A 57671-nucleotide genomic window follows, 5' to 3' on the forward strand; every position below is an offset into this window, starting at 1 on the left:
CGTGGCCGACGACCGGCGGCTGGTCAGGGCGGTCGAGGTGCACCGCCTCACCGGCCGGCCGTTCGCCTCCTTCATGCCCCGCCGCGAGTACGCGCGCCCGGCCGTGCAGATCGGCCTCGACGGCCCGCGCCCCGAGCTGCACGGGCGCCTCGAGCGCCGCGTCCACCGGATGGTGGAGCGTGGCCTGCTCGAGGAGGTCGCCGCGCTCGACGCCGTCGGGCTCCGGCGCGGCCGCACCGCCTCGCGCGCGCTGGGCTACCGCCAGTTCCTCGAGGTCTTGGACGGGACCAGCACGGTCCAGGCCGCCGCCGAGGGCACGGTGGTGGCCACGCGCCAGTTCGCCAAGCGCCAGGTCACCTGGTTCGCCGCCGACCCGAGGGTGGCCTGGATCGACTTCCGCGAGGACCCGGGGGAGCAGCTGCGCCGGGCCCTGGGCCTGATCCGGGAGTCCGAGCGCCGTACGTGACGGTCACCCGGGCCGCGGCTAGAATCACGAGGGTGACTTCAACGCAGCCCCAGACCCCGCCCGCGTCCACCGACGACGCCGCCGCCCCCCGCGCGTCGGCCGCCCCCGCCGCCTCGCCCTGGGGCGAGCTGGCCGGCGTCGAGCTGACCAAGGGCCACGGCACGGGCAACGACTTCGTCCTGCTGACCGACCCCGAGGCGGGGCTCCCGCTCGAGGCAGACCTCGTGGCGGCGGTCTGCGACCGGCACCGCGGCATCGGCGCCGACGGCCTGATCCGCGCGGTGCGCTCCGCGAGCCTGCCGGAGGGGCGCGAGCTGCTGGCGGGCGCCCCGGGAGCGGAGTGGTTCATGGACTACCGCAATGCCGACGGCTCGATCTCGGAGATGTGCGGCAACGGCGTGCGCGTCTTCGTCCACTACCTGCTCTCCCGCGGCCTCACCGAGCTCGACGCGGACGGACGCCTGACGATCGGGACCCGCGGCGGGGCCAAGACTGTGGCGCGGACCGAGACGGGGTACGCCGTGGACATGGGGCCCTGGGGGTTCATCCACGGCGACGAGGCCCGGGACAACGGCAGCGACTCGACCGTGACCGCCCGCGGCCTGCGGACCCCGCGCCCGGCGCTGTCGATCTCGATGGGCAATCCCCACACCGTGGTGGCGCTCGCGGGGGAGGCGAAGCTGGAGAAGCTCGGTCTCACCGAGGCGCCCGGGGTCCGGCCGACGCCGCCCCACGGCACCAACGTGGAGTTCGTGGTCCCGGTCGAGTCGGATGGGGACGAGTCGGTGGGCGGCATCGCGATGCGGGTGCACGAGCGCGGCGTGGGGGAGACCCAGTCCTGCGGCACCGGCGCCTGCGCGGCGGCTGCCGCGACCCGCTTCTGGGCGGGGGATGACGCACCGGACGAGTGGGTCATCGAGGTGCCGGGCGGCACGCTCGGCGCCACCTTCGTCCTCGGCCCGGACGAGCTCGAGCACGTAGTGCTCTCGGGGCCCGCGACCCTCGTCGGGCGCGTGGTCCTCGACTGAACCGGCCCGTCGGTCTCGCGCGACGTGCTCCGCCACGTGACAGCCAGCCCTCCTGGGCGGCGGAGCCAGGTCGCACGAGGGCCACGCTCGCCTTCAGCTCAGTGCCTCGGCCAGCAGCTCCAGGACATGGCGGTAGGGTCTCCCAGTGGCCCGCGTCATGCCGATCTCGCACGTCCGGTTCGCGGCGACGTGTGCCTCGGACCCCAGCCTCTTCACGTCGGCGGCCTCCGCCTCGGTGGCCGAGGCTGTGAGCTCCGGGTGGAGCATCCCACGATCCCCGGCGAAGGCGCAGCAGCCCCATGAATCGGGCACGTGCACCTCTTCCGCGACCGCCCCGGCCACCTGTTCCACGGCACCATTCAGCTTCATCCGGGTGGAGGAGCAGGTCGGATGAATCGTTACCGAGCGCAGGAGCCTCCTCCCCGTGGCAGGGAGCTCGCCCGCCTCGACGAGGAGCGGCAGGACCCGCTCGGCGGTGAAGGCCACGACGTCGATCACACGGATCGGCCGCTCCAGGCCGGCCTCGCCCTTCGTTCCCTCCGCGGAACGAAGCATCTCGGCCAGTCCCTCGGTGCAGGAGCTAGCGTCGGAGACGACGGGCAGGCGCCCGCCCTCGGTGGAAGCCGCCAGGGCGTCGAGCACCCTGCGGCGCATCTGCGCGTACCCTTCCCGGTAGCCCTTGGACTTCCAGGGAGTCGCGCAGCACAGCGATCCGATGCCCTCCGGCGTTCTGATCGGGACGCCGGCTCGCTCGCAGAGGGCTCCGAAGGCTCGGCCCACCCCGGAGCCGCCCTCGACGGGGGCGAACAGGGTGGTCGTGCAGCTCGGAAACCACACCGCCTCGGCCGCCGGGTCCTCGACCCGGTCGCGCGGCCGCCCGCCCGCAGGGAGGTCGGCCGTATAGCGCGGGACGGTCTCCGCACCCAGGACGCCGCGGGCCAGGTCGGTGGCGAGACGGGGCAGGACGGGCGGCACAGCGTCGGCGGCGCTGAGTGCCAGCCCGCCGCCGCGGCTGACGCCCCGCCAGGACTTGGCCGCCGCGAGCCATACCTTCTCCTCCACCCGGCTCGCCTCCTCCGCTCGCAGGCGGCGCACCAGATCTCCGGTGTTGATGAGGACGGGGCAGGATGTCTGGCACATGCCGTCCACCGCACAGGTCTGCACCCCGTCGTAGGCGTACTCGCGTCTGAGGGTCCGAGCCAGCTCATGGTCCCCCTGGGCCTCGGCACGGGCCGTCTCGCGGCGCAGGACGATCCGGTCTCGCGGCGTCAGGGTGAGGTCCTTGCTGGGACAGACCGGTTCGCAGTATCCGCACTCGACGCAACGGTCGACCTCCTCCTCCACCGGCGGGGCGACTTTGAGGTCCCTGAGATGGGCATCCGGATCCTCGGAGAGCAGGACGCCGGGGTTGAGGAGGCGGTTCGGGTCCACAAGGCGCTTGACCCGCCGCATGACCTCGTACAGATCGGCTCCCACCTGGCGCTCCACGAAGGGGGCCATGATGCGTCCGGTGCCGTGCTCGGCCTTCAGCGTGCCGCCCTGGGCGAGGACCAGCTCCACCATCTCCTCGGTGAACTGCGCATAGCGGCGCAGGTGGGAAAAGTCCTGCGGATTCGGATCATCGCCGAATTCCTCGGTGATCATGAAGTGGATGTTGCCGTCCTTGGCGTGCCCGAAGATGACGGCATCGGCGTATCCGTGCCGATTGAACAGCTCGATGAGCTGCGAGCAGGTGGCCCCTAGCCGCTTCACCGGGACGGCGATGTCCTCCAGCAGCGCCGTGGTCCCCGGGGGCCTGTTGCCGGCCACGGCCGCGAAGAGCACCTTGCGCGTGTGCCACAGAGCGGCTCGCCGGGCGGGATCGGTGGTGAACGCGGCGGCCGCATGGAGGTCCAGACGGGACCAGAGCGGTTCCGCGGCGCGCAGGCGCTCCTCGAGGAGGCCCTCGTCTCCCTCTTGGAACTCGACCAGCAGGGAGCATTGCTCTGCCACCTCCAGGGAGGAGATCTCCTCGGGGCAGTCCGGGTCCCTCTGTGCCACGCGCAGGCTCGTAGCATCCATCAGTTCCACCGTGGCGGGGCCGCAGGCGATCAGGTCCGGGAGGCAGGCGGTCGCCGCCGCCAAGTCGGGGAAGACCAGCAGGGCGGTGGCGGCGTAGGGTCTGATCGGGATGGTGCGGAAGACCGCCTCCGCCACGAAGGCCAGGGTGCCCTCGCTACCGACCACGAGGTGCTCCAGGATCCTCACCGGATCGGTGTGGTCCAGGAAGGAGTTCAGACCGTATCCCATCGTGTTCTTGATGGAGTGCAGCCTGCGCAGGGTCTCCGCGCTGCGGGAGTCGGCGCGCAGCTCGTCGCGGATCCGGGCGAGCCCCGCGTGCAGCCCGGGCTCCGCCGCGCGCAGGTGATCGTCGGCGTCGGCGGCCCCCGTATCCACCACGGTGCCGGAGGGTAGGACCAGCACGGCCGACTCCAGGGTGCGGTAGGTGTTCGCCTCGATGCCGCAGGCCATACCGGAGGAGTTGTTGGCCACCACGCCGCCGATAGTGCACGCTATCTCGCTGGCGGGGTCGGGGCCCAGCTTGGTGCCGTGTCGCCGCAGGCGGGCGTTGACCGCGCGCACCACGGCTCCGGGGCCGCAGCGGACCCGGGCACCGTCGTCGAGGACTTCGATGCTGCGGAAGGCCTTGCGCGTGTCGAGCAGGACGGCGTCGGTGACGCTCTGGCCGGAAAGGCTGGTGCCCCCGGAGCGGAAGGTGACGGTGAAGCCTTGTCGCCGTGCTGCGGTGAGCAGGGCGCCGACCTCCTCGGCGCTGGTGGGCGTCGCGACGGCCTGCGGGGTGAGCAGGTAGTGCGAGGCGTCGTGGGCGAAGGCCAGCCGGTCCGCCGCACGGACACCGACGTTCTCGACGACGGCGCGCAGCGCCTCAATCAGACTTTCGTCGACCTCTGGCAACAGTGCGCTCATCTTCTCCTCCTCGAGCTGATGCGGGCGGCTTCCGTTCCGATGCTAGAGGGGCCGGTGCCCGCCGGAGGAAGATCGCCTCCACACCTCGCCCCTCGTCCGGCGGGCTCAGATCCCTCCGGATCGGAGCTGACCGGCGATGTACTCAGCCTGCCGGATCGCCAGCGCGACGATCGTCAGGGTCGGGTTGGCGGCCGCCCCCGTAGTGAAGACCGAGCCATCGGAGATGAACAGGTTCGGCACGTCGTGCGCACGTCCCCAACCGTCTACCACGCCGTCCTCCGGTTGCTTGCTCATCCGGGCGGTGCCCAGGTTATGGGTCGAAGGATAGGGCGGCGTCCGGTGGGTCGAGGTTGCCCCCACCGCCCCGAAGACCTTCTCCCCGGAGGCGTAGCCGTGCTCGCGCATGGCGACGTCGTTGGGATGGTCGTCAAAATGAACATTCGGCACGGGGAGACCGTTCTCGTCCTTAACCGTGGTGTTGAGGGAGACCCTGTTGTCCTCCTGCGGCATGTCCTCGCCGACCACCCACATGCCGGCTGTGTTGAGGTACCTGTCCAGCAGGGCGGTGAAATCCGGACCCCAGGAGCCGGGGTCGGCGAAGGCCGCCATGAAAGCCGGACCAAGGGAGATGGTCTCCATGTAGTAACCGCCGACGAAGCCGCGGTCCGGATCGTGGAGGGACTCGTCGGCGATCAGCCCGGCCATCGTCTCCCCGCGGTACATGCGCACGGGCTTCTCGAAGTGCCCCCAGACAGTGCCGGTGGTGTGTCGCATGTAGTTCCGCCCCACCTGGCCCGAGGAGTTCGCCAGGCCCTGGGGGAAGCTGGGGGTGCCGGAGAGCAGCAGCAGCCTCGGTGTCTCCACGGAGTTCGCCGCAAGGCACACCGTCGCGGCGGCCTGCCGGTGCAGGTTCCCCTCCGCGTCCAGGTAGAGGACGGCGTCGGCGCGGCCCTCGGCGTCGTGCGTGATCTGGACGGCCTGGGACTCCGGGCGCAGGTCAAGCAGCCCCGTCGCAGCGGCACGCGGGATCTCCCGCACCAGGGTGGACCATTTGGAGCCGTTCTTGTCCCCCTGGAAGTTGAAGCCGTCCTGGATGGAGGCCGGGCGGCCATCGTACTCCTCGGCGTTGGTGGCGTACGGGCCAGTAGCGTAGAACCTGTAGCCGACCTTCTCGGCGCCGGCCGCGAAGACTTTGTAGTTGTTGTTGGCCGGCAGCGGCTTGCGCCCATGGACGTGGGTGGAGCCCATCGCCTTTTCCGCACGGTCGTAGTACGGGGCGAGATCCTCCAAGCCGATCGGCCAGTCTAGGAGATTGGCGCCCTCGATCCGGCCGTAGGTGCCCCGGGCCTTGAATTCGTGCGCCTTGAACCGGGGAGTGGCCCCGGACCAGTGGGTGGTGGTGCCGCCGACCGCCTTGACGATCCAGGCGGGAAGGTTGGGGAAGTCCCGCGCGATCCGCCAGGAGCCGGAGGTGGTCCGCGGATCCAGCCAAGCCATCTGGTTGAAGGCCTCCCACTCGTCGTTGACGTAGTCTTCGTGGGTCAGGTGCGGGCCCGCCTCCAGGACGACGACGGGGATGCCCCGGGCCGTGAGCTCATACGCGAGGGTCCCGCCGCCGGCGCCGGAGCCTATGATGACAACGGCCTCCTCCTCGACGGGCACGCTGTAGCCGGTGGTGCTCCGGCCGGGCTGGGTCTGATCGGTCATCACTTCTTCACCTCTTCCATGTCGGATGCGGTCGCTCCGGGCTGATTTACCGAGTCCGCCGGCGGAGTCGGGCCGCCCGGGGGCAGCGGGGCCGCGCCAGCAGCGATCTCCGGTGGCACGGCGTCGGACGGGAACTCGATCCGAGGCTCCGGCAGCCAGTCGAGGTCGTCGAACCCGCGGTGGAGGTAGCCGCCCTGGTCGAATGAGGCGCCTTCGTAGCCCAGCGAACTCCAGACCTCGGCGTCGTCGTAGAGGTTCAGGACAGCGGTGCGGCGGACGAAGCCGAAGAACTCGGTGCCCTCCACCCGCCGCAGGGTCCGCAGCGCCGCGTCGTCGTCCAGCTCGCGGTAGTCCCCTCCCGCGAGCTGGTTGAGCGAGAGCAGTCCCTGGGAGAGGGCGACGCGGAACCAGGTCTCAGCCTCAGCCTCAGCGAGGATCCGATCTGCGGTGCGCTCGTAGGGGCCGTCGGGCACGCAAGTGTGCGGAAAGGCGACGCGCAGGACGCGGATGAGGGTCTCGCGGGCCTCGTCGGTCATCTGGACGGCGTTGAGCGAGGGGTACTTGGCGGGGAACGCCATGGTGGCTCTCCTTCGGCTGATCTCCATCGATCTGGCGGGTGACGATAGGCAGGATGCCGCGGGCACTCCTGCGGAGGTGCCCGTGGCCGGCGTCCGCCGTGGATCCGTCGTCCCGTATAGACACGAGGCTATGTGACCTGAGATACGTCGATCCATCGGTATTCTCATGAGATGAGAACTGCGGGCCGGCGAGGGCTGGGAGGGCCGAGAGGTTCAAGGGCGAAGGCGAGGAGGTCCGAGATGGCACAGATCGCAGTGGTGCAGCGGACGTTCGCCGTCCTGGAGGCGGTGGCCGCCTCGGGTAGCACGAGCGCGAAGGAGGTGGCGGGTCGCCTGGAGATCCCGCTGCCCAGCGTCTACCGGCACCTGCAAGAGCTCGTGGTCGCCGGCTATCTGGTGCACCTCAAGGAGCAGGGGAGCTTTGAGCTCGGGCCGAAGTGCTTCGACCTCGGCCTCTCCTTCCGTCAGCGGGTCATCGCGCCTCAGCCCATCCGCCACGCCGCCGACCAGGTGCACCGCTGTCTCGGGGCCGCCGCGTACTTCGCCGTCTACCGGGGCGAGGACATCGTGCTCACCTACCTCTCTGACTGCGAGAAGCATCCACGGCTGCGCCCGTTGCGTTTCGGCTTTCACGAGGCGGCGCACGCAACGGCCTTCGGCAAGATCCTGCTGGCCGGCATGGAGCAGGAGCAGCGCGAGGTCTACCTCCGCGCTCGCGGGACCCCTCGGCTCACCCCGCAGACCCTCGTGGATCCCTCCGGCATCGAAGCCCATCTGGACGAGGTAGCCGCGCGGGGCATCGCCTGGGAGCACGAAGAGTTCCTACCCGGCCAGACCTGCGCGGCCGTGCCCGTCCGCAACGGCATGGGCATGGCGGTCGCTGCCATCGCGATGAGCATCCACGCTCCCGACGCCGCCCACCGGCACCGGCAGATCGAGACCGTGCTGAGGGAGCACGCCGGACGCTGCTCGCGCTATCTGCGCATGGGCTGAAACCGCCGGATGGGGTCCAGGCCCGCGGCTCGCGCCACACTGCGCACAGGCTGAGCCGTCCGAAGGCGGCGGTGCCGTTCTCGCCCCATGAGAAGGAACGTTCCGCAGCCGGCGGGCACCTGCCCACACTGGTGTCCCACTGCTTCAAGGACGAAGAGGAGCCTCACCATGAGCAGCACACGGACAGTCGCCGTTGTCACCGGAGCGGCGCGAGGGATCGGCAGGGGGATCGCCGAGCGTCTGGGCGCCGATGGCCATTACGTCGTCGCAGCCGACCTTCCCCACATGGCCGATGGCACGGCGGAGACAGTGGAGGGCATCCGGAGGGCAGGAGGGACGGCCACCACCGCGGAGGTGGACGTGACCGACGAGGACTCCACCCGGGATCTCGTCCAAGCGGCGGTCTCGGCGGGCGGGCGGCTGGACGTCTTCGTCGCCAACGCGGGGATCGCGCAGGTGGAGGCCCTCGTGGACTACTCGAAGGCGGACTTCGAGCGGATTCTCAACGTCAACGTCACCGGCCTCTTCCTCTCCTACCAGGCGGCGGCGCGGCAGATGATCGCCCAGGGCGGCGGCGGCAAGATCATCGGCGCCGCTTCCATCGTGGCCTTCCGCCCCTTCGCCCTGCTCTCGCCGTACTCCGCCACCAAGTGGGCGGTCCGGGGCCTGACGCAGGGCGCCGCGATGGAGTGGGCCGAGCACGGGATCACGGTCAACGCCTACGGCCCCGGCATCGTCGGCACCGCGATGTGGGACCTGATCGACGAGAAGCTCGCCGCCGAGCAGGGCCTGGAGAAGGGACAGGCGCTGAAGAAGTACTCGCAGGACATCTTACTGGGCCGTGTCTCCGTGCCCGAGGACGTCGCGAGCCTGGTTTCGTATCTGGCCAGCCCGGACTCAGACTACGTCACGGGGCAGACAATGCTCGTCGACGGCGGCATGCAGTTCTCGTGACCCGCCGCCCCGGTCGCGCGATTCCCTAGTCCATCCATCCAGTACCCGATCCTCCAGGAGGAGAACCATGATTCTGATCGTCGTGAAGTTTCCCGTCAGAGCCGAGAAAGCCGAGCAGTGGCCCGCGATCGTGAAGGAATTCACCGAAGCGACGCGGGCGGAGCCTGGCAACAAGTGGTTCGAATGGTCTAGGAGCCTGGAGGATCCCCACGAGTTCGTCCTGGTGGAAGCCTTCGACGACGACGCCGCAGGGCCGCACGTCGAATCCGAGCACTTCCGCCGGGCGATCTCCGCCGAGGGCGAGATGCGCCGAGCCCTCACCGCGACCCCGAAGATCATCTCGCGGCAGGTGGAAGGCGAGGGCTGGGACGAGATGGGGGAGATGAAGATCGGCTGACGGCCTCGCCCGCCCCGCGCCGCATCTCGAAGAGGCGCGGGGCGCCGAGGATGCTCGGGTTCGGAGAGGCCTGAAGAAGCGTGGGGCCCGTTGGTCCTCCAGGTTTCCGCGTGCTAGCCAGCGCGGAGGACCTGCAGGATCCGGAACCCCTTCGACGTCGCCAGGCGTGCCACGGAGAATCCCTCGCCGAGTGCTGTCTCCAGCCACGCCGCTAGCGAGTCCGCGCCCAGGTTCTTCTGCACCACCAGGTAGGCGCTGCCGCCCGGGGCGAGCCGGGGGAGCCAGGTCAGCAGGATCCCGTGCAGGGCCTCCTTGCCCACGCGGATCGGGGGATTGGACCAGATGGTGTCGAAGCGTAGCGAGGGGTCGACGTCGTCCGGGAGCCGCGCGCTGACGTTCCCCAGCCCCAGCCGCTCGGCGTTCATCGAGGTCAGGGCCAGGCTGCGCTCGTTGACGTCGACGCCGGTGACCTCGGCGTCGGGGCTCAGCAGCGCCAGGGTGAGGCTCAGCGGCCCCCAGCCGCAGCCGATGTCCAGCATCCGCGGGCCGCGCGGGGCCGGCGCCTCCCGCAGGAGCACCGCGGTGCCCTTGTCCACGCCCTTGGGGCTGAAGATCCCGGGTGCGGTCACGACCGTCCGGGGCGCCCCGGCCAGGTCCACGGTCAGGGGCTGCGGGGTGAAGTCGCGTCCGGACTGGGAGGAGAAGTAGTGCTCGGCCATGACGCACGATCTTACGCCAGGGGCGCGGCCCCCGGCCCCGGATCCCGCCTTCGCCCACAGGGGACGCCGATCACTGACGCCCGGCGAGCGACGGCGATAGAATATGAGTACGAGGAATCACTGGACCCCGGTGAGACCGCCAGCACATCAGAAAGGCACTATGCCCCACGAGAACTCAACCGAACCCGCTGACCGCCGCGCCTCGCAGCCGAGTGACGCGCAGCTGCGGGCCACGGTGGATCGCGTGCTCGGACGCTTCTCCCCGGAGGAGGAGCACCGGGCCTCGATCCTGGACCGCAAGGCGCAGGAGCTCGCCTCGCGGAACGAGCACACCTCCGCCGACGGCGAGCAGCTGGACCTGGAGGACCGCCGGGCGCTCGGACGCGTCGGCGGGCTGTCCACCGAGCTGGAGGACGTCACCGAGGTCGAGTACCGCCAGCTGCGCCTCGAGCGCGTGGTGCTGGCGGGCGTCTGGTCCGGGGGCACCCTCGCGGAGGCGGAGAACTCCCTGCGCGAGCTCGCCGCGCTCGCCGAGACCGCCGGCTCGCAGGTCCTGGACGGCCTGGTGCAGCGCCGGCTCAAGCCGGACCCGGGGACCTTCCTCGGCTCGGGCAAGGCGCTCGAGCTGAAGGAGATCGTCAACTCCACCGGGGCGGACACCGTCATCGTCGACTCCGAGCTCGGCTCCTCCCAGCGCCGCGCCCTGGAGGACATCGTCAAGGTCAAGGTCATCGACCGCACCGCGCTGATCCTCGACATCTTCGCCCAGCACGCCAAGTCCCGCGAGGGCAAGGCGCAGATCGAGCTCGCGCAGCTCGAGTACCTGCTGCCGCGCCTGCGCGGCTGGGGCGAGTCGATGTCCCGGCAGGCCGGCGGACGCGCCGCGGGCGGCGAGGGCATCGGCTCCCGCGGCCCCGGCGAGACCAAGATCGAGCTGGACCGCCGCCGCATCCGCACCCGCATGGCCAAGCTGCGCCGCGAGATCGCCGCGATGAAGCCGGCCCGGGAGACCAAGCGGCTCAACCGGCGTCGGAACCAGGTGCCCTCCGTGGCCATCGCCGGCTACACCAACGCGGGCAAGTCCTCGCTGCTGAACCGGCTGACCGACGCCGGCGTGCTGGTCGAGAACGCCCTGTTCGCGACCCTGGACCCGACCGTGCGCCGGGCCCAGACCCCGGACGGCATCGGCTACACGCTCTCGGACACCGTGGGCTTCGTCCGCTCGCTGCCCACGCAGCTGGTCGAGGCGTTCCGCTCCACGCTGGAGGAGGTGGCCGACGCCGACCTCATCCTGCACGTGGTCGACGCCTCGCACCCGGACCCGGAGGGCCAGATCCGCGCCGTCCGCGAGGTCATGGCCGAGGTCGACGCCGGCAACGTCCCGGAGATCATCGTGCTCAACAAGGTCGACGCGGCGGACCCGTACGTCGTCGAGCGCCTGCGCCAGCGCGAGCCCCGGCACGCGATCGTCTCGGCCAAGACGGGCGAGGGGATCGAGGAGCTCCAGCAGCTGATCGCGGACAGCATCCCGCGCCCGGACGTCCACATGGAGATCCTGGTGCCCTACACCCACGGCGCGGTGGTCTCCCGCCTGCACTCGTGGGACGCGGAGATCCTGAACACCGAGTTCGAGGAGGGCGGCACCCGCATGTCCGTCCTCGTCCGTCCGGAGATGGCGGCGGAGCTCGGGGACTTCGCGGTGGCCGGCTCGTGACGCAGACGGTGGCGCCCACGGGTGAGGAGCCGGAGACCCTCCCCGGGGCGAAGCCGGCGCTCGAGCTGCTGGACACCGCGATCGAGCGGACCGGCGGCCAGCGCCGCGAGGGGCAGCGCCGCATGGCCGCCCACGTCGCGCAGGCGCTCGAGCTGAAGCGGCACCTGCTGGTGCAGGCGGGCACGGGCACGGGCAAGTCGCTGGCCTACCTGGTGCCCGCGATCCAGCGGTCCATCGAGGCCGAGAAGCCGATCGTCGTCGCCACCGCGACCCTGGCGCTGCAGTCGCAGATCGTCACGCGCGACGTCCCCCGCCTCCTGGAGACCCTCGAGGACCAGCTGGACCGCCCGGCCGAGGTGGCGCTGCTCAAGGGCCGGAACAACTACGTCTGCCTGCACAAGCTCGAGGGCGGCTACCCGGACGAGGAGGACCCCAACGCGCTGTTCTCCCTGAACTCCGAGGGCGCCACTGCCTCGGGGCACCCGGCCGCCGCGCCCTCGGGCCTGGCGGACGAGGTCGTGCGGCTGCGCTCCTGGGCGGAGACCACCGACACCGGGGACCGCGACGAGCTGCTGCCCGGCGTGAGCGACCGCGCGTGGCGGCAGGTCTCCGTGACCGCCGCCGAGTGCCTGGGCCGGAAGTGCCCGCTCGTGGAGGAGTGCTTCTCGGAGCTCGCCCGGCAGCGGGCGGGGGAGGCCGACGTCGTCATCACCAACCACGCTCTGCTGGCCATCAACGCCTTCGAGGGGATCGGGGTGCTGCCCGAGCACGAGACCGTGATCGTCGACGAGGCGCACGAGCTGGTGGACCGGGTGACCGGCGCGGTCACCGGCGCGCTGTCGGTGCAGATGGTCCGCGCGGCCGCCCGCGGCGTGCGCAAGCACACCTCCGCCTCCTCGGACCCGCTGGGCTCCGCCGCGGACGCGCTGGAGTCGGCCTGCGAGGGGCAGCCCGCCGAGCTCATGCCCTCGGGCCTGGTCCCCGACGTCGGCCGCGCGATGGTCCTGGTGCGCGACGCCGCCCGCGCGGCCCTGTCCGACACCAAGCCGGACGGCAAGGACTCCGACGCCGGCCGGCAGATGGCGCGCTCGCGGCTCAGCGAGGTGCTCGAGCTGGCCGAGCGGATGCTGGGGGCGGACGGCCGCTTCGAGGTCGTGTGGATCAGCCGCGTGGGAGGGTGGCAGCCGGGGGCGGGCTACGTCCCGGCCGCGGACACCGACCCGGCGACGCTCCACGTCGCCCCGCTCTCCGTGGCCGGCCGGCTGCGCGAGGGCCTCTTCGAGGACCGCACCGTGGTGCTGACCTCGGCCACGCTGGCGATCGGCCAGTCCTTCGACGCCGTGGCCGGCTCGCTCGGCCTGCGCGGCGAGAAGGCTCCGCGCTGGGAGGGGCTCGACGTCGGCTCCCCGTTCGACTACCCGCGGCAGGGGATGCTGTACCTCGCCGCGGACCTGCCGAAGCCCGCGCGCGGGGTCTCGGAGGAGCAGCTCGAGCGCATCCTGCAGCTCGTGGAGGCCTCGGGCGGCGGCGCGCTCGGGCTGTTCTCGTCCAAGCGCGGCGCCGAGCAGGCGGCCGCGTATGTGCGCGAGCACTCGGAGCTGAACGTGCTGGTCCAAGGGGAGACCTCGCTGCGGGGTCTGGTCAAGGAGTTCACCGAGGACCAGGACGCGTGCCTGTTCGGCACCATGAGCCTGTGGCAGGGGGTGGACGTCCCCGGAGCCTCGTGCCGGCTGGTGATGATCGACCGCATCCCGTTCCCGCGGCCCGACGACCCGCTCTCCTCGGCGCGCACGCGCGCGGTGAGCAAGGCCGGGGGCAACGGGTTCATGGCGGTCTCGGCGTACCACGCGGCCATCCGGCTCGCGCAGGGGGCGGGGCGCCTGATCCGCGCCGCGGACGACCGGGGCGTCGTCGCGATCCTGGACTCCCGCATCGCCACGGCCCGCTACGGCGGATTCCTCCGGGCGGCCCTGCCGCCGCTGTGGACCACGGACCAGCTGGGGACGGTGACCGGGGCGCTGCGGCGCCTCGCCTCCGGCGCGTAGCGGCCGGGGCCTAGACCGCGCGCAGGACCGAGACGACCTTGCCCATGATGCTCGCGTGGTCGCCCAGGATCGGCTCGTACTGCCGGTTCTGGGGGAGCAGCCAGGTGTGGCCGTCCCGCTGCCGGAAGGTCTTGACCGTGGCCTCGTCGTTGAGCAGCGCCGCGACGATGTCGCCGTTCTCGGCCGTGCTCTGCTGGCGCACCACGACCCAGTCGCCGTCGCAGATCGCGGCCTCGACCATGGAGTCTCCGCGCACCGCGAGCATGAACAGCTCGCCCTGCCCCACCAGCTGCCGGGGCAGGGACACGACGTCCTCGACGTGCTGCTCGGCCGTGATGGGCACGCCCGCCGCGATGCTGCCCACCAGGGGAACGCGGGTCACGGCGTCCTCGGCCTCCGGGGCGGGGCGCAGCTCGACGACGTCGGCCTCGGCGGGCGGGGCGGCCTCAGCTCCGGGGCCCGCCCCAGGCGCGGCGGCCGGGGACTCGGGCTCGCACAGCACCTCGATGGCGCGCGGGCGCTTGGGGTCCCGCCGGATGTAGCCGAGCGCCTCCAGGCGGGAGAGCTGGTGGGTGACGCTCGAGAGGCTCGAGAGCCCGACGACGTCGCCGATCTCCCGCATGGAGGGCGGGTAGCCGTGGGCGCGGATCGAGGAGGATATGGCGCCCAGGATCTTCGCCTGCCGTTCCGTCAACGGCTTGCGCGCGGCCTCTTCCGAGAGCTTGTGTGCCACCGGGTTCCCTTCCTCGAATACTTCTGCGACGCGGGCCCCCGTCCGTGCGGGGGCGCGAGGCCTTCCGGCCCGCGACTGCGCCCCGCGGACATGCGCGAGAACCGGCCAGTCGCCTTACCTCAAGGCTAGGCGATCGGGTGTGGCAGATCAAACACATGTTCTATTTTTCTCGACAGTGTTCGAGAAAGCTGATAGAACATCTGTACTACTTCGAACACGCGTTCGAACTCAGTCGCTCAACCCAGAAGGAAGCATCTGATGAGTCAAACCCTCGCTCGCACCGGCGCGATGGTCCCGGGATCGCCCGACGGGGCGCCGCGCCTGACCCTGACCCGGCGCGGCCGATTCGTGTTCATCGGCCTGCCCGTCCTCCTGACTGCCACGGCGGTCCTCGCCGCGCTGCTGGTGTTCCTGGCCTCCGGGACGGCCAACGCCACCTCGGAGCCCACGGCGCAGGTGACGGAGCAGATCGTCGTCTCGGACGGGGACACGCTCTGGGCCATCGCCGGCGAGGTGGACCCCGGGGCCGACCCGCGCGAGACCGTCGCCCTGATCGGCGAGCTCAACGAGCTCCCCGGCGGCTCGCTGGAGCCCGGGCAGCGACTCGTCGTCCCCGTGATTTCCGAGGGCTGAGCTTCTGTCCTTAAGATGGGTGCGTGACTGATTCCCTGGATGCACTCGACAGGCTGCCCCTCCGCGACGATCTGCGCGGGCGCTCGCCCTATGGCGCGCCCATGATCGACGTGCCCTACACCCTGAACGTCAACGAGAACACGCATCCCATGCCGCCCGAGGTGGTCGAGGCGATCACCGAGGCCGTGCGGGAGGCCGCGACCGGCCTGAACCGGTACCCTGACCGCGACTTCCGCGAGCTGCGCGCCGCCCTCGCCGAGTACCTCGGCCAGGGGCTGACGGAGGAGAACCTCTGGGCCGCCAACGGCTCCAACGAGATCCTCCAGCAGATCCTCCAGGTCTTCGGCGGTCCCGGTCGCAGGGTCCTGAGCTTCATGCCCACCTACTCGATGTACCCGCTGCTGGCGCTCGGCACCAACACCGAGTTCGTCCCGGGGGAGCGCTCCGCGGACTACTCGCTCGACGCGGCCCTGGCCGCCGAGCAGGTGCGCCGCCACCGCCCGGCGGTGACCATCCTCTGCTCGCCGAACAACCCCACGGGGACGGCGCTGGGGCTGGACGTCATCGAGGCGGTCTACGAGGCCGCGAGCGAGTTCGACGGCGTCGTGGTCGTGGACGAGGCCTACGCCGAGTTCGCCCGGGACCCGGAGGACACCGCGCTGACCCTGCTTACCGGCCGCGAGCGGCTGATCGTCTCGCGCACCATGAGCAAGGCCTTCGCGCTCGCCGGCGCCCGGGTCGGCTACTTCGCGGCGGCGCCCGCCGTGGTCGACGCCGTGACCCTCGTCCGCCTGCCCTACCACCTCTCGGCGATCACCCAGGCCGCGGCGCTGGCGGCGCTGCGGCACCGCGAGGGCCTGCTCGCCAACGTCGAGGACATCCGCCGCCAGCGCGACCGCATCGTCGCGCGCCTGACCGAGCTGGGGCTCGAGCCCGCGTCGTCGGACTCCAACTTCGTGTTCTTCGGAGGGGTCCGGGACAGCCGCGGGCTCTGGGAGGACCTGCTCGCCGACGGCGTGCTGATCCGCGACGTCGGCATCGCCGGACGCCTGCGGGTCACGGCCGGCACCGAGGCGGAGGTCTCCGCGTTCCTCGCCAGCCTCGAGGCCCACCTCGAGAACCGCCGCTAGACACCCCCCCAGCACACCCCCGATGAGGAGCCCCATGCCCACCACCGCCGACCGCCGGGCGTCCCTGACCCGGCAGACCAGCGAGTCCTCCGTCAGCGTCTCGATCGACCTCGACGGGACCGGCCGGTCCTCGATCGACACGAGCGTGCCGTTCTACGACCACATGCTCACCGCGCTGTCCAAGCACTCCCTGATCGACATGGACATCCAGTGCAGCGGCGACACCCACATCGACGTCCACCACACCGTGGAGGACACGGCGATCGTCATCGGCGAGGCGCTGCGCGAGGCGCTGGGGGACAAGCGCGGCATCCGTCGCTTCGGGCAGGCCGCGGTGCCGCTGGACGAGGCGCTGGCCCGCGCCGTCGTCGACATCTCCGGGCGGCCCTATCTGGTGCACTCCGGGGAGCCGGCCGGGTACGAGCTCCACCTGATCGGCGGGCACTTCACCGGCTCCATGGTGCGCCACGTGCTCGAGGCGATCGCGTACCACGCCGGGATCTGCCTGCACATCGAGCTGGTGACGGGGCGGGATCCGCACCACATCGCCGAGGCGCAGTTCAAGGCGCTCGCGAGGGCGCTGCGCGAGGCGGTCGAGCCCGACCCGCGCGTGGAGGGCATCCCCTCGACCAAGGGCGCGCTCTGATGGCCGGGGCCTCCGAGCAGGGCCGGCCCGGCGAGCAGCGGCCCACCGTCACCGTCCTCGACTACGGCGCGGGCAACGTCCGCTCGGCCGTCCGCGCGCTGGAGGCCGCCGGCGCCGACGTCGTGCTCTCGCGCCGGGAGTCCGACGTCCTGGGCGCGGACGGGCTCGTGGTGCCCGGCGTCGGGGCCTTCGACGCCGTGATGCGGGCCCTGCGCGCCGTGGACGCCCCGCGGATGATCGGCCGCCGCATCGCCGGCGGGCGCCCCGTGCTGGGCATCTGCGTGGGACTGCAGGTCTTCTTCGAGCGCGGCGTCGAGCACGGGATCGCGTCCGAGGGGCTGGGTGAGTGGCCCGGGACCGTCGAGCGGCTGCCCGCGGCGGTGACGCCGCACATGGGCTGGAACACCGTCGAGCCCCCCGAGGGCACGGTGCTGTTCCGCGGCATCGAGGACGAGCGGTTCTACTTCGTCCACTCCTACGGCGTGCAGCAGTGGGAGTTCGACCAGACCATCGAGGCGATGGACCCGCCCAGGGTCACGTGGTCCGAGCACGGCGCGCGGTTCGTGGCGGCCGTGGAGAACGGCCCGCTGAGCGCGACGCAGTTCCACCCCGAGAAGTCCTCGGAGGCCGGGCTGCGGCTGCTGCGCAACTGGATCGAGGGGCTGCCGCGCACCGGGCGCCTGACCGCCTCCTCGGGGCCGGCCCGGACGGCCCCGGAGGACGCCGCCGGGCTCGCCGCGACGCCGCCCGCCGCCCCGGGCGGTGCCGCACCCGCCCCGGGTGACGCCGCGCACCGGGGTACGGGCCCCGCGTCCCGCGACGCCGCCCCGGCCGGCAAGGAGGGCCGCGCATGAGCCCCCTCGTCTCCGGGCTGCTGCTCATGGCCGTCGGCGCGTTCTTCGCCGGCGGGGCCATCTCCTTCCGGCGGCAGAGGCTGCCGGTCGTGGTCCAGGTGATCCTCTGGGTCATCGCCGTCGCGCTGTTCGTCTACGGCGGCTACGTCGTCACCCTGGGCTGACCCGCCCGCCGCCGCCCACCCCGGCTCCGGCCGCGCCGCCACCCACTCCGGCGTCGCCCGCGCCGCCCACACCACCCCCGGCGTCGCCCGCGCCGCCATCATCACCGAGAGATCGAGGAACCCATGTCCCCTTCCGCAGAACGCCTGGAACTGCTGCCCGCCGTCGACGTCGTGGACGGCCAGGCCGTGCGCCTGGTCCAGGGCGAGGCCGGCTCCGAGACCGGCTACGGCGACCCCGTCGACGCCGCCCTGGCCTGGCAGGAGGCCGGCGCGGAGTGGCTGCACCTGGTCGACCTGGACGCCGCCTTCGGCCGCGGCGACAACGTCGAGGTGCTGCGTCGCGTCTCCGAGACGCTGGACCTGAAGATCGAGATGTCCGGCGGCATCCGCGACGACGAGTCGCTCGCCCGCGCGCTCAGCCTCAAGCCGCACCGGATCAACCTCGGCACCGCCGCCCTGGAGAACCCCGAGTGGACGCGCCGGGTCATCGCCGAGCACGGCGAGCTGATCGCCGTCGGGCTCGACGTCCGGGGCACCACGCTCGCCGCGCGCGGCTGGACCCGCGACGGCGGCGACCTCTGGGAGGTCCTGGAGCGGCTCAACGCGGACGGCTGCGCCCGCTACGTCGTCACCGACGTGACCAAGGACGGGACGCTGCAGGGGCCCAACACCGAGCTGCTGGCCGAGGTCGCGCGCCGGACGGACAAGCCCGTGGTGGCCTCCGGCGGCATCTCGAGCCTGGAGGACATCCGGGCCCTGCGGGAGATGGTCCCGCACGGCGTCGAGGGCGCGATCGTGGGCAAGGCGCTGTACGCCGAGAAGTTCACCCTCTCCGAGGCGCTGGACCTCGCGGGACGGCCGGAGTAGCCGTGGCCGAGCCGCGCGACCTGCCCGCCCACATCCAGGCCCAGCTCGCCAGCGCCGGGCGGGAGGCCGACACCGGCGGCCAGGCCTGGGAGGGGCGGAACCTGGGGGAGGGGACCTCCCACACCCACGCCTACCCCGGCGACGACGGCCGCACCCCCGCGCGCGTCGCCGAGGCCCTCGAGCGGTTCGGCCGGGCGGAGCTGCCGGAGGAGGGCGTCGTGGCCGCGCTCGCCGGCAGCCGGCTGTTCGCGCCGATCCTGGCGGAGGTCTCCCGCACCGAGCTCACCGCGGACGGGCTGGTCTCCGACAAGGAGGCCGACATGTCGCTGGTGAGCATCAGCGCCCCGGACGGCCGGAAGGCGCTGCCGGTGTTCACGCGGGTCGACGCCCTGACCGCCTGGCACCCCGAGGCCCGCCCGGTGGCCGCCGAGGCCCGGAAGACGGCGCTCGCGGCGGTCGAGGACGGGAACCAGCTCATGGTGGTGAACCCGGGCTCCGAGCTGACCTTCGTGCTGCGCCGGCCCGCGCTGTGGGCCCTGGCCAAGGGCGAGGACTGGCGGCCCTCCTACGCCGACCCCCGGGTCGAGGCCGCGCTGCAGGCCTGCGCCGCGGCGGACCCGCTGATCGCCTCGGTGGGCATGACTCCGGGCCGGGGCGTGGCCAGCCGGGACGCCGAGGGCCGCATGCTGCCCGGCGGCGGCCCCGGGCCGGAGCTGGGGATCGAGCTCGGCGTGCGCGCGGGCCTGGACCGCGCCGCGCTGGACGCGACCGTCGCGGCCTTCCAGCAGCGGCTCCGCGCCGATGCGGTGATCGCCGAGCGCGTCGACTCGATGGAGCTCCGCCTCCGCGGGGCCTGAGACCCGGTGAGACGACGACGCCGGCCCGACCCGGGATGCGGGGCGGGCCGGCGTCGTCGCGGTCGGCCGGGGGTCAGAAGACGGGACCGGTGAACTTCTCGCCGGGGCCCTTGCCGCGCTCGTCGGGGATGACCGAGGCCTCGCGGAAGGCCAGCTGGAGGGAGCGCAGGCCGTCGCGCAGCGGCGCGGCGTGCTGGGAGCCGATCTCGGGGGCGGCGGCCGTGATCAGCCCGGCCAGCGCGGTGATCAGCTTGCGGGCCTCGTCGAGGTCCATGACCTCCCGGGCATCCTGCTCGGCGGCCAGGCCGCACTTGACGGCCGCCGCGCTCATCAGGTGGACGGCGGTGGTGGTGATGACCTCCACGGCGGGGACGTCCGCGATGTCGCGCAGCTGCTCGTCGACCGCGGCCTGGGCGGCGCGGGCGGTGTCCGCCAGGGAGTCGGCCTCGGGCGCCGGCGCGGGCTCCCCGGCGTCGAAGCGGTAGGTGTTCTGGTCCTCGGAGGGGGAATTGCTCATACCGGCATCTTCCCACATCCGCGTGTGTCCGCCGCTCCCTCGAGGCTCCCTCGGGAAGCTCGACCCACGGGACGGACTCGAGGATCTCGCGGGAGGCTCGCCCTGCGGGACGGTTGGGGACCGGACGAAACGATGCGGCGAGGCCCACCTTCACCACACGGGACCATCGTGCTAGACTGTCTGGAGTTTCAAGCGGAGTACCCACTCCCACCCGCGTCGGCCTCAGGCTGCCGGGTCCTCGCCGCGGCACGCGGCGCCTCTCTCGCAGGGGCGTCTTCGTCGAGCCGGGGGAGTGCCTTCGCCTGAGACCGGGTGGAGGCTTTTTTCATGGCCTCAGTCGCCCACAGACGTTTTGTACGGGGGAAACCCACCGATGACAGGAGCATCACATTAGCGATCCACGCATCAATGACCGTATCCGCGTCCCGGAGGTCCGTCTGGTTGGCCCCAGCGGCGAACAGGTCGGGATCGTCCGCGTAGAGGACGCCCTGCGTCTGGCGCGCGAGTCGGATCTTGATCTGGTGGAGGTCGCCCCCTCCGCCAAGCCGCCGGTGTGCAAGCTCATGGACTTCGGGAAGTACAAGTACGAGGCGGCCGTCAAGGCGCGCGAGGCCCGCAAGAACCAGACCAACACGGTCCTCAAGGAGGTCCGGTTCCGTCTCAAGATCGACGATCACGACTACGGGACCAAGGTCGGCCACGCGAAGCGCTTCCTCGCCGCGGGAGACAAGGTCAAGGCGATGATCCAGTTCCGCGGCCGCGAGCAGCAGCGCCCCGAGATGGGCGTGCGCCTGCTCGAGCGCCTTGCCGCCGACGTGGCCGAGGTGGGGACCGTCGAGTCCAGCCCGCGCCAGGACGGCCGCAACATGGTCATGGTCATCGGCCCGGTGCGGAACAAGGCCGAGGCCCGTGCGGAGGCCCGCCGCGAGCAGCAGCGCAACGGCGAGTCCGGTGGTCGCAAGGGCCGCGAGCGGGTGGACACCCGGTCGGCGGAGCCCGTGACCAACAGCATGGCCGACGCCATGCCGGAGGCGCTGAAGCAGCAGGCCAGCGAGCAGCCGGCCGGCGAGCAGCAGGCCGCGCCGGCGCCCCGGCCGCCGAAGCCCGGTCCGGCCCACTAGGGCCGACCCACGAGGCACGCGCGCTCGTCGCCGATCCGGTGTTCATCGGATCGGAGGCGGGTGCGCCACCCAGCAGCAGCGGCTCGAACGGTCGTTGCACGAACACCCGGCCACGCCCAGCGGCGGGCGGGGGAAGAACACGTTAGGAGAACGGCAGCCATGCCGAAGCACAAGTCTCACTCTGGTGCCAAGAAGCGCTTCAAGCTCACCGGGACCGGCAAGGTCAAGCGTCAGCAGGCCAACCGCCGCCACTACCTGGAGCACAAGTCCTCGCGCGTGACCCGCCGCCTGGCCAGCGACCAGATCGTCGACGGCGGCCAGGCCAAGGTCATCAAGAAGATGCTGGCCAAGTAGGCCCTCAGCCTCCCGGCGGCCCCGCCGCCACACCAGAAGGATTGACGGTCGCGCAGGCGCGCGACCTCGAGAAGTTAGGAGCACACACGTGGCACGTGTGAAGCGGGCGGTCAACGCCCACAAGAAGCGTCGTACGATCATGGACCGCGCGTCCGGCTACCGCGGGCAGCGCTCGCGCCTGTACCGGAAGGCGAAGGAGCAGGTCACCCACTCGCTCGTCTACAGCTACGACCACCGCCGCAAGAAGAAGGGCGACTTCCGTCGCCTGTGGATCCAGCGCATCAACGCGGCCGCCCGCGCCGAGGGCCTGACCTACAACCGCTTCATCCAGGGCCTGAAGGCCGCTGAGGTCGAGGTCGACCGCCGCATGCTGGCCGAGCTCGCCGTCAACGACGCCAACGCCTTCCGCGCGCTGGTCGAGATCGCGAAGCAGAACCTGCCCGAGGACACCTCGGCTCCGAAGGCCGCCTGAGCACAGGCCGCCTGAGAGCATCGGCACGACGGCGCCGCCCGCACCTTCCCGTCGGAAGGAGCGGACGGCGCCGTCGTAGTATCCGCTCCCTCTCCCGATCATCCAGGTCCGGCGCCCCCGGCTCCGGCCCGCCGGACCGCCCGGCTCCGGAGCGCCCGCCGGCGCCCCGTCCGGTAGTCTTGCGCCGTGTCTACCTACGAATTGCTCTCCCGCGAGCGGACCCTGATCAACCCGACCGCCGACCGCGTCAAGGACGTCGCCGCGCTGGCCCGCCCGCGCCAGCGCGCCAAGCGCGGCCTCTTCCTGGTCGAGGGCCCGCAGGCGCTGCGCGAGGCCCTCGCCGCGCACGCCCAGAGCCCGATCCTCGACGCGCTGTACGTGACCGAGGCGGCGCTCGAGCGGGACCCCGCCCTCGCCGGGGCGGTCGGCGCCGCGGCGGGCAGCCCCGCGCCCGTGGAGGGCCGCCGGGTCTTCGCGCGCCTGGTCAGCGAGGAGGTCCTCGCCGCGATGTCCGACGCGCTGACGCCCCAGGGCGTGCTCGCGGTCGCCCACGCCGCCAGCGTCCTGCGCGCGGACCCGTGGGGCCGGGAGCAGGCCCCGCGGCTCGTCGCGGCCATGGTCCGCGTCCAGGACCCCGGCAACGCGGGCACGCTGATCCGGGCGGCCGACGCCGCGGGCGCCGACGCCGTGTTCGCCTCCTCCGGCAGCGTGGACGTGCTCGGGCCCAAGGCCGTCCGCTCGACCGCCGGCTCCTGTTCCACCTGCCCGTCAGCGTCGACCTGCACCTCAAGGAGGCCGTGCGGAGGCCGCAGGTCGGGCCTGCAGGTCCTCGCCGCGGACGGCCACGGCGACGTGGACCTCGACGACCTCTCCGACGCCGCGGCGCGCGCCGACGGCCCGCCGCCCGCCGAGGGCGTGGACCTGCGCCGGCCCACCCTCTGGCTGTTCGGCAACGAGGCCCGCGGCCTGACCGGGGCCGAGAAGTCCCTGGCCGACGCCCGGGTCGCCGTTCCCGTCTACGGCCGCGCGGAGTCGCTCAACGTCGGCACCGCCGCGACCGTGTGCCTCTACGCCAGCGCCCGCGCCCAGCGCACCGCCCGGTGAGCGCGGCGGACCCGGCCGGCGCCGCCCCGGCGATCCGGGACGACGTCGTGCCGCGGCCCTCCCGCCCGGCCCGCGCCGCCCGCGGACCCGGCGGCGGGCTTCTCCCGTGCGGGGGGTCGGCGCGCCCCTGAGCGCCGCCGCCCCCTCCCCGCGCCTGCTGGTCGCCCGCCGCTCCTACCCGGCCGCGCTCGCCGGGCTGTGGGAGTTCCCCGGCGGCAAGGTCGAGGCGGGGGAGGGCTGCGAGGAGGCCCTGCACCGCGAGCTGGACGAGGAGCTCGGCGTCGGCGTCGGGCTCGACGGCGAGGTGACCGGCCCGCACCCCCAGGGCTGGCCGCTGAACGAGCGCGCCGCGATGCGGGTCTTCACGGGCCGGGTGTCCGCCGGGGTGCCGACGGCGGGCGCGGACCACTCCGAACTGCGCTGGGTCGAGCTCGCGGACGAGGCGGCTGTGCTCGGCCTGGAGTGGATCCCCGCGGACCTGCCGATCGTCCGGGCCCTGCTGCGCCGGGTCGGCGGGGTGGGCGGACAGGACCCGAGCATCCCCTAGAATGGACATGCTCTGCGGGGCCGTGCGGCTTCCCGCCCGGACGGGGCGCACTCGCCGGGGGCCCGCCGCCAGAGCCCCGAGAACCCGAACCGAGAGATGAGTAGTTCATGACTGAGACGTCGCCGGAGCGCGCCGTGGCCTCGCCGGACCCCGAGGGGGTCCTGGCCGGGATGACCGGCGTGCTGGAGAACGACCCGGAGCACGGCCTCGAGCGCGTGCGCGAGGCCCTGGCCGAGGAGGTCGAGCGGGCGCTGCGCAGCATCGACTCCGAGACCCCGGACTTCGAGGCGCTCAAGGCGGTCAGGCTCCGGTTCACCGGCGAGAAGTCCGCGATCTCACTCGTCAACCGCCAGATGCGCGCGCTGTCGAAGGAGCACAAGAAGGAGATCGGCAAGGTCCTCGGCCAGTCCCGCGGGCGCCTCACCCAGGCGCTCGAGGCCCGCGAGGCTGTGCTCGAGGAGGAGCACGCCGCGCGGATCCTCGTGGAGGAGACCGTGGACGTCACCGCCTCGGCCGGGCGCCGCGGCGTCGGCGGCCGGCACCCCGTCAACACCCTCCAGGAGCGCGCGGCCGACGTCTTCGTCGCGATGGGCTGGGAGGTCGAGGACGGCCCCGAGGCCGAGTCCGAATGGTACAACTTCGACGCCCTGAACTTCAAGCCCGACCACCCCGCCCGCGAGCTGCAGGACACGTTCTTCCTCGAGCCGGTCGGGGCGCACACGGTGCTGCGCACGCACACCTCGCCCGTGCAGATGCGCTCGCTGCACCGCCGTTCCCTGCCGCTCTACGTCGTCTGCCCCGGGCGGGTCTACCGCACCGACGAGCTCGACGCGACGCACACCCCCGTCTTCCACCAGATCGAGGGGCTGGCCGTGGACCGCGGCCTGACCATGGCCGACCTCAAGGGGACGCTGGAGCACTTCGCGCGCCAGATGTTCGGCCCCGAGGCCATGATCCGGCTGCGCCCCAACTACTTCCCCTTCACCGAGCCGTCCGCCGAGATGGACGTCTGGCACCCGGGCGCCAAGGGCGGCCCGCAGTGGATCGAGTGGGGCGGCTGCGGCATGGTCCACCCCAACGTGCTGCGCGCCGCCGGCGTCGACCCCGAGATGTACTCGGGCTTCGCCTTCGGCATGGGCATCGACCGCACGCTGATGTTCCGCAACGGCGTGCCGGACATGCGCGACATGGTCGAGGGCGACATCCGCTTCAGCGAACACTTCGGGATGGAGATCTGAACATGCGTATCCCCCTTTCCTGGCTGCGCGAGTACGCGCCGCTCCCCGCGAACGCCAGCGCCGAGTACCTCATGGAGACCCTGGTCCGGGTCGGGCTCGAGGAGGAGGCCGTGCACCGGCCCTCCGACGGGATCACCGGCCCGGTCGTCGTCGGGCAGGTGCTGACCGTGGAGCCCGAGACCCACTCCAACGGCAAGACCGTCAACTGGTGCACCGTCCGCGTGGTGCCCGAGGGACGCGAGCAGACCCTGACCGGGAAGGGCATCGAGCCCTCCGGCGTCCAGGGGATCATCTGCGGGGCCCACAACTTCGGCCCCGGCGACAAGGTCGTGGTGAGCCTGCCCGGCGCCGTGCTGCCCGGCGGCTTCGCGATCTCCGCGCGCAAGACCTACGGCCACGTCTCGGCCGGCATGATCGCCTCGGTGCGCGAGCTCGGCATCGGCGAGGACCACGACGGCATCCTGGTGCTCTCCAGCCTGGGGCTGGACCCCGAGGTCGGCACCGACGCGCTGCCGCTGCTGGGCCTGGACGACGAGGCCGCCGAGATCAACGTCACGCCGGACCGCGGCTACGCGTTCTCGATGCGGGGCGTCGCCCGCGAGTACTGCCACGCCGTCGACGCCGAGTTCACCGACCCGGCCGCCGCGCTCGCCGAGCGCGCCCCCGTCCACAACGGCGAGGGCTACGTCGTGTCGATCCGCGACGAGCGCCCGATCCACGACAGGCGCGGGGCGAGCCGCTTCGTCGCCCGCTCGGTCCTGCACATCGACCCGTCCCGGCCGACGCCGGTCTGGATGGCCTCGCGCCTGCGCCTGGCCGGGATCCGGCCGATCTCGCTGCCCGTGGACATCTCCAACTACGTGATGCTGGAGCTGGGGCAGCCCCTGCACTTCTACGACGCCGAGAAGATCCGCGGGCCCCTCGACGTCCGCCGCGCCGAGGCCGGCGAGACGCTGGTGACCCTCGACGGGAAGACCCGCGAGCTGGACCCCGAGGACCTCGTCATCGCCGACACCGACGGGCCGATCGGCCTGGCCGGCGTCATGGGCGGCGCCTCGACCGAGGTCGGCCGGGAGACCCGGCACCTCGTGATCGAGGCCGCGCGCTTCGAGGAGGTTTCGATCGCCCGGACCCGCCGCCGGCACCGGCTGCCGTCCGAGGCGTCCAAGCGCTTCGAGCGCGGCGTGGACCCGCAGGTCGCTCCGGCGGCCGCCCAGCGCGCCGTCGAGCTGCTCGTGGAGCTCGCGGGAGGGACCCCGGACGAGGGCGTCACGGACGTCCACGACCACCTGTTCCCGCACGAGATCGCGATGTCGGTCCGCTACCCCTCCGCCCGGATCGGGCTGGAGTTCTCCGAGGCCCAGGTCGAGCGCGCGCTGACCGAGATCGGCTGCACGCTCGCCCGCAGCGGCGGGATCCTCCAGGTCACCGTGCCCTCGTGGCGCCCGGACCTCCAGGAGAAGGAGGACCTGAGCGAGGAGGTGGCGCGCCTGGTCGGGTACGAGAACATCCCCTCGCGCCTGCCCGTCCCGCCGGCCGGCCGCGGGCTGACCGTGGAGCAGGCCGCCCGACGTCGCGTGCTGGACGCCCTGGCCGCGGCCGGGCTGACCGAGGTCCTGTCCTACCCGTTCGTGACGCAGGAGGAGAACCGCCTGTTCGGCACGGCCGACGCCGAGCAGCCCGTCCGCTCGCTGAAGCTGGCCAACCCGATCAGCGAGGCCAACGGGTACCTGCAGCGCTCGCTGCTGCCCGGGCTCGTCCAGGTGCTCAAGCGCAACCACTCCCGCGGCTTCCGCGACCTCGCGCTGTTCGAGACCGGCAACGTCTTCCTGCCCGGCGAGCAGAGCGGCACCTCCTCGATCCCGCCGGTGGGCGCCAAGCCCGCCCAGGGCATCCTGGACGAGCTGAACGCCGGCCTGCCCGAGCAGCCGCGCTACGTCGCGGCGATCCTCACCGGCCACGACGCGCAGCCCGCCCCCGGCGTGACCCCGCGCGCCTACGACTGGCAGGACGCGCTCGACGCGGCCCGGATCGTGGCCGAGGCCACCGGCGTCGGGCTCACCGTGCGCCAGGGCCGGCACCAGGCCTTCCACCCCGGTCGGACCGCCGAGCTGTTCGACGACGCCGGCCACACCGTGGGCTTCGCGGGCGAGCTGCACCCCCGGGTCCTCAAGGACCTGGACCTGCCCGAGCGGACGGTCGCCATGGAGGTCAGCTTCAGCGGCCTCGTGGCCGGCGCCGGCCGCCCGGTCGTCGCGCGGCCGATCTCCGGCTACCCGGCGACGACGCAGGACGTCGCGCTGGTCGTCGCCGAGGACCTCCCGGCGGCCGAGCTGCTCGGGACCCTGCGCGAGGGCGCCGGGGAGCTGCTCGAGGACGTCCGCGTCTTCGACGACTACCGCGGGACGGGAATCGAGGAGGGCCGCAAGTCGGTCGCCTGCGCGCTGCGCTTCCGCGCCCCGGACCGGACCCTGACCAACGACGAGGCCAGCGGCTACCGCGAGGCGGCCATCGACCTGGCGCGCGCGCGCCACGACGCGGTGCTGCGCGGCTAGCGCACCCACCAGGAGGAGGAAGTACGGTGAGCGAGCAGTTCTTCGGTTTCGACGAGGACGACGAGCAGACCGGCCGGGTGCCCTACCGAAGGTCGCCCTGGCGGTGGATCTGCGTCCTGGTCGTGGCCGTCGCGCTGCTGCTGACCGGCTTCCTCCTCGTGACGGGCATGCGCACGGTCCAGGCGGCGGGGGAGAACCAGCCCTTCGTGGGCCACTCCTGGGTCATCACCGGCACCTACTCCGACCTCACCCACGACCTGCAGATGCAGACCTACAACGGCGTCTACTCCGGCTCGCTGCCGGACGACTCCAACGTGGGCTACCAGCCCTTCGACAACGGCCTGAGCGATCCGGCGCCGGCCCAGCCCGGCCAGCAGGTGCAGTTCCGGGGGACCCAGACCGGCGGGCAGTCGGACGACTTCCCGCGGGAGGTCGACGCGCTGCTGGCCGTGGACGACGGGACGCTGCGCGTGGTCCGCACGACCGAGGCCGGCTCGATGTCGCCGATCACGAGCGCGGGCATCGCGGACCAGCGGCGCAACGGCTGGCTGCTGGTGGGCGGCGGCGTCCTCGCCTTCGCGGCGGGCACGGCCGGGACCGTGTACTGCGTGCGCCGCGTGCGCCGCGAGGAGGGCGTGCGCTGAGCCGAGCCGACCCGGGGCCGGTCCCGGTCACGAGCCGGCCGGTCCCGGGCCCGGTCACGGCCTGACCCGGGGCCGCTCCCGGTCAAGGCCGGACCCGGTTACGCCCGGTCCCGGTCACGGGATGAGCAGGACCTTGCCCCGCGTCCGCCGGTCCTCGAGGTAGCGGTGTGCCCGCGCGGCCTCGGCCAGCGGGAACTCCGTGTCGAGGCTGACCTTCAGCCGGCCCTCGGCGACGGCGTCGAACAGCTCGCGCATGCGCCACTCGAGCTCGTCCCGCGTGCGCAGGTACGCGCCGATCGAGGGGCGGGTGACGTAGAGGGAGCCCAGCGCGTTGAGCCGCTGGAGGTCGAAGGGCGGCACCTGCCCGCTGGCGCCGCCGAACAGCACGGCCATGCCGCGCGGCCGCAGGGTCCCCAGCGACTCCTCGAAGGTGTCCTTGCCGACCGAGTCGTACACGACGTCGACGCCGCGCCCCTCCGTGATCTCCCGGACCCGGGCGCCGAAGCCCTCGTAGCGCAGGACGTGGTCCGCGCCGTGCCCGCGCGCGATCCGCTCCTTCTCGTCGGTCGAGACGGTGGCGATGACCGTGGCGCCGAGCCCCTTGAGCAGCTGGATCGCCAGGCCGCCGACGCCGCCCGCGCCCGCGTGGAAGAGCACCGTCTCGCCCCGGGAGACCTCATAGGTGGACCGCACCAGGTAGTGGGCCGTGACGCCCTGCAGCGGGAGGCAGGCGAGGGTCCGGGGGTCGAGCCCCTCGGGGGCGCGGACGGCGCGCGCGGCGTCGACCAGGAAGTGCTCGGCGTAGGCGGCGCTCGCCTGGGCCGTGACCACGCGGTCGCCGACCGAGAGCTCCGCGACGCCCTCGCCGAGCTCCTCGACCACGCCCACGGCCTCGGCGCCGGGGGTGAAGGGGTACTCGACGTCGTACACCCCGGAGCGCTGGTAGGTCTCGATGAAGTTGACCCCGACGGCCTCGGTGCGGACGAGGACCTGCCCGCGGCCGGGGCGGGGCACGGGCACCTCGCGGGCCTCGAGGACGTCCGGCCCGCCCGCGGCGGGCGCCTGGACGGCGGTCATGGACTGCGGGGTGCTGCGCTGCTCGGTCATGGGGTCCTCTCCCGGTCGGTGCCGTGTTCCACGTCCCATCGTAGGGCGGCGGGGAGGCGCGCGCCGGGATGCATAAATATTTAGCGGATTGTATAAAACTGCGGTAGAGTGACTCCATGAGCTTTTCGGTAGCAGTCTCCGGAGCCACCGGCTACGCCGGCGGCGAGGTCCTCCGCCTCCTGGCCCAGCACCCCGAGGCCGAGGTGCGCACGGTCACGGCCCACTCCTCGGCCGGGCGCCCGCTCGGCGAGGCGGCGCCGCACCTGCGATCCCTCGCGCACCTCGAGGTCCGCGAGACCACCGCGGAGAGCCTGGCCGGGCACGACGTCGTCTTCCTCGCCCTCCCGCACGGCGCCAGCGGCGAGATCGCGGCGCAGCTGCCCGAGGGCACCCTGGTGATCGACGCCGGGGCGGACCACCGCCTGACCGACCAGGCCGCGTGGGAGCGGTTCTACGGCGAGGGGTACGCCGGTAGCTGGCCCTACGGGCTGCCCGAGCTCCTCATCTCGCCCGACGGGGCCAAGCAGCGGGAGGCCCTGCGGGGCGTCCGGCGCGTCGCGGTGCCCGGCTGCTACCCGACCAGCGCCCAGCTCGCGCTCGCCCCCGGGTTCGCCGCGGGCCTGCTGGAGCCCGACGACGTCGTGATCGTCGCCGCCTCGGGACTCTCCGGGGCGGGGAAGTCGCTCAAGCCGCACCTGCTGGGCGCCGAGGCGATGTCCAGCATGAGCCCCTACGGCGTCGGCGGCGTGCACCGGCACATCCCCGAGATGGAGCAGGGCCTCTCCGGCGCGGCCGGGCGGCCGGTCTCGGTCAGCTTCACCCCGACGCTGGCGCCGATGCCCCGCGGCATCCTCACCACGGCCACGGCCCGGGTCGCCCCCGGGGTCGGGGCGGCCGAGCTGCGCGCGGCCTGGGAGCGGGCCTACGACGCCGAGCCCTTCGTCCACCTGCTGCCCGAGGGCCGCTGGCCCGCGACCAAGTCGGTCCAGGGCTCCAACCACGCCGAGCTGCAGCTCGCGCTCGACGAGCACGTGGGGCGCGCGATCGTGACCTGCGCGATCGACAACCTCGCCAAGGGCACCGCCGGCGGGGCCATCCAGTCCATGAACCTGGCCCTCGGCCTGCCGGAGACCACCGGCCTCACCACGGAAGGACTCGCGCCATGACCGCAGACCCCCAGGAGATCACCCTGCCCGTCGAGACCGGCGCCGGCCTGGCCGCCGCGGCCGGGTTCGAGTACGCCGGCGTCGAGGCGGGTCTGAAGGCCAGCGGGGGGCGCGACGTCGCGCTGATCCACAACCTCGGCCCGGAGTTCACCGCCGCGGCCGTGTTCACGAGCAACCGCTTCGCCGCGGCGCCGGTCGAGTGGTCCCGGCAGGTCGTGTCCGACGGGCGGGTGGACGCCGTCGTGCTCAACTCCGGAGGGGCCAACGCCTGCACCGGCCCGGAGGGGTTCCAGAACGCGCACCGCACGGCCGAGGAGGTCGGCGAGCTGCTGCACGCGGCCGCGGGCGACGTGCTGGTCTGCTCGACCGGGCTGATCGGCGTGCAGCTGCCCATGGACCGGGTCTCCGCCGGCGTGCGCGAGGCGGCGTCCTCGCTGGCCTCCGGCGCGGAGGCGGACCGGGCCGCGGCCGAGGCGATCATGACCACCGACACCGTGCCCAAGCGGGCCTCGGTCGTGCTGGAGACCGAGGAGGGTCCGGTCGCGGTCGGCGGCATCGCCAAGGGCGCGGGCATGCTCGCCCCGGGCCTGGCCACGATGCTGGTGGTGCTGACCACCGACGCCTCGCTGCCGGCCGAGGACCTCGACGCCGCCCTGCGCACGGCCACCGCCTACAGCTTCGACCGCGCCGACTCCGACGGCTGCATGTCCACCAACGACACCGTGGCGCTGCTGGCCTCGGGCGCGAGCGGCGTCACCCCGGAGCGCGGGCGCTTCGAGGAGGCCCTGCGGCAGGTCTGCGTCTCGCTGGCCCTGCAGCTGATCGGCGACGCCGAGGGCGCGAGCCACGACGTCCACGTCACCACCGTCAACGCCGCGACCGAGGGCCAGGCCCTCGAGGTCTCGCGGGCGGTCTCCCGCTCCAACCTGGTCAAGACCGCGATCTTCGGCAACGACCCCAACTGGGGCCGGATCCTCGCCGAGGTCGGCACGACGCGCGCGGACTACGAGCCCGAGCGGGTGGACGTGAGCATCAACGGCGTCACGATCTGCCGCGGCGGGGCGATCGGCGAGGACCGCTCGCTGGTGGACCTCGCCGGGGACCGCCGCGTCGAGATCGCGATCGACCTCAGGGCGGGTGCCGCGCGCGCGACCGTCTGGACCAACGACCTGACCCACGACTACGTCGAAGAGAACTCGGCGTACTCGAGCTAGGAGATGACGATGCCCGAATCGAGTTCCCTGGCGCGCTACGTCGTGGCCCAGGACAAGGCGGGGACCCTCATGGAGGCCCTGCCCTGGATCCAGCAGTACGCGGGCCGGATCATGGTCTTCAAGTACGGCGGCAACGCGATGATCAACGACGAGCTGCGCGCGGCCTTCGCCGAGGACATGGTGTTCCTCCGCTCGGTGGGGATCCGGCCGGTCGTGGTCCACGGCGGCGGGCCGCAGATCTCCGCGATGCTGGACAAGCTCGGGATCTTCTCCGAGTTCCGCGGCGGCCTGCGCTACACCACGCGCGAGGCCATGGACGTGGTGCGCATGGTGCTGACCGGCCAGGTGGCCCGCGAGCTGGTGGGCCTGATCAACCAGCACGGGCCGCACGCCGTCGGCATGTCCGGCGAGGACGGCGGCCTGCTGAGGGCCCGGCGGATCACCACGGTGGTCGACGGCGAGGAGACCGACCTCGGCCTGGTCGGCGAGGTCGTGGGGGTCAACACCACCGCGATCACCTCGATGATCGAGGCCGGCAAGATCCCCGTGATCTCCTCGATCGCGCCGGAGATCATGGACCGCGACGCCGCGCGGGCCGCCGGCAAGCCCGCCGACACGCTGACCGGCGAGGTCCTCAACGTCAACGCGGACACCGCGGCGGCGGCGGTGGCGGCGGCCATCGGGGCCGAGAAGCTGGTGATGCTGACCGACGTCGAGGGCCTCTACGCCGACTGGCCGGACCCGTCCTCGCTGATCAGCTCCCTGTCCACGGAGGAGCTGCGGGGCCTGCTGCCCGGCCTGTCCTCGGGCATGATCCCCAAGATGGGGGCGTGCCTCGCCGCCGTGGAGAACGGCGTGCCGACCGCGGCGATCGTGGACGGCCGCCTCGCGCACTCGCCGCTGCTGGAGATCTTCACCGACTCCGGCATCGGCACCCAGGTCACGGGGGAGGCCCGGGCCGCCCGGCCGCTAGCCGACTTCGTCCTGATGGACCCGCTCAGGAAACACCGAGGAGGCCTCGTGAACCAGCACGCAGCGACGCAGGACGGCGCCCAGGCCGCGTCCGGGCCGGCGGGGACGAGCGCGGAGCACCCGGACGCGGGGGCGGCACCGTCCGCCGTCGCGCCCGCCGGCCAGGCCGGGCTCCTGGCGGACTACCGCCGGGACCTGCTCGGCGTCTTCGGGGACCCCTCGCTGGTCCTGGTCGAGGGGTCGGGCTGCCGCGTCACCGACGCCGACGGCACCGAGTACCTGGACCTGCTGGCCGGCATCGCCGTCAACTCCCTGGGCTACTCGCACCCCGCGTGGGTCGCGGCGATCGCCGAGCAGGCCGCCCGGCTGAGCCACGTCTCCAACTTCTTCACCAGCCCCCAGCAGGTGCGGCTCGCGGCCGAGCTGCTCGAGATTGCCGAGTCCCCGGCCGGCGGCAAGGTCTTCTTCACCAACTCCGGCACGGAGGCCAACGAGGCGGCCCTGAAGCTGATCCGGGCCCACGGCAACGCGGGCGAGCCCCGGCGCCACCGGATCCTCGCCCTGCGCAACGCCTTCCACGGCCGCAGCGCGGGCGCGCTCGCGGCCACCTGGAAGGAGGCCTACCGGGCGCCCTTCGAGCCGCTGCCGGCCGGCGTCGAGTTCATCGAGCCGACCCTCGAGGCGCTCGAGGCGGCCCTGGGCGACGACGTCGCCGGCGTCATCCTCGAGCCGATCCAGGGCGAGGCCGGCGTCATCCCCCTGAGCGAGGAGTTCCTCCGCGCGGCCCGCCGCGGCACCCGGGAGCGCGGCGCGCTGCTCGTGGTCGACGAGGTGCAGACGGGGATGGGGCGCACCGGGCTCTGGCTCGAGTCCCTGCGCAGCCTGCGCGGGGACGAGGCGCCCGACGTCGTGACCCTCGCCAAGGGCCTGGGCGGTGGCTTCCCGATCGGGGCCATGCTGACCCTGACCCCTGAGGCCACCGGCGTGCTGACGGCCGGCAACCACGGCACGACCTTCGGAGGGAACCCGCTGGCCATGGCCGCCGGGCTGGCCACCGTCCGCACCATCCGCGAGGAGGGCCTGATGGCCCACGCGGTGGAGGTCGGGGAGCACCTGCGCGCGGCCCTGGCCGGCGTCGAGGGCGTGGGGGAGGTCCGCGGGCGCGGGCTGCTCATCGCCTTCGACCTGCTCGACGGGGAGGCCTCCGGGCTGGCCCCCGCCCTGGTCGCGGCGGCCCGCGAGGGCGGGTTCATCGTCAACGCGACCGGTCCCGGCACCGTCCGGCTCGCCCCGCCCCTGATCCTGACCCGGGCGGAGGCCGACGAGTTCGTGGCCGCCCTGCCCGGGCTGCTGACCGCCGCGCGGGAGCGCGCCGCGGGCTGACCCTGCCCGCGCCCCGCCACGCACCGCCCGGGCTCCGTCCCGCCCCGCACCGACACACACGATCCGAGGAGATCCCCATGGTCCGCCACTTCCTGGTCGACACCGACCTGAGCCCCGCCGAGCAGGCGGAGGTCCTGGAGCTCGCCCGCGCGATGAAGCGGGAGCCGTACGCGCGCCGGCCCTTCGAGGGGCCGCAGACGGTCGCCGTCGTCTTCGACAAGACCTCCACCCGCACCCGGTTCTCCTTCGCCGCCGGGGTCTCGGCGCTGGGCGGCTCGCCGCTGATCGTCAACCCCGGGGAGGCGCAGCTGGGCCACAAGGAGTCGATCGCCGACACCTCCCGCGTCATCTCGCGCATGGTCTCCACCATCGTGTGGCGCACCTACGCCCAGAGCGGGCTCGAGGAGATGGCCGAGCACAGCCGCGTCCCGGTGGTCAACGCCCTGTCCGACGACTACCACCCCTGCCAGATCCTCGCGGATCTGCTTACCGTCCTCGAGCGGCGGGGGAGCCTGGCCGGGCTGACCATGGCCTACCTCGGCGACGCCGCCAACAACATGGCGCACTCCTACCTCCTGGGCGGGGCGACGGCCGGCATGCACGTGCGGGTCGCCGGCCCGGAGGGGCACCTGCCCCGGCCCGACGTCGTGGAGGCGGCCCGCGAGCGCGCGGCCGAGACCGGCGGCTCGGTCGAGGTCCTGACCGACCCCGCGGCCGCGGTGGAGGGGGCCGACGTCGTCGTCACCGACACCTGGGTCTCCATGGGCCAGGAGGACGAGAAGCAGGAGCGCCTGGAGACCTTCGCCGGCTACCGCGTGGACGCGGCCGCGATGGCCCGGGCGGCCGACGACGCGATCTTCCTCCACTGCCTCCCCGCCTACCGCGGGTACGAGGTGACCGCCGAGGTGATCGACGGCCCCGCCTCGGCGGTGTGGGACGAGGCGGAGAACCGCCTGCACGCGCAGAAGGCGCTCATGGCGTGGCTGGTCGGGGCCTCGGCGACGGAGGCGGCGTGATGGCCTTCCCCTCGACCAAGGCGGCCCGGCAGGGGAGGATCGTGGACCTGCTGGAGGAGCACCGCATCCGCTCGCAGTCGGAGCTCGCCGAGCACCTCGCGGCCGACGGCATCCAGGTCACCCAGGCGACCCTGTCCCGGGACCTGGTGGAGATCGGCGCGGAGCGCATGCGCGGGGCCGACGGCGTCCTGGTCTACGCCGTGCGCGGCGCGGAGGTCTCCCGCGCGCACGAGCCCGCCGACAAGCTGACGAGCCTGTTCCGGGACCTGCTGATCACGGCCGAGGCCAGCGGGAACATCGTGATGCTGCGGACCCCGGCGGGGGCGGCGCAGTTCCTGGCCTCCGCGCTGGACCACACCAGCATCCCCGAGGCGATCGGCACGATCGCCGGCGACGACACGGTGATGGTCGTCTCGCGCACGCCGGACGGCGGCGAGGCGCTCGCGCGCACGTTCCTGGAGTGGTCGGCCTAGCGCGCCGCCGGCGAGAGGCTCGCCTTATCGGATGCCGTGCTCGGCCAGCAGCGCGGCCATCTCCTCCAGCCCGAAGAACGCGGCGATCGCGGCCGGGGTCTGGGCCCCGAGCGAGGGGTCGGCCCCGGCCTCGATGAGCAGGCGCGCGATCGGTGCGTTGTCCCGGAAGACCGCGCTGGCCAGGGCCGTCTGGCCGCGGTCGTTGAGGCGGTCGGTATCGGCGCCGCGGCGCAGGAGCGCGCGCACGACGTCGGGCTGCTGACGGTAGGCCGCCAGGATCAGCAGGGTGTCCCCCTTGGAGTTGGTGAGGTTGACCGGCAGCCCCTGGTCCAGCAGGGCCTCGAGGTCCGCCGTGTGCCCCTCGCGGGCGAGGTCGAAGACGGCGTTCAGCGCCTCGATCTCGCGGTCGTCCAGCTCGGGCGCCTCGTCGTGGGCGGGGGTGCCGCCGGGGTCCTGTGTCATCGCGCGTCCTTTCGTAATTGTTAGTCACTCATAATAACCCATGAGTCCGGCTTTACCCCCCCCCTGAATGTGGGTGGCCGGCCGGCCGCGCGTCGTCCGATGGGGGCCGCGCCATGCCGGGGTCCGCGGGGACGGGCCGGGCGCGCGACGTCGTGCGCTCAGGAGGCCCCTCGGCGCAGTACAGTGGAGGCGACCCGGGATGTGACGTCACTAACTCCGCGAGAGGCCGCCCCGGCGTGAATAAATAATATTCAGCATGTATAGTCATGCATGAACGTGTTGTGCGTCGGCTCCGGCCGGCGCGGAGGAGAAAGGCTTCGTCCATGACGGAACGCATCGTGCTCGCATACTCGGGAGGGCTCGACACCTCCGTGGCCATCGGCTGGATCGGCGAGGCCACCGGCGCCGAGGTCATCGCCGTCGCCGTCGACGTCGGACAGGGCGGCGAGGACCTCGAGACCATCCGCCAGCGCGCCCTCGACTGCGGCGCCGTCGAGGCCTACGTGGCCGACGCCCGCGACGAGTTCGCGGAGGAGTACTGCATGCCCGCGCTGCAGGCCAACGCCCTCTACATGGACTCCTACCCGCTGGTCTCCGCGGTCTCCCGGCCCGTGATCGTCAAGCACCTGGTCAAGGCCGCGCAGGAGTTCGGCGCGACCACCGTGGCCCACGGCTGCACCGGCAAGGGCAACGACCAGGTCCGCTTCGAGGTCGGCATCCAGACCCTCGGCCCGGACCTGAAGTGCATCGCACCGGTCCGCGACCTCGCCCTGACCCGCGAGAAGGCCATCGGCTACGCGGAGGCCAACAACCTGCCGATCGTCACCACCAAGAAGAACCCGTTCTCCATCGACCAGAACGTGTGGGGCCGCGCCGTCGAGACCGGCTACCTCGAGGACATCTGGAACGGGCCCACCAAGGACGTCTACGACTACACCGACGACCCGACCTTCCCGCCGCCCGCCGACGAGGTCGTGATCTCGTTCGAGCGCGGGATCCCCGTGGCGATCGACGGCGAGGCCGTGACGCCGCTCGAGGCCATCCAGATCATGAACCGCCGGGCCGGGGCGCACGGCGTCGGGCGCATCGACATCGTCGAGGACCGGCTCGTGGGCATCAAGTCCCGCGAGATCTACGAGGCCCCGGGCGCGATGGCGCTGATCGCCGCGCACCGGGAGCTGGAGAACGTCACGGTCGAGCGGGAGCAGGCCCGGTTCAAGAAGACCGTGGGCCAGCGCTGGACCGAGCTGGTCTACGACGGCCAGTGGTTCTCGCCGCTCAAGCGCTCGCTGGACTCCTTCATCGCCGACACCCAGCAGATGGTCAACGGCGAGATCCGCCTGGAGCTGCAGGGCGGGCGGGCGACCGTGACCGGCCGCCGCTCGAACACCTCGCTCTACGACTTCAACCTCGCGACCTACGACGAGGGGGACAGCTTCGACCAGTCCCAGGCGCGCGGCTTCATCGAGCTGTTCGGCATGTCCTCCAAGGTCGCCTCGGCCCGCGACCAGCGCCTCCAGGGCTGACCCACGGTCCAGCCCGCCCGATGCCCGGCCGGCGGGGGACCGCAGCGTCCCCCGCCGGCCGGGCATCGGCGGACCGGCACCGCGCGGGCCGCAGTCCCGCGAGCCGGACCCGGCCGGCCGGCCCGCCCCCGACACATCACGCGACGAAAGGCACCACACGTGGCGACCTCACACGACAAGCACGGCACCAACGAGGGCGCCCTCTGGGGCGGCCGCTTCTCCGGCGGCCCGTCCGACGCGCTCGCGGCCCTCAGCAAGTCCACCCAGTTCGACTGGCGGCTCGCGCCCTACGACATCGCCGGCTCCCGCGCCCACGCGCGCGTGCTGCACGCCAAGGCCCTGCTGGACGACGCCGAGCTCGAGGGCATGATCGCCGCCCTGGACCGCCTCGAGGCCGACGTCCGCTCGGGCGCCTACGCTCCGGCCGACTCCGACGAGGACGTGCACGGCGCCCTCGAGCGCGGGCTGATCGAGCGCGCGGGCGTGGACCTGGGCGGCAAGCTGCGCGCGGGCCGCTCGCGCAACGACCAGATCGCGACGCTGGGCCGCATGTACCTGCGCGACCACGCCTCCTACATCGCCGAGGACGTGCTGGCGGTCATCGACGCCCTGATCGCCCAGTCGCAGCGGCACCCCTACGCGCCCATGCCGGGCCGCACGCACCTGCAGCACGCCCAGCCGGTCCTGCTCTCCCACCACCTGCTGGCACACGCCTGGGCGCTGTACCGGGACCTCGACCGCCTGGCCGACTGGGACCGCCGCGCCGCGGTCTCGCCCTACGGCTCCGGCGCGCTCGCCGGCTCCTCGCTGGGGCTGGACCCGGTGGCCGTGGCCCGCGAGCTCGGCTTCGACTCCGCGGTGCACAACTCGATCGACGGCACCGCCGGGCGCGACGTCTACGCCGAGTTCTCGTGGATCACCGCCATGATCGCCGTGGACCTCTCCCGCGTCTCGGAGGAGGTCATCCTGTGGGCGACCAAGGAGTTCTCCTTCGTCACCCTCCACGACTCCTTCTCCACCGGCTCCTCGATCATGCCGCAGAAGAAGAACCCGGACATCGCGGAGCTCGCCCGCGGCAAGGCGGGGCGGCTGATCGGCGACCACGCCGGGCTGCTCGCGACGCTCAAGGCCCTCCCGCTGGCGTACAACCGGGACCTGCAGGAGGACAAGGAGCCGATCTTCGACGCGATCGACCAGCTCGAGGTGCTGCTGCCCGCCGTGGCCGGCATGATCGACACGCTGGACTTCCACACCGAGCGCCTGGCCGAGCTCGCGCCCCAGGGCTTCGCGCTCGCGACCGACGTCGCCGAGTGGCTCGTCCGCCAGGGCGTCCCGTTCCGCGTGGCCCACGAGCTCGCGGGCGACGCCGTGCGGGTCTGCGAGGAGCGCGGCTGCGAGCTGTGGGACCTGAGCGACGAGGACTACGCCGCGATCTCCGAGCACCTCACCCCGGGCGTGCGCGAGGTCCTCACGGTCGAGGGCTCGCTGAGCTCGCGGTCCTCGCAGGGCGGCACGGCTCCGGAGGCAGTGGCGGCCCAGCTGGAGGCCCTGACGGCGGCGCTGCAGGAGCCCCGCCGCTTCGCCGAGCGCGCCCGCGTGATCGACTGAGGCCGCGCGGCGCCCGACGCCGGGGCCCGGCCCTCCCACGCGGGGGCCGGGCCCCGGCGCGTTCCCACCCCGTTCCTCCGTGCGCGAAGCGTGACCCCCGCACTGTTCGCCCGGCCCGCGGTGGCGTACCCTATTGTGTGCACTTTGCGTCCGGGGACCCCCTGCGCAGCCGAGAGCGGAAGCGAGCCATGCACGAATCCTCCACCCCCACCGCGGACCGCGCGGTCGCCCGTACCATCGAGCGGGTCTGCGCGGTGATCCCCGACTACCCCGAGCCCGGCGTCGTCTTCCGCGACCTCACGCCGCTGTTCGCCAACGGGGCCGCGTTCCGCGAGACGATCGACGCGCTGCTGCAGCAGTTCGAGGGCAGCTACGACGTGATCGCGGGCGTCGAGGCGCGCGGCTTCCTCCTGGCCTCGGCCGCGGCCTACGCCGCCGGCGTCGGGGTCATGCCGGTGCGGAAGCAGGGCAAGCTGCCCCGGGACACCTACGCGGAGTCCTACCAGCTCGAGTACGGGACCGCGACCCTGGAGATCCACCGCGACGACGTCCCCGCGGGCAGCCGCGTCCTGATCCTGGACGACGTGCTCGCGACCGGCGGGACCCTCGCGGCGACCACCCGCCTGATGGAGCGCGCGGAGCTCTCGGTGGCCGGGATCGGCGTCGTCATGGAGCTCGACGGGCTCGGCGGGCGCGAGACCCTGCGGGGGCAGCGGGTCAGCGCGCTGTACACCGCCTAGGCCCCGCCACCGTCCCCCTCACCTCACCTTCGTCACAGAGGAACGCACACCCCATGTCTGACATCGCCGACACCACCTCCAGCGCCGTCTTCGAGGACAGCGAGCAGCGACTCGAGCAGGAGACCCGCGAGCGGCAGCTCGAGGAGGCCCTGGCCCACGAGCGCGCCTACGTCGACCGGCTCTACGACCGGCTGGAGGTGGTCCGCGAGGAGACCCGCGAGAAGCTGGCCCAGGTGCGCCGCGACGCCCCGGGCGGCAGCCACCAGAACCGCTCCGAGCGGGACGCCTACGCGACCCACTACGAGGACCGCCTCGCCCAGCTCGACGCCGTGGACCACCGCCTGGTCTTCGGTCGCCTCGACCTCGACGACGCCTCGACCCGCTACATCGGCCGCATCGGGCTGGCCGACGCCGACTACGAGCGGCTCATGGTCGACTGGCGCGCCCCCGAGGCCGGCACCTTCTACCAGGCCACGGCGTTCGACCGCCAGGGCGTGCAGCGCCGCCGCCACCTCATCCTGGAGCGCCGGACCCTGCGCAACATCGAGGACGACGTGCTGGACCCCGACTTCCTGGACGGCGAGGAGGTCCTGCACGGGGAGGGCGCGCTGCTGGCCGCCCTGAACCGCAAGCGCACGGGCCGCATGGGGGACATCGTGGCGACGATCCAGGCCGAGCAGGACCGGATCATCCGCTCCGAGCTGCCCGGCGTCCACGTCGTCCAGGGCGGGCCCGGCACGGGCAAGACCGCCGTGGCCCTGCACCGCGCGGCGTACCTGCTCTACACCAACCGGGAGCGGCTGCAGAAGTCCGGCGTGCTGGTGGTGGGGCCCTCGACGTCGTTCATGTGGTACATCGAGCGGGTGCTGCCCTCGCTGGGCGAGACCGGCGTCGTCATGTCCTCGCTGGCCACGCTGTACCCGGGCATCCACGCGGTGGCGGAGCGCGACGTCGACGTCGCCCGGCTCAAGGGCTCGCTCGCCATGGTGGAGGTCGTCAAGCGCGCGGTCGCCGACCGGCAGAAGGTCCCGGAGCGGACCCAGCGCCTGCGGGTCGACTCCTCGACCGTCGAGCTGACCCCCCAGCAGGTCCGGCACGCCCGGGACCGCGCCCGCGCCACGGGCAAGCCTCACAACCAGGCGCGCGAGACGTTCGTCAAGATCCTGGTCGGCCAGCTCGCCGACCAGCTGGAGCGGCAGCTCAACGAGTCCAGCGGCAACGACACCGACCGGCCCTACCTGGTCGAGGACGTGCGGCAGTCGCGGGACGTGCGCGTGGCGCTGAACCTGGCGTGGATGCCGCTGCGCGCCGAGACGCTGGTCGGGGACCTGTTCGGCAAGCGGCACTACCTGACCTCGGCCGCGCCCTGGCTCGAGGACGCGCAGGTCGAGGCGATGCTGCGCGAGCCGGGCGCGCCGTTCACCGAGGCCGACGTGCCGCTGCTGGACGAGGCCGCCGAGCTGCTGGGCGACTTCGAGGCGGCGGTCGGTCACGCCGCGGCCCGGGCGGCGGCCGAGCACTCCGCGAACCTGGAGAACGCCACCAAGGCGCTGGAGAACGTGGACGCGCAGCTCGAGGAGTTCGGCGTCAACGGCGTCGTGACCGCCGAGATGCTGGCCGGGATGAACCGGACGGGCGCCGCGCGGATGACCGCGGCCGAGGCGGCGACCTCCGACCGGACGTGGGCCTACGGGCACGTGGTGGTCGACGAGGCGCAGGAGCTCTCGCCCATGCAGTGGCGGCTGCTGATGCGGCGCTGCCCCATGAAGTCGTTCACGATCGTGGGCGACATCGCCCAGGCCTCCGCGGCGGCCGCCTCGGCGAGCTGGGACGAGGCCCTGGAGCCCTTCCTGGGCGGACGGTTCCAGCTGGACGAGCTGACGGTCAACTACCGCACGCCCGCGCAGATCTCCGAGGCCGCGGTCTCGATGGCGCGGGCCGCGGGGCTGGAGGTCTCCGCGCCGCGCGCGGTCCGCGAGGGGGAGTGGGCTCCCCGGGTGGTCCGTACGGACGACGTCGCGGCCGCGGTGGCCCGCAGCGTCGCCGAGGATCTCTCGATCGTGGCCGGCGGGCTGATCGGCGTGATCGCGGCCGAGCCGGAGTACGCCGCGGTCGCCCGGGCGGTGACCGAGGCGCACCGCGAGGTGGTCGGCAGCAGCGAGACGGCCCTGGAGCGCCAGGTCCTGGTCCTCACCCCGTGGGAGGCCAAGGGCCTGGAGTTCGACGCCGTGGTCATCGCCGAGCCGGCGTCGGTGATCCGGGCGGCGCGCGGCGTCGTGGGCGACCTGTACGTGAGCATGACCCGGCCGACCCAGCGGCTCACCATGGTGTGCGCCGAGGAGGTGCCCGCCGGCCTGGAGGAGTGGGCCGAGGACGGGCGCGCGTGATGCGCCGGGCCGGGGGAGCGGCGGGTGATAGCCTGAACCCCGTGACGGAGAATCAGGTGATCGAAGCGGTCCACGGGCTCGACGAGCAGTCCAACGACCCGAGCTTTGCGAATGTGTGGCAGGAACTGCAGTGGCGTGGTCTGGTCCACGTCTCGACCGACGTCGAGGCGCTGGAGAGGACCCTGAGCGAGCAGAGGATCACTTACTACTGCGGATTCGACCCCACCGCCGCCTCCCTGCACCTGGGGCACCTGGTCCAGCTGCTGCTGATGCGCCGGCTCCAGCTCGCGGGGCACAGCCCGCTGGGGCTGGTCGGCGGGTCCACCGGCCTGATCGGGGACCCGCGCCAGACGTCGGAGCGCTCGCTGAACTCCCGCGAGGTCGTGGCCGAGTGGGTCGATTCCCTGCGGGGCCAGGTGCAGCGCTTCCTCTCCTTCGAGGGGGAGAACGCCGCGCGCATGGTCAACAACCTCGACTGGACCGGCGGGCTCTCGGCCATCGACTTCCTGCGCGAGATCGGCAAGAACTTCCGCGTGGGCACCATGGTCAAGAAGGAGATCGTGGCCAAGCGGCTCCACTCGGACGAGGGCATCTCCTACACGGAGTTCAGCTACCAGATCCTGCAGGGCCTCGACTACCTGGAGCTCTACCGCCAGTACGACTGCGTCCTGCAGACCGGCGGCTCGGACCAGTGGGGCAACCTCACCTCCGGGACCGAGCTGGTCCGCAAGGTCGAGGGCCGCCATGTCCACGCGATCGGCACGCCGCTGATCACCAACGCCGACGGCACCAAGTTCGGCAAGTCCGAGGGCAACGCCGTCTGGCTGGACCCCGAGCTCACCTCGCCCTACGCCTTCTACCAGTTCTGGCTCAACACCGCCGACGCCGACGTCGTCGACCGCCTCAAGGTCTTCACCTTCAAGAGCCGCGCCGAGATCGACGAGTTGCAGCGGCGCACGGAGGAGGAGCCGTTCCGGCGGGAGGCCCAGCGCCAGCTGGCCTACGACGTCTGCTCGCTGGTGCACGGCGTCGAGGCCACGGAGAACGTCATCGAGGCGTCCAACGCGCTCTTCGGCCGCGGCGACTTCGGTGCGCTCGACGAGCCGACGCTGGTCGCGGCGACGGCGGAGCTGCCGCACGCCCGGGTCCAGGGGGAGGACCTCTCGCTGGTCGACCTGCTGGTGGCCACCGGCCTGTGCGAGTCGAAGTCGGCGGCCCGGCGCACCCTCAAGGAGGGTGGCGCCTCCGTCAACAACCGCAAGGTGCAGGGGGAGGACGCCGTGATCGGTTCCGAGGACCTGCTGCACGGCGCGTACGTGATCCTGCGGCGCGGGAAGAAGAACCTGGCCGTGGTGACGGTCGGCGACTAGAGCCCCGCGGCGGCGGAAGGCCCGGAATCCCCCTGGGGGTTCCGGGCCTTTCGCGTCCCGGCGAAGCGTCGCTCAGAGCTGTGATCTGTTTCATGGTTATCCGAGTTGCGGGCCCGGTGGGTGGTGTGTAGAGTTCTACGAGTCGCCGCGGGGCAAACGCTTCGAAGGGCCGACATCGGATCTGGTGTTCACCGGTTTCCCGCAGCTTTTTCCCTCGTGGAATAGGTGGTGTGGGGGATGGGTGGGCACGGGTTCTCATCTGAAAAGTGCTGGGCCTTGTGTCAAGGTGTCTGTCTGGTCAGGTGTGGTGCTGTTTCGCTGGGAAGCCGTGGTGCTTCTTGGGTGGGGTGGTGTCGTGCCGGATCGGGCGGGTGCGGATGGCGGGTTTGCACGGTGGGGATCGGGTCTGGTAGACTTGAGAAGTTGCCGCGATGATGGTGACGATGTAGGATTGACAACCGGTTCTCCGGTATCGAGACGATGATCTTTTGGGATGCTTCCTTCTTCTTTGTGAAGGGTTTCTCGGGGTGGTTTCGGTGTGCGGGGTTCGAGTGGTTTGTTGTTTGAGAACTCAATAGTGTGCTTTGTTCATTTGATGCTTGTACCAAATTTATTTATTGGTGAATAACCTCTTGGTTATCAGCATTCAAATGATCGTCGGTCTGCGGTTACCCCGTAACCGTGATCGACGTGTTTATTTATGTTGAGTCCAGGGTATTCATGCTTTTTGTTTTTCAACGGAGAGTTTGATCCTGGCTCAGGACGAACGCTGGCGGCGTGCTTAACACATGCAAGTCGAACGCTGAAGCTCCCAGCTTGCTGGGGGTGGATGAGTGGCGAACGGGTGAGTAATACGTGAGTGACCTTCCCTTGACTCTGGGATAAGCCCGGGAAACTGGGTCTAATACCGGATATTCACTTCCTCCTGCCTGGGAGGGGGTGGAAAGGGTTCTGTACTGGTCTTGGATGGGCTCACGGCCTATCAGCTGGTTGGTGAGGTAATGGCTCACCAAGGCGACGACGGGTAGCCGGCCTGAGAGGGTGACCGGCCACACTGGGACTGAGACACGGCCCAGACTCCTACGGGAGGCAGCAGTGGGGAATATTGCACAATGGGCGCAAGCCTGATGCAGCGACGCCGCGTGAGGGATGACGGCCTTCGGGTTGTAAACCTCTTTCAGCAGGGAAGAAGCGAAAGTGACGGTACCTGCAGAAGAAGCGCCGGCTAACTACGTGCCAGCAGCCGCGGTAATACGTAGGGCGCAAGCGTTGTCCGGAATTATTGGGCGTAAAGAGCTCGTAGGCGGCTTGTCGCGTCTGCTGTGAAAGCCCGGGGCTTAACCCCGGGTGTGCAGTGGGTACGGGCAGGCTAGAGTGCAGTAGGGGAGACTGGAATTCCTGGTGTAGCGGTGAAATGCGCAGATATCAGGAGGAACACCGATGGCGAAGGCAGGTCTCTGGGCTGTTACTGACGCTGAGGAGCGAAAGCATGGGGAGCGAACAGGATTAGATACCCTGGTAGTCCATGCCGTAAACGTTGGGCACTAGGTGTGGGGGACATTCCACGTTTTCCGCGCCGTAGCTAACGCATTAAGTGCCCCGCCTGGGGAGTACGGCCGCAAGGCTAAAACTCAAAGGAATTGACGGGGGCCCGCACAAGCGGCGGAGCATGCGGATTAATTCGATGCAACGCGAAGAACCTTACCAAGGCTTGACATACACCGGATCGCAGCAGAGATGTTGTTTCCCCTTTGGGGCTGGTGTACAGGTGGTGCATGGTTGTCGTCAGCTCGTGTCGTGAGATGTTGGGTTAAGTCCCGCAACGAGCGCAACCCTCGTTCTATGTTGCCAGCACGTGATGGTGGGGACTCATAGGAGACTGCCGGGGTCAACTCGGAGGAAGGTGGGGATGACGTCAAATCATCATGCCCCTTATGTCTTGGGCTTCACGCATGCTACAATGGCCGGTACAATGGGTTGCGATACTGTGAGGTGGAGCTAATCCCAAAAAGCCGGTCTCAGTTCGGATTGGGGTCTGCAACTCGACCCCATGAAGTCGGAGTCGCTAGTAATCGCAGATCAGCAACGCTGCGGTGAATACGTTCCCGGGCCTTGTACACACCGCCCGTCAAGTCACGAAAGTTGGTAACACCCGAAGCCGATGGCCTAACCCTTGTGGAGGGAGTCGTCGAAGGTGGGACTGGCGATTGGGACTAAGTCGTAACAAGGTAGCCGTACCGGAAGGTGCGGCTGGATCACCTCCTTTCTAAGGAGCACAACACTAGTTGGCCATTTTCGTGTACGAGTGTTGCACGGATGGTTTGCTCATGGGTGGAATACAAGCACTCAGGCCCTTCTCTGTGCCGCGAGGTAATCGTGGTGCGGGGGGTGCTGGGATGAACGAAGCATGCTGTTGGGTTTTGAGACAACAAACCCGCCGGTGCTTGCTCCCGTGTCAACGAGGGTGGGTGGTGGTGGGGGTTGTTTCATGAAGATACCCGTCCATCGGGGGTCCTGGCGCGGATTGTGCTGGGGTTCTCTGGTGGGGTGGGTTGTTGTTTGAGAACTATATAGTGGACGCGAGCATCTTTTGGTTCGCATCATGGGGGTGTCCTGATCGGCGGTTTTCGGATCGTGGGTGGGGGTGCCCGGTGTGGTGCGATTCTAATTTTTATTGTGATGTATCTTTGTATGCCAATTTGATTATTTGTGTGTGGCTAAGTTATTTAGGGCGCACGGTGGATGCCTTGGCACAAGAAGCCGATGAAGGACGTGTGAATCTGCGATAAGCCTCGGGGAGCCGATAACAGGGCCGTGATCCGAGGGTCTCCGAATGGGGAAACCCCGCTGCCTGGATGATAAGGGCAGTGACCCGCACCTGAATGTATAGGGTGTGTGGAGGGAACGAGGGGAAGTGAAACATCTCAGTACCCTCAGGAAGAGAAAATAACGAATGATTCTGTGAGTAGTGGCGAGCGAAAGCGGATGAGACTAAACCTTTGGTGTGTGATACCGGTAAGGGGTTGCATCAGGGGGGTTGTGGGATGTGTCTGACCGGTTCTTACTTGGCCGGTGGCGTTGATCGCGGGGGTAGGCGAAGCATCTGGGAAGGTGCACTGGAAAGGGTGAGAGTCCCGTAGCCGAAACTTCTGTTGGTCGCGTTTGGACGCTGTTCCCGAGTAGCACGGGGCCCGTGAAATCTCGTGTGAATCTGCCAGGACCACCTGGTAAGTCTAAATACTTTCTTGTGACCGATAGTGAATCAGTACCGTGAGGGAATGGTGAAAAGTACCCCGGGAGGGGAGTGAAATAGTACCTGAAACCGTGTGCCTACAAGCCGTCAGAGCATTGCCTTGTGTGGTGTGATGGCGTGCCTTTTGAAGAATGAGCCTGCGAGTTAGTGCTGTGTCGCGAGGTTAACCCGTGTGGGGTAGCCGTAGCGAAAGCGAGTCTGAATAGGGCGTTTACAGTGGCACGGTCTAGACCCGAAGCGGAGTGATCTACCCATGGCCAGGTTGAAGCGCGTGTAAGAGCGTGTGGAGGACCGAACCCACTTCAGTTGAAAATGGAGGGGATGAGCTGTGGGTAGGGGTGAAAGGCCAATCAAACTCTGTGATAGCTGGTTCTCCCCGAAATGCATTTAGGTGCAGCGTTGCGTGTTGCTTGCCTGAGGTAGAGCTACTGGTTGGCTGATGGGCCTTATCGGGTTACTGACGTCAGCCAAACTCCGAATGCGGGTAAGTGTAAGCGCAGCAGTGAGACAGTGGGGGATAAGCTTCATTGTCGAGAGGGAAACAGCCCAGACCATCAACTAAGGCCCCTAAGCGTGTGCTAAGTGGGAAAGGATGTGGAGTTGCTGAGACAACCAGGAGGTTGGCTTAGAAGCAGCCACCCTTGAAAGAGTGCGTAATAGCTCACTGGTCAAGTGATTCTGCGCCGATAATGTAGCGGGGCTCAAGTACACCGCCGAAGTTGTGGCAATAGCATGTATGTGTTATTGGGTAGGGGAGCGTCGTGTAGCCAGTGAAGTCGCCGGGTGACCGAGTGGTGGAGGCTACGCGAGTGAGAATGCAGGCATGAGTAGCGAATGATGCGTGAGAAACGTATCCGCCGAATGATCAAGGGTTCCAGGGTCAAGCTAATCTGCCCTGGGTTAGTCGGGGCCTAAGGCGAGGCCGACAGGCGTAGTCGATGGATAACGGGTTGATATTCCCGTACCGATTTCAAACCGCCCATACCAAGCTGGGGATACTAACCACTTCGGGCCGCCATTTTACCGGGTTCTCATCCTTCGGGGTGAGGGTCTTGGTGTGGTGGTTCCGCGTGGGACCTGATCCGGTGCGGTAAACGCATTAACAGGTGTGACACAGGAAGGTAGCCAAGCCACGCGGTGGTTGTCGTGGTCTAAGCGTGTAGGACGGGGAGTTGTTAAATGCGCTTCCCGCAACAGGTCTGAGACGTGATGGGACCCCCTTTTGTGGGGGGATTTGGTGATCCTATGCTGTCGAGAAAAGCATCGGCGTGAGGTTTGTGAATTGCCCGTACCCTAAACCGACACAGGTGATCAGGTAGAGAATACTAAGGCGATCGAGATAATCATGGTTAAGGAACTCGGCAAAATGCCCCCGTAACTTCGGGAGAAGGGGGGCCCTGAGCGTGAACTGCCCGTGCGGTGGGGAGCGTGTAGGGGTCGCAGAGACCAGGGGGAAGCGACTGTTTATCAAAAACACAGGTCCGTGCGAAGTCGCAAGACGATGTATACGGACTGACTCCTGCCCGGTGCTGGAAGGTTAAGAGGACCCGTTAGCTTTTTTGGCGAAGCGGAGAATTTAAGCCCCAGTAAACGGCGGTGGTAACTATAACCATCCTAAGGTAGCGAAATTCCTTGTCGGGTAAGTTCCGACCTGCACGAATGGAGTAACGACTTCCCTACTGTCTCAACCATGAACTCGGCGAAATTGCAGTACGAGTAAAGATGCTCGTTACGCGCAGCAGGACGGAAAGACCCCGTGACCTTTACTATAGTTTGGTATTGGTGTTCGGTGTGGCTTGTGTAGGATAGGTGGGAGACTGTGAAGCTATCACGCTAGTGGTGGTGGAGTCGTTGTTGAAATACCACTCTGGTCATATTGGATATCTAACTTCGGCCCATGATCTGGGTCAGGGACAGTGCCTGATGGGTAGTTTAACTGGGGCGGTTGCCTCCTAAAGAGTAACGGAGGCGCCCAAAGGTTCCCTCAGCCTGGTTGGCAATCAGGTGGCGAGTGTAAGTGCACAAGGGAGCTTGACTGTGAGACTGGCAGGTCGAGCAGGGACGAAAGTCGGGACTAGTGATCCGGCGGTACATTGTGGAATGGCCGTCGCTCAACGGATAAAAGGTACCTCGGGGATAACAGGCTGATCTTGCCCAAGAGTCCATATCGACGGCATGGTTTGGCACCTCGATGTCGGCTCGTCGCATCCTGGGGCTGGAGTTGGTCCCAAGGGTTGGGCTGTTCGCCCATTAAAGCGGTACGCGAGCTGGGTTCAGAACGTCGTGAGACAGTTCGGTCCCTATCCGCTGCGTGCGTTGGAAATTTGTGGAGACCTGTCCTTAGTACGAGAGGACCGGGACGGACGAACCTCTGGTATGTCAGTTGTACCGCCAGGTGCATGGCTGATTGGCTACGTTCGGCAGAGATAACCGCTGAAAGCATCTAAGCGGGAAGCTTGCTTCGAGATGAGATTTCCTGACCCTCTTTGTGGGGGTGTGAGGCTCCCTGTAGATGACGGGGTTGATAGGCCAGGTATGGAAGCGTCGACTAACGAGGCGTGAAGTTGACTGGTACTAATAGGCCGAAGACTTATCACACCATTTTTTTCAGGTTGGTGGGTATGTCATGGTTGGTGTTCGCGTTCACTGTATGGTTTTGGGATAACAACCCTGAGTGGGGGTGTTGATCTTCATAGGTTTTTCGGTGGTTTTGGCCAGAGGGGTACACCCGGTCCCTTTCCGAACCCGGTCGTTAAGGCTCTGTGCGCCGATGGTACTGCACCCGGAAGGTGTGTGGGAGAGTAGGACACCGCCGAAAATATTTTTCCTGGGAGGGGGGAGTGGGAGTCGTTTCATCCGCGGTGGCGGGTGGGGTGGCTTCGACTCCCCCCTCCTTTTTTCATGCCCAGAGATCGGGGTGGGGCCCGACCTGAGCGGCACCCCTACCGGGGCTTCGATGCCCTGGTGTGGCGGAAGCGCAGGCGCGAATATGCGCCGGGGGTGGCGCGCCGTCGTCACCGTGGTCGTGTCTGCGAGGACAGCCTCCACAGCTCGTCCTCGCCCCTGGGCATCAGCGATCAATCTTCTGTGGTTCGTCTGCCAGCGGACGGTTCCGTGTTGGGCTGCCACGACGAGTTTCGTAGAATGACTCAGAAGCCATCATGGCGGGCCGGGCCGGTCGTCCCTCGTGGGACCACCGGCCCTTCGTCACACATCTACATCAAGGAGAATCAGCTTGGCTGAGCACGATCGTCGCGACGGTGGACGGCGCGATCCGAGGGACCGCGACCGGAGGTCGGGGGACCGGCCGAACGACCGACGTCGTGAGGGGGGACCGGGGGACCGCCGCGACGATCGAGGAGGACCGGGCCGCGGACGCCGGGAAGACTCGCGCGGGGATCAGGCGCGTGGATACAGGCGTCGCGACGACGACTCACGTGGATACCGCGGCCGTGATGACCGTCGGGACGACCGGTCGGCTGATCGACGCGATGGATACCGCGACGATCGACGTGGTGGATATCGCGGCGATCGTTACGGCCGAGACGATCGCGCCGCGGGCGGAGGACAGCGCCGCGATGATCGCGGCGGCCGCGGTGGAGAGCGTCAGGAACGGCCCTACCGCGACGACCGGGGTTCGCGCGGTGGGTACCGCGAGGATCGCCCGAAGCGTTTCGCCCGGGACGATAGTCGCGGGCGCGATGATCGGGGTGGCGACCGGGGCGGCTACCGTGGAGATCGAGGTAGCGAGCGCGGCGGTTACCGCGATGACCGGGGTGGTTACCGTGGTGACCGGCGTGACGATCGTCCTCAGCGTCGTGACCGCGATGACCGCGGGTTCCGCGCGCGCGACGATCGCGACGGGTTCCGCGGCGGCCGTGACCAGGGACAGCGACGAGACGACCGCTCGTCCGGTGGGTTCCGTGAGGATCGACGTGGCGGCGGTGACCGTGGTGGGTTCCGTGACGATCGGCGTGGCGGGAACGACCGTGGCGGGTATCGTGACGATCGCGGCCGCGGCGGGGATCGGCGGGAGGCACGCGGGGACCGTCCGCGTGATGACCGGCGGCGCGACGACGACCGCGGCGGGTTCCGCGGGGACCGCCGGGACCGGCCGGGACAGGACCGGGACCAGCGGGGGCATGCCCCTCGGGCCGGCCGTCCGGATCGCCCCGGCGCCCGTGAGGATCACCGCTCCCACCAGGACCGGGAGGGCTACCGTCCCTCGCGTCCCAAGGCCCCCGAGATCGACGAGGAGGTCACCGGTCAGGAGCTGGACAAGAGCGTCAGCCGCGAGCTGAGCGTCCTCGAGCGCGACAACGCCGTGCAGGTCTCCAAGCACCTCGTCATGGCCAGCCAGTACCTCGAGGTGGATCCCGAGTTCGCCCTCGAGCACGCCTTGGCCGCGGTGCGTCGCGGAGGTCGCGTCGCCGCCGTGCGCGAGGCCGCGGCCATCGCCGCCTACGTGGCCGAGCACTACGACGTCGCCCTGCGCGAGCTGCGCACCCATCGGCGCATGTCCGGCTCGAGCGAGCACCTGGCCCTGATCGTCGACTCCGAGCGCGCCCTCGGCCGCATCGAGAAGGCCCTCGAGACGGCCGCCGAGCCCACCGCCAGCAACCTGGAGCCCGCGGAGAAGGTCGAGGTGGCCCTGGTGGTCTCCGGCATCCACCGGGACCGGGGCGACCTGACGAGCGCCCGGCGCGCACTGGAGATCCCCGAGCTGGACCGCAAGCGCGCGTTCGCCTACAGCCCCCGGCTCTTCCAGGCCTACTCCGATATCCTGGAGGAGCAGGGCCAGAGCCAGGACGCCCGCTCGTGGGCGCGCATGGCCGTGATCGCCGAGGCGGCCCTGGGCCAGGGCCAGTTCGAAGAGCCCGAGATCTACGAGATCGACGTCTTTCCCGACGACGAGCCGGAGGGACTGCCGCTAACCGACCCCGAGGAGGAGCCCATGAGCACCGAAGAATTCCAGCCCGACGAGGAGCAGACGATCGTTGACGGATTCGAGCCCGAGGAGCTGGCGACCGAGGAGATCCGCGCCGAGCTGGGCGACGTCGCCGACAAGTCGCTGCTCGAGGAGGAGAACCCCGGATCCCCCGACGCCACCGACGAGGCGGAGATCGAGGGCGACGTCGTGACCGAGGACGTCGCGGACGAGGGCTTCGGCTCCGACCTCGACGGCGACCCCGAGGAGCTGGAGGGCGACATCGTCCCCGAGGACGGGGAGGGCGAGCTCTACCCCGCCGACATGACCGGCGAGGACCCCGAGACCGAGCCCGTCCAGGAGATCGACGAGGAGACCGAGCAGTACCTCGAGGCGCTCGACGTCGAGGAGGAGGACGAAGACACCACCGCATGAGCGCGCTGCTGGCGTCCTTCGACGCGATCCTCTCCGACCTGGACGGCGTGGTCTACGCCGGCCCCGACCCCATCGACGGCGCCGTCGAGTCGCTCAACCGCGCCCAGGAGGGCGGGACGGCGGTCGCCTACGTGACCAACAACGCCTCCCGGTCGGTGGACGACGTCGCCGAGCACCTCAACGAGCTCGGCCTGTCCACCGACGGGGAGCACGTGGTCAGCTCGGCGCAGTCGGCCGCCCGGCTCGCCGTCGAGCGGCTGGGCGCGGGGGCGGCCGTGCACGCGTGCGCGCGCCCGCGCTCGCCCGCTGCGCCGAGCAGGCGGGCCTGCGCGTGGTGCGCGAGGGCGAGCGGCCCCGGGCCGTGCTGCAGGGCTTCAGCCCGGAGCTCGGCTGGCGCGACCTCGCCGAGGCCGCGTACCTCCTGGCCGACCCCGACGTCGCGTGGATCGCCTCCAACACCGACATGACGATCCCCAAGGAGCGCGGTATCGCGCCCGGCAACGGGACCCTGGTGGCCGCCGTGGCCGCGGCGACCCGCCGGGAGCCGCTCATCGCGGGTAAGCCCGGTGCGGCGATCTTCCACGCGATCGCCGAGCGCCTAGGCGCCTCCCGCCCGGTGGTGCTGGGCGACCGCCTGGACACGGACATCCTGGGAGCGCATCAGGCGGGGCTGCCGAGCATCGCCGTGCTCACCGGGGTGCAGACCCCCGAGGACCTCCTCAACGCCCGGACCGCTGAGCGCCCCACCTACGTGATCGAGGACCTGCGCCGGCTCTTCGACGAGTACGCGGCCCCCGAGGTCACGGCCTCGGAGGGCGACGGCGCCCGGGCCCGCGTGGGGGACCGTGCGTCCGCGGTCGCGGATGCCGGGACCGTCACCATCGAGGCCGAGCGCGGCTCGATGGACGGCTGGCGGGCCGGCATGTCCGCCTGGTGGGCCGCGCACCCGGAGGAGGACTCGGCGACCGGCGCGGAGATCCGATGGCGGTGACCGGTGAGCACCCGAGGACGGGTGACGGCGTCGGGCGCTCTGGTGACGGCGTCGGGGGTTCCGGCGATGCCGCGGGTCGCTCCGGCGACGCCGCGGGCCGGGTAGCCGAGCCCGGCGTCGGCGTCCCGGACCCCTTAGGCCGATTCGAGGGCACGGGGGACCCCTCCCGCTTGGAGGAGGCCCTGACCGCCCTCGACGAGCTGCCCGCGGCCGAGCACGCGCCGGTCTACGAGCGGCTGCACGCCGAGCTGCGCCGCCTCCTGGACCGCGAGCCCTCGGAAGTGCCGGACGGGCTGCTGCGAGGCGTGCGCGGGACCGGGGACGCTGCCGGGACCGGGGACGATGCCGGGCCCGGCCCGGTCCCCGAGGATCCCGCCCCGTGAGGCTGGACCGGCACCTGGTCGAGGCGCACGGCGTCGCCTCGCGGACCCTGGCCGCCAAGCTCATCGCCTCCGGGCGGGTGAGCGTCGACGGCGTCGTGACGGGGAAGGCCTCGCGGGACGTCGCCGCGGGCGCGCGCGTGGAGATCGCCCCGGCCGAGGGGCCGGAGTATGTGAGCCGCGCCGGGCACAAGCTGGCGGGCGCCCTCCGGGCGTTCCCCGGCGTCGCGGTCCGGGGCGCCCGGTGCCTCGACGCCGGCGCCTCGACCGGGGGCTTCACCCAGGTCCTCCTCGAGGCCGGGGCCGCCCACGTCGCCGCGGTCGACGTCGGCCACGGCCAGCTGGACCCGCGCATCCGGGCGGACCCGCGCGTCACCGCCTACGAGGGGCTCAACGTCCGGGACCTCACCCCCGAGGACGTCGGCGGGAGGGTCGACCTGGTGGTGGGGGACCTGTCCTTCATCTCGCTTCGCCTGGTCGTGGGGCCGCTCGCGGGCGTCATCGTGCCCGGAGGGGAGCTGATCCTCATGGTCAAGCCGCAGTTCGAGGTCGGGCGTGCGGCGCTCGGCAAGGGCGGCGTGGTCCGGGATGCGGCGGCGCGAGCCCGGGCGGTGGCCGGCGTCGAGCGCGCCGCGGTCGAGGCCGGCCTGGAGGTCCTCGCCGAGCGCGAGTCGCCGCTGGCCGGGCAGGACGGGAACCTGGAGCACTTCCTGCGCCTGCGCCGACCGTGACGCCGCGCCGAACCCGGCAGCGCGCCGCTTGGGGCCTAGACTCTGTCCGACATCGCGCCGCCCCGAACCTCGAGTAGCCGCCGCACCGCGCCCGCGCCGGCCGCCTCGCCTAGGCTGGGAGAGCGGCCCTCCGTCAGGAGACCGCCCGACACGCGCCGAAAGGTACTTCCGATCATGTCCCGCAAGATCCTGCTCTTCGCCCACACCGGCCGCCCCGAGGCCACCGCCGCCGCGACCCAGGCGTGCGAGCGGCTGCGCCAGGCGGGCCTCACCCCGGTCATGAGCCGCGGCGACCTCGAGACCATGTACGGGGACTCGGCCGACACCTGCGGCGTGCGGGTCATGCACGAGAACGTGGCGCTGGACCAGATCGAGCTCGGGGTGGTCCTCGGGGGCGACGGGTCCATCCTGCGCGCCGCCGAGATGATGCGCCACACCGACATCCCGCTCATCGGCGTCAACCTCGGGCACGTGGGGTTCCTCGCCGAGTCCGAGCGCACCGACCTGGTCGAGACGGTGGACCACATCGTCAACCGCACCTACACGGTGGAGGAGCGCATGGCGATCGACGTCGTGGTCTGGAGCGCCGAGCGGAAGATCCACCACACCTGGGCGCTCAACGAGGCGTCGGTCGAGAAGGGCAACCGGGAGAAGATGATCGAGGTGGTCGTGGAGGTCGACGAGCTGCCGCTGAGCACCTTCGGCTGCGACGGCGTCGTCATGGCCACCCCCACGGGATCCACGGCCTACGCCTTCTCCGGCGGCGGTCCGGTGGTCTGGCCGGAGGTCGAGGCGATGCTGCTGGTCCCGCTGAGCGCCCACGCGCTGTTCTCCCGGCCCATGGTCACCTCGCCGAAGTCGACCATGGCGGTCGAGATCCTGCCGACCAACCCGCACTCCGGCGTGCTGTGGTGCGACGGGCGGCGGATGATGGAGCTGCCCCCGGGCTCGCGCATCGAGGCGCGGCGCTCGGCCAAGCCGGTCAAGCTCGCCCGCATCCACCCCGCGCCGTTCTCCGAGCGCCTGGTCAACAAGTTCGAGCTGCCGACCCGGGGGTGGCGCGGGCCGCTCCAGGGCGGGGGACCCGGCCGCGGACCCGACGGCCCGACGGACCCGGGCGCCCCCGACCCGACGAGCACGACGCCGGAGAGCCGGCACGCGACGCCGGAGAGCCGCCACGCGACACCTGAGCACCAGGAGGAGGACCACGCATGATCGAAGAGATCAACATCCGCGACCTCGGCGTCATCACCAACGCCACGCTGCCCCTGGGGCCGGGCCTGACCGTGCTGACGGGCGAGACCGGCGCCGGCAAGACCATGGTCGTCACGGCGCTGGGCATGCTCCTGGGCGCCCGCTCCGACGCGGCGGCCGTGCGCAGCGGCGCCGCCTCCGCGCTGGCCCAGGCGGTCGTGCGGCTGCCGCGGGGCCATCGCGCCCTGCCGCTGGTCGAGGAGGCCGGGGGAGAGGTGCTGGAGGTCTCCGGCGAGGAGCTCTCCGATACCCACCCCCAGGAGGTCATCCTCTCCCGGACCGTCAACGCCTCCGGGCGCTCGCGGGCCACCGTGGGCGGCGCCGCGGCCCCGATCGGCACGCTGGCCCGCCTCGGCGAGCAGCTGGTGGCGGTCCACGGCCAGACCGACCAGCTGCGCCTGAAGTCCGCGCACGCCCAGCGCGAGACCCTCGACGCCTACGCCGGGGAGCGCCTCGCCGCCGTCCTGGCCGAGTACCGCGGCAACTACGAGCAGTACCGGGTCTCCGCGCAGGAGCTCCGCGAGGTCCGGGAGAACTCCCGCGCCCGCGCGTTCGAGGCCCAGAGCCTGACGGCGGCGCTGAAGGAGATCGACTCCGTCCAGCCCGAGGAGGGCGAGGAGGAGGCGCTCGACGCCGAGTCCGCCCGCCTGACCAACGTGGAGCAGCTGCGCGAGGCCGCCCAGACGGCCCAGGCGGCCTTGATCGGCGGGTACGACGCCGAGGCGGACACCGTCTCGGTCCTCCTCGACGCCGCCCGCCGCTCGCTGGAGGCCGAGGCCGACGACGACCCGGCCCTGGCCGACCTGTCCCAGCGCGTCCGCGAGCTGATGATCCTCGCGACCGACGTCGGCGAGGAGCTCAGCGGCTACCTCTCCGACCTCGACGCCGAGGGGCCCGGCCGGCTCGCCCAGGTCGAGACCCGCCGGGCGGCGCTGAAGAAGCTCACCCGCAAGTACGGCGCGGACATCCCCGAGGTCCTCGAGTGGGCGCGCGTGAACCGCGCCCGGCTGGAGCAGCTCTCCGACGACCCGGCCCGCACCGAGGCCCTCGAGGACCGCCTGCGGCACCTGCGGAGCACCATGCAGCGGCAGGCCGCCGAGCTGACCGAGCTGCGCCGGGAGGCCGGGGAGCGCCTGGCCGAGGCCGTCTCGCACGAGCTCAGCGCGCTCGCGATGCCCAACGCGACCCTCGTGGTGACCGTGGACGAGACGGAGAAGTTCGGGCCCGAGGGCAAGGACGTCGTCGCGCTCATGCTGGCCCCGCACCGGGGCGCCACGGCGCGCCCGCTCGGCAAGGGCGCCTCCGGCGGCGAGCTCTCCCGGGTCATGCTGGCCCTGGAGGTCGTGCTCGCGGAGGTGGACCCCGTGCCGACGTTCATCTTCGATGAGGTCGACGCCGGCGTCGGCGGCAAGGCGGCGGTGGAGATCGGCAAGCGGCTGGCGATGCTGGCCCGCCACGTCCAGGTGCTCGTGGTGACGCACCTGCCGCAGGTCGCGGCCTACGCGGACCGGCACGTGCTGGTGCTGAAGAACGACGACGCGACCCTGAGCCGCGTCGACGTCCTCGACACCCCCGCCCGGATCGTGGAGATGGCCCGCATGCTCGCGGGCCACGAGGACTCCGAGGCCGCGCGCGAGCACGCCAGGGAGCTGCTGCAGGGCGCGGGGCAGCTCGGGGAGTGACGGCGCCGGGGCACGACGGCGCCGGACCCCGCGAGGGGCGGCCGCGCCGGGGCGTGCCGGCGCCGTGGCGCCGCGAGGGGTGACGCGGATCCCCTCGTGGCGGCGGCCTCATCGGGGCCCCGGTCCGGGCCGAGCCGGGTCGAGTCGTGCTAGGCTCAAATTCCGTGGTGAATGATAAGAAGACAGCTTCGGCAACTGACCATTCCGACGAGAAGATCACGCGGCAGATCTTCGTGACGGGCGGCGTCGCGTCGTCCCTCGGCAAGGGGCTGACGGCCTCGAGCCTCGGCCGACTCCTCCGCTCCCGCGGCCTGTCCGTGACCATGCAGAAGCTGGATCCCTACCTCAACGTGGATCCCGGCACCATGAACCCCTTCCAGCACGGCGAGGTCTTCGTGACCGACGACGGCGCGGAGACCGACCTGGACATCGGGCACTACGAGCGCTTCCTCGACGAGAACCTCGACGCCTCGGCCAACGTGACCACCGGCCAGGTCTACTCGACCGTGATCGCCAAGGAGCGCCGCGGCGAGTACCTCGGCGACACCGTGCAGGTCATCCCGCACATCACCGACGAGATCAAGAACCGC

Annotated in this window: 48 protein-coding genes, 3 rRNA genes and 3 pseudogenes (1 of these 54 running past the window's edge); 45 read left to right on the top strand and 9 right to left on the bottom strand. The window is 70.9% G+C overall.

Annotated features, from left to right (window positions below):
- Together NBM05_RS04155 and dapF are read left to right on the top strand one after the other, a co-directional pair.
- Positions 1-466: tRNA (adenosine(37)-N6)-dimethylallyltransferase (locus tag NBM05_RS04155; protein WP_302183682.1), on the top strand; the 466-nt coding region annotated here is incomplete at its 5' end.
- A gap of 128 nt (positions 467-594) precedes the next feature.
- Positions 595-1494 (top strand): diaminopimelate epimerase, encoded by a 900-nt coding sequence (gene dapF, locus NBM05_RS04160; protein ID WP_254165453.1) that lies wholly within the window; start codon positions 595-597, stop codon positions 1492-1494.
- 93 nt (positions 1495-1587) lie between these two features.
- Here the strand turns inward: dapF and NBM05_RS04165 are convergent, their stop codons facing one another.
- The 3 genes from NBM05_RS04165 to NBM05_RS04175 all read right to left on the bottom strand — a co-directional run bounded on the left by NBM05_RS04165 (position 1588) and on the right by NBM05_RS04175 (position 6746).
- Positions 1588-4461: an FAD-binding and (Fe-S)-binding domain-containing protein gene (locus NBM05_RS04165; protein WP_254165338.1), complete on the bottom strand. Its 2874-nt coding sequence runs from the start codon at positions 4459-4461 to the stop codon at positions 1588-1590.
- A 105-nt stretch (positions 4462-4566) separates the two neighbouring features.
- The gene (locus tag NBM05_RS04170) at positions 4567-6168 is read right to left on the bottom strand and encodes a GMC family oxidoreductase (RefSeq protein ID WP_254165339.1); all 1602 of its coding nucleotides are present in this window, start codon (positions 6166-6168) and stop codon (positions 4567-4569) included.
- The gene (locus NBM05_RS04175) at positions 6168-6746 is read right to left on the bottom strand and encodes a hypothetical protein (RefSeq protein WP_254165340.1); all 579 of its coding nucleotides are present in this window, start codon (positions 6744-6746) and stop codon (positions 6168-6170) included. The genes NBM05_RS04170 and NBM05_RS04175 overlap by 1 nt, the downstream gene beginning before the upstream one ends.
- 240 nt (positions 6747-6986) lie before the next feature.
- Here NBM05_RS04175 and NBM05_RS04180 point away from each other — a divergent pair, with 240 nt between their 5' ends.
- From NBM05_RS04180 to NBM05_RS04190, 3 genes are all read left to right on the top strand, one after another.
- Entirely contained in the window at positions 6987-7739 is a 753-nt protein-coding gene (locus NBM05_RS04180; RefSeq protein ID WP_254165341.1) for an IclR family transcriptional regulator, read from the top strand.
- A 168-nt stretch (positions 7740-7907) separates the two neighbouring features.
- A complete protein-coding gene (locus NBM05_RS04185) occupies positions 7908-8693 on the top strand; it encodes an SDR family oxidoreductase (RefSeq protein WP_254165342.1) in 786 nt (261 codons plus the stop codon).
- Positions 8694-8760: 67 nt separating this feature from the next.
- Complete coding sequence (locus NBM05_RS04190) at positions 8761-9090, top strand: putative quinol monooxygenase (RefSeq protein WP_254165343.1); 330 nt, start codon at positions 8761-8763, stop codon at positions 9088-9090.
- Positions 9091-9203: 113 nt separating this feature from the next.
- Here the strand turns inward: NBM05_RS04190 and NBM05_RS04195 are convergent, their stop codons facing one another.
- Positions 9204-9809: a class I SAM-dependent methyltransferase gene (locus NBM05_RS04195; RefSeq protein ID WP_254165344.1), complete on the bottom strand. Its 606-nt coding sequence runs from the start codon at positions 9807-9809 to the stop codon at positions 9204-9206.
- Between the two features lie 160 nt (positions 9810-9969).
- Here NBM05_RS04195 and hflX point away from each other — a divergent pair, with 160 nt between their 5' ends.
- Positions 9970-11523, top strand: a complete 1554-nt coding sequence (gene hflX, locus NBM05_RS04200) for a GTPase HflX (protein ID WP_254165345.1) — start codon at positions 9970-9972, stop codon at positions 11521-11523.
- The gene (locus NBM05_RS04205) at positions 11520-13568 is read left to right on the top strand and encodes an ATP-dependent DNA helicase (RefSeq protein ID WP_309248110.1); all 2049 of its coding nucleotides are present in this window, start codon (positions 11520-11522) and stop codon (positions 13566-13568) included. Before hflX ends, NBM05_RS04205 begins: the two co-directional genes overlap by 4 nt.
- 10 nt (positions 13569-13578) lie before the next feature.
- Here NBM05_RS04205 and lexA read toward each other — a convergent pair whose 3' ends face one another.
- Positions 13579-14301: a transcriptional repressor LexA gene (gene lexA, locus NBM05_RS04210; RefSeq protein ID WP_254165346.1), complete on the bottom strand. Its 723-nt coding sequence runs from the start codon at positions 14299-14301 to the stop codon at positions 13579-13581.
- Positions 14302-14559: 258 nt separating this feature from the next.
- Here lexA and NBM05_RS04215 point away from each other — a divergent pair, with 258 nt between their 5' ends.
- The 7 genes and pseudogenes from NBM05_RS04215 (at position 14560) to NBM05_RS04245 (ending at position 19452) form a co-directional block, all read left to right on the top strand.
- Complete coding sequence (locus tag NBM05_RS04215) at positions 14560-14934, top strand: LysM peptidoglycan-binding domain-containing protein (RefSeq protein ID WP_254165347.1); 375 nt, start codon at positions 14560-14562, stop codon at positions 14932-14934.
- A gap of 23 nt (positions 14935-14957) precedes the next feature.
- The gene (locus NBM05_RS04220; RefSeq protein ID WP_254165349.1) at positions 14958-16064 is read left to right on the top strand and encodes a histidinol-phosphate transaminase; all 1107 of its coding nucleotides are present in this window, start codon (positions 14958-14960) and stop codon (positions 16062-16064) included.
- A 34-nt stretch (positions 16065-16098) separates the two neighbouring features.
- Positions 16099-16710 carry an imidazoleglycerol-phosphate dehydratase HisB gene (hisB, locus tag NBM05_RS04225; protein ID WP_254165351.1) on the top strand — a complete coding sequence of 204 codons (612 nt, stop codon included), beginning with the start codon at positions 16099-16101 and terminating at the stop codon, positions 16708-16710.
- Positions 16710-17393, top strand: a pseudogene (gene hisH, locus NBM05_RS04230) (imidazole glycerol phosphate synthase subunit HisH); the annotation flags it as partial. The gene hisB and the pseudogene hisH, both read left to right, overlap by 1 nt.
- Positions 17394-17560: 167 nt before the next feature.
- The gene (locus NBM05_RS04235) at positions 17561-17728 is read left to right on the top strand and encodes a CG2302 family histidine operon protein (protein WP_254165352.1); all 168 of its coding nucleotides are present in this window, start codon (positions 17561-17563) and stop codon (positions 17726-17728) included.
- 123 nt (positions 17729-17851) lie between these two features.
- Positions 17852-18595, top strand: a complete 744-nt coding sequence (gene priA, locus NBM05_RS04240) for a bifunctional 1-(5-phosphoribosyl)-5-((5-phosphoribosylamino)methylideneamino)imidazole-4-carboxamide isomerase/phosphoribosylanthranilate isomerase PriA (protein ID WP_254165354.1) — start codon at positions 17852-17854, stop codon at positions 18593-18595.
- Between the two features lie 2 nt (positions 18596-18597).
- Positions 18598-19452 (top strand): SseB family protein, encoded by an 855-nt coding sequence (locus NBM05_RS04245; RefSeq protein ID WP_254165356.1) that lies wholly within the window; start codon positions 18598-18600, stop codon positions 19450-19452.
- A 73-nt stretch (positions 19453-19525) separates the two neighbouring features.
- Here the strand turns inward: NBM05_RS04245 and NBM05_RS04250 are convergent, their stop codons facing one another.
- Positions 19526-19969: a DUF1844 domain-containing protein gene (locus tag NBM05_RS04250; protein WP_254165357.1), complete on the bottom strand. Its 444-nt coding sequence runs from the start codon at positions 19967-19969 to the stop codon at positions 19526-19528.
- A gap of 416 nt (positions 19970-20385) precedes the next feature.
- On the opposite strand from NBM05_RS04250, the gene infC reads away from it, so the two are divergent.
- The 8 genes from infC to NBM05_RS04290 all read left to right on the top strand — a co-directional run bounded on the left by infC (position 20386) and on the right by NBM05_RS04290 (position 28004).
- Positions 20386-21090, top strand: a complete 705-nt coding sequence (infC, locus tag NBM05_RS04255) for a translation initiation factor IF-3 (RefSeq protein ID WP_373689289.1) — start codon at positions 20386-20388, stop codon at positions 21088-21090.
- 159 nt (positions 21091-21249) lie between these two features.
- The gene (rpmI, locus tag NBM05_RS04260; RefSeq protein ID WP_254165359.1) at positions 21250-21444 is read left to right on the top strand and encodes a 50S ribosomal protein L35; all 195 of its coding nucleotides are present in this window, start codon (positions 21250-21252) and stop codon (positions 21442-21444) included.
- An 88-nt stretch (positions 21445-21532) separates the two neighbouring features.
- Entirely contained in the window at positions 21533-21916 is a 384-nt protein-coding gene (gene rplT / locus NBM05_RS04265) for a 50S ribosomal protein L20 (RefSeq protein ID WP_373689283.1), read from the top strand.
- 186 nt (positions 21917-22102) lie between these two features.
- A complete protein-coding gene (locus NBM05_RS04270; protein ID WP_254165361.1) occupies positions 22103-23020 on the top strand; it encodes a TrmH family RNA methyltransferase in 918 nt (305 codons plus the stop codon).
- Between the two features lie 106 nt (positions 23021-23126).
- Positions 23127-23567, top strand: a complete 441-nt coding sequence (locus NBM05_RS04275) for a (deoxy)nucleoside triphosphate pyrophosphohydrolase (protein ID WP_254165363.1) — start codon at positions 23127-23129, stop codon at positions 23565-23567.
- Positions 23568-23737: 170 nt separating this feature from the next.
- On the top strand, positions 23738-24805 hold the full coding sequence (gene pheS / locus NBM05_RS04280; RefSeq protein WP_373689290.1) for a phenylalanine--tRNA ligase subunit alpha: 1068 nt from the start codon (positions 23738-23740) through the stop codon (positions 24803-24805).
- Positions 24806-24807: 2 nt separating this feature from the next.
- On the top strand, positions 24808-27360 hold the full coding sequence (gene pheT, locus NBM05_RS04285; RefSeq protein WP_254165367.1) for a phenylalanine--tRNA ligase subunit beta: 2553 nt from the start codon (positions 24808-24810) through the stop codon (positions 27358-27360).
- A 26-nt stretch (positions 27361-27386) separates the two neighbouring features.
- Positions 27387-28004, top strand: coding sequence for a hypothetical protein (locus NBM05_RS04290; RefSeq protein WP_254165369.1), 618 nt, complete (start codon positions 27387-27389; stop codon positions 28002-28004).
- A 114-nt stretch (positions 28005-28118) separates the two neighbouring features.
- Here the strand turns inward: NBM05_RS04290 and NBM05_RS04295 are convergent, their stop codons facing one another.
- The gene (locus NBM05_RS04295) at positions 28119-29111 is read right to left on the bottom strand and encodes a quinone oxidoreductase family protein (protein ID WP_373689284.1); all 993 of its coding nucleotides are present in this window, start codon (positions 29109-29111) and stop codon (positions 28119-28121) included.
- A 116-nt stretch (positions 29112-29227) separates the two neighbouring features.
- On the opposite strand from NBM05_RS04295, the gene argC reads away from it, so the two are divergent.
- The 6 genes and pseudogenes from argC to NBM05_RS04325 all read left to right on the top strand — a co-directional run bounded on the left by argC (position 29228) and on the right by NBM05_RS04325 (position 35335).
- The gene (argC, locus tag NBM05_RS04300) at positions 29228-30277 is read left to right on the top strand and encodes an N-acetyl-gamma-glutamyl-phosphate reductase (RefSeq protein WP_254165371.1); all 1050 of its coding nucleotides are present in this window, start codon (positions 29228-29230) and stop codon (positions 30275-30277) included.
- Positions 30274-31491 carry a bifunctional glutamate N-acetyltransferase/amino-acid acetyltransferase ArgJ gene (argJ, locus tag NBM05_RS04305; protein ID WP_254165373.1) on the top strand — a complete coding sequence of 406 codons (1218 nt, stop codon included), beginning with the start codon at positions 30274-30276 and terminating at the stop codon, positions 31489-31491. The genes argC and argJ overlap by 4 nt, the downstream gene beginning before the upstream one ends.
- Positions 31492-31500: 9 nt before the next feature.
- A pseudogene (argB, locus tag NBM05_RS04310) lies at positions 31501-32433 on the top strand (acetylglutamate kinase); the annotation flags it as partial.
- A 45-nt stretch (positions 32434-32478) separates the two neighbouring features.
- The gene (locus NBM05_RS04315) at positions 32479-33846 is read left to right on the top strand and encodes an acetylornithine transaminase (protein ID WP_302183692.1); all 1368 of its coding nucleotides are present in this window, start codon (positions 32479-32481) and stop codon (positions 33844-33846) included.
- Positions 33847-33923: 77 nt separating this feature from the next.
- Positions 33924-34862 (top strand): ornithine carbamoyltransferase, encoded by a 939-nt coding sequence (gene argF, locus NBM05_RS04320; protein WP_254165375.1) that lies wholly within the window; start codon positions 33924-33926, stop codon positions 34860-34862.
- Positions 34862-35335: an arginine repressor gene (locus NBM05_RS04325; RefSeq protein WP_254165377.1), complete on the top strand. Its 474-nt coding sequence runs from the start codon at positions 34862-34864 to the stop codon at positions 35333-35335. The genes argF and NBM05_RS04325 overlap by 1 nt, the downstream gene beginning before the upstream one ends.
- Positions 35336-35359: 24 nt before the next feature.
- Here the strand turns inward: NBM05_RS04325 and NBM05_RS04330 are convergent, their stop codons facing one another.
- On the bottom strand, positions 35360-35797 hold the full coding sequence (locus tag NBM05_RS04330; protein ID WP_254165379.1) for an ankyrin repeat domain-containing protein: 438 nt from the start codon (positions 35795-35797) through the stop codon (positions 35360-35362).
- A 323-nt stretch (positions 35798-36120) separates the two neighbouring features.
- On the opposite strand from NBM05_RS04330, the gene NBM05_RS04335 reads away from it, so the two are divergent.
- The 8 genes from NBM05_RS04335 to rrf all read left to right on the top strand — a co-directional run bounded on the left by NBM05_RS04335 (position 36121) and on the right by rrf (position 49499).
- Positions 36121-37323 carry an argininosuccinate synthase gene (locus tag NBM05_RS04335; RefSeq protein WP_254165381.1) on the top strand — a complete coding sequence of 401 codons (1203 nt, stop codon included), beginning with the start codon at positions 36121-36123 and terminating at the stop codon, positions 37321-37323.
- Between the two features lie 159 nt (positions 37324-37482).
- Positions 37483-38931 (top strand): argininosuccinate lyase, encoded by a 1449-nt coding sequence (gene argH / locus NBM05_RS04340; RefSeq protein WP_254165383.1) that lies wholly within the window; start codon positions 37483-37485, stop codon positions 38929-38931.
- Positions 38932-39119: 188 nt separating this feature from the next.
- Positions 39120-39671: an adenine phosphoribosyltransferase gene (locus tag NBM05_RS04345; protein ID WP_254165385.1), complete on the top strand. Its 552-nt coding sequence runs from the start codon at positions 39120-39122 to the stop codon at positions 39669-39671.
- Positions 39672-39724: 53 nt separating this feature from the next.
- Positions 39725-42058 carry a HelD family protein gene (locus NBM05_RS04350; RefSeq protein WP_254165387.1) on the top strand — a complete coding sequence of 778 codons (2334 nt, stop codon included), beginning with the start codon at positions 39725-39727 and terminating at the stop codon, positions 42056-42058.
- Positions 42059-42099: 41 nt separating this feature from the next.
- The gene (gene tyrS / locus NBM05_RS04355; protein WP_373689285.1) at positions 42100-43428 is read left to right on the top strand and encodes a tyrosine--tRNA ligase; all 1329 of its coding nucleotides are present in this window, start codon (positions 42100-42102) and stop codon (positions 43426-43428) included.
- Between the two features lie 734 nt (positions 43429-44162).
- Positions 44163-45694: ribosomal RNA gene (locus tag NBM05_RS04360) — 16S ribosomal RNA — on the top strand.
- A gap of 449 nt (positions 45695-46143) precedes the next feature.
- Positions 46144-49279, top strand: a 23S ribosomal RNA gene (locus NBM05_RS04365).
- A gap of 102 nt (positions 49280-49381) precedes the next feature.
- Positions 49382-49499: ribosomal RNA gene (gene rrf, locus NBM05_RS04370) — 5S ribosomal RNA — on the top strand.
- The 16S, 23S and 5S rRNA genes sit together here, the layout of an rRNA operon.
- Positions 49500-50114: 615 nt before the next feature.
- On the opposite strand, the gene NBM05_RS04375 is transcribed toward rrf, so the two are convergent.
- Positions 50115-51077, bottom strand: a complete 963-nt coding sequence (locus NBM05_RS04375) for a hypothetical protein (RefSeq protein WP_254165389.1) — start codon at positions 51075-51077, stop codon at positions 50115-50117.
- Between NBM05_RS04375 and NBM05_RS04380 the strand changes: the two genes are divergently transcribed.
- The 9 genes and pseudogenes from NBM05_RS04380 to pyrG all read left to right on the top strand — a co-directional run.
- Positions 51030-52043, top strand: a complete 1014-nt coding sequence (locus NBM05_RS04380; protein WP_254165391.1) for a hypothetical protein — start codon at positions 51030-51032, stop codon at positions 52041-52043. The genes NBM05_RS04375 and NBM05_RS04380 overlap by 48 nt on opposite strands.
- Positions 52040-52510 carry a hypothetical protein gene (locus NBM05_RS15820; protein WP_373689286.1) on the top strand — a complete coding sequence of 157 codons (471 nt, stop codon included), beginning with the start codon at positions 52040-52042 and terminating at the stop codon, positions 52508-52510. The genes NBM05_RS04380 and NBM05_RS15820 overlap by 4 nt, the downstream gene beginning before the upstream one ends.
- A pseudogene (locus tag NBM05_RS15825) lies at positions 52399-52653 on the top strand (HAD family hydrolase); the annotation flags it as partial. The gene NBM05_RS15820 and the pseudogene NBM05_RS15825, both read left to right, overlap by 112 nt.
- Complete coding sequence (locus NBM05_RS15830) at positions 52630-53034, top strand: HAD hydrolase-like protein (protein WP_373689291.1); 405 nt, start codon at positions 52630-52632, stop codon at positions 53032-53034. The pseudogene NBM05_RS15825 and the gene NBM05_RS15830, both read left to right, overlap by 24 nt.
- On the top strand, positions 53025-53417 hold the full coding sequence (locus tag NBM05_RS15345; RefSeq protein WP_302183683.1) for a hypothetical protein: 393 nt from the start codon (positions 53025-53027) through the stop codon (positions 53415-53417). The genes NBM05_RS15830 and NBM05_RS15345 overlap by 10 nt, the downstream gene beginning before the upstream one ends.
- On the top strand, positions 53414-54145 hold the full coding sequence (locus tag NBM05_RS04400) for a TlyA family RNA methyltransferase (RefSeq protein WP_254165395.1): 732 nt from the start codon (positions 53414-53416) through the stop codon (positions 54143-54145). The genes NBM05_RS15345 and NBM05_RS04400 overlap by 4 nt, the downstream gene beginning before the upstream one ends.
- A 174-nt stretch (positions 54146-54319) precedes the next feature.
- Positions 54320-55360 carry an NAD kinase gene (locus NBM05_RS04405; protein WP_254165397.1) on the top strand — a complete coding sequence of 347 codons (1041 nt, stop codon included), beginning with the start codon at positions 54320-54322 and terminating at the stop codon, positions 55358-55360.
- Positions 55357-57081, top strand: a complete 1725-nt coding sequence (gene recN / locus NBM05_RS04410) for a DNA repair protein RecN (protein ID WP_254165398.1) — start codon at positions 55357-55359, stop codon at positions 57079-57081. The genes NBM05_RS04405 and recN overlap by 4 nt, the downstream gene beginning before the upstream one ends.
- Positions 57082-57227: 146 nt before the next feature.
- On the top strand, positions 57228-57671 hold the start of the coding sequence (pyrG, locus tag NBM05_RS04415) for a CTP synthase (RefSeq protein WP_373689287.1). The gene runs 1257 nt beyond the window's last position; the window shows 444 of its 1701 coding nt (coding positions 1-444); its start codon is at positions 57228-57230; its stop codon lies off the right edge, out of view.

Origin of the sequence: Rothia santali (genome assembly GCF_024199905.1) — a bacterium.
GTDB lineage: Bacteria > Actinomycetota > Actinomycetes > Actinomycetales > Micrococcaceae > Rothia > Rothia santali.

Bases quoted from the DNA above. Each gene is read 5' to 3' on its own strand.
- NBM05_RS04165 (WP_254165338.1), bottom strand. From the start codon at position 4,461: ATGAGCGCACTGTTGCCAGAGGTCGACGAAAGTCTGATTGAGGCGCTG.
- NBM05_RS04170 (WP_254165339.1), bottom strand. From the start codon at position 6,168: ATGACCGATCAGACCCAGCCCGGCCGGAGCACCACCGGCTACAGCGTG.
- NBM05_RS04175 (WP_254165340.1), bottom strand. From the start codon at position 6,746: ATGGCGTTCCCCGCCAAGTACCCCTCGCTCAACGCCGTCCAGATGACC.
- NBM05_RS04180 (WP_254165341.1), top strand. From the start codon at position 6,987: ATGGCACAGATCGCAGTGGTGCAGCGGACGTTCGCCGTCCTGGAGGCG.
- NBM05_RS04185 (WP_254165342.1), top strand. From the start codon at position 7,908: ATGAGCAGCACACGGACAGTCGCCGTTGTCACCGGAGCGGCGCGAGGG.
- NBM05_RS04190 (WP_254165343.1), top strand. From the start codon at position 8,761: ATGATTCTGATCGTCGTGAAGTTTCCCGTCAGAGCCGAGAAAGCCGAG.
- NBM05_RS04195 (WP_254165344.1), bottom strand. From the start codon at position 9,809: ATGGCCGAGCACTACTTCTCCTCCCAGTCCGGACGCGACTTCACCCCG.
- hflX (WP_254165345.1), top strand. From the start codon at position 9,970: ATGCCCCACGAGAACTCAACCGAACCCGCTGACCGCCGCGCCTCGCAG.
- NBM05_RS04215 (WP_254165347.1), top strand. From the start codon at position 14,560: ATGAGTCAAACCCTCGCTCGCACCGGCGCGATGGTCCCGGGATCGCCC.
- hisB (WP_254165351.1), top strand. From the start codon at position 16,099: ATGCCCACCACCGCCGACCGCCGGGCGTCCCTGACCCGGCAGACCAGC.
- NBM05_RS04235 (WP_254165352.1), top strand. From the start codon at position 17,561: ATGAGCCCCCTCGTCTCCGGGCTGCTGCTCATGGCCGTCGGCGCGTTC.
- priA (WP_254165354.1), top strand. From the start codon at position 17,852: ATGTCCCCTTCCGCAGAACGCCTGGAACTGCTGCCCGCCGTCGACGTC.
- NBM05_RS04250 (WP_254165357.1), bottom strand. From the start codon at position 19,969: ATGAGCAATTCCCCCTCCGAGGACCAGAACACCTACCGCTTCGACGCC.
- rpmI (WP_254165359.1), top strand. From the start codon at position 21,250: ATGCCGAAGCACAAGTCTCACTCTGGTGCCAAGAAGCGCTTCAAGCTC.
- pheS (WP_373689290.1), top strand. From the start codon at position 23,738: ATGACCGGCGTGCTGGAGAACGACCCGGAGCACGGCCTCGAGCGCGTG.
- pheT (WP_254165367.1), top strand. From the start codon at position 24,808: ATGCGTATCCCCCTTTCCTGGCTGCGCGAGTACGCGCCGCTCCCCGCG.
- NBM05_RS04295 (WP_373689284.1), bottom strand. From the start codon at position 29,111: ATGACCGAGCAGCGCAGCACCCCGCAGTCCATGACCGCCGTCCAGGCG.
- argC (WP_254165371.1), top strand. From the start codon at position 29,228: ATGAGCTTTTCGGTAGCAGTCTCCGGAGCCACCGGCTACGCCGGCGGC.
- argJ (WP_254165373.1), top strand. From the start codon at position 30,274: ATGACCGCAGACCCCCAGGAGATCACCCTGCCCGTCGAGACCGGCGCC.
- NBM05_RS04315 (WP_302183692.1), top strand. From the start codon at position 32,479: ATGGACCCGCTCAGGAAACACCGAGGAGGCCTCGTGAACCAGCACGCA.
- argF (WP_254165375.1), top strand. From the start codon at position 33,924: ATGGTCCGCCACTTCCTGGTCGACACCGACCTGAGCCCCGCCGAGCAG.
- NBM05_RS04325 (WP_254165377.1), top strand. From the start codon at position 34,862: ATGGCCTTCCCCTCGACCAAGGCGGCCCGGCAGGGGAGGATCGTGGAC.
- NBM05_RS04330 (WP_254165379.1), bottom strand. From the start codon at position 35,797: ATGACACAGGACCCCGGCGGCACCCCCGCCCACGACGAGGCGCCCGAG.
- NBM05_RS04335 (WP_254165381.1), top strand. From the start codon at position 36,121: ATGACGGAACGCATCGTGCTCGCATACTCGGGAGGGCTCGACACCTCC.
- NBM05_RS04345 (WP_254165385.1), top strand. From the start codon at position 39,120: ATGCACGAATCCTCCACCCCCACCGCGGACCGCGCGGTCGCCCGTACC.
- NBM05_RS04350 (WP_254165387.1), top strand. From the start codon at position 39,725: ATGTCTGACATCGCCGACACCACCTCCAGCGCCGTCTTCGAGGACAGC.
- NBM05_RS04380 (WP_254165391.1), top strand. From the start codon at position 51,030: ATGGCCAGCCAGTACCTCGAGGTGGATCCCGAGTTCGCCCTCGAGCAC.
- NBM05_RS15820 (WP_373689286.1), top strand. From the start codon at position 52,040: ATGAGCGCGCTGCTGGCGTCCTTCGACGCGATCCTCTCCGACCTGGAC.
- NBM05_RS15345 (WP_302183683.1), top strand. From the start codon at position 53,025: ATGGCGGTGACCGGTGAGCACCCGAGGACGGGTGACGGCGTCGGGCGC.
- NBM05_RS04405 (WP_254165397.1), top strand. From the start codon at position 54,320: ATGTCCCGCAAGATCCTGCTCTTCGCCCACACCGGCCGCCCCGAGGCC.
- recN (WP_254165398.1), top strand. From the start codon at position 55,357: ATGATCGAAGAGATCAACATCCGCGACCTCGGCGTCATCACCAACGCC.